The sequence below is a fragment of the Sphingobium sp. FW306-1B-F04DB genome, assembly GCF_058781925.1.
In genome coordinates, this window is record NZ_JBYSXE010000036.1 from 1 (window position 1) to 40,897 (window position 40,897).

Here is a 40,897-nt window from a genome sequence, read left to right on the forward strand (position 1 = left end):
AAGTCGTCCGATGACCTCGCAGACAACCGTTGGCCAACGGGAAAAAGGAAGCCTGATGCTCAAATCAATTAGACAACAGTCCGGACACGACGACATTGCGGTCGTTCGCATTCGCCGCTTTAGTGACACAATGGGAACTAAACATCTTTGCTACGCAACAGCGATGGCTGCTGCCGTCACGGGGTGTTCTAGCACCTACTACATAAAGGCGACAGTCATCGACGGTACGGTTGCCTTTGTCGCTGACACTGACCTTTTCGGCAATCCGGACTGCGTTGGGAGCATCACGGTTGAAGCTGAAAACGGTCCTCCAGCGGTACCGACTATAGGAGACGATGTGGGCGCTGTGCGCCGGGGGACCTATTGGGAGGAAACGTTTGCCTCGCCATCGTGTGAAAACCCTTTTCCGGTCCAATACGGTGCAAAGCTTATAGGGCCGCCGTTCGTTTACTCGGACGGTCGAACGAAGTCAGTGAAAGCCAAACCCCTTGCCAGAGGGGTGACCTATACCGTCTCCACGTGAAGTAGTGGGTCGGCATACGGAGGGGGCAAGTTTCGCCTAACTATGGATGGGAAAGTCATAAACCTCCCTCGATGAACATCCGAGCCAAAATCGCAACGGCAGCTAACCACGACTTTCCAGTCGTTGAATGGGGAGACGACACCTCCCGAAACCGAACGCAGGTTCGGCTGGGGATTTTTGACCACGGGGCCTGGTCTGCACGCGTCAGCGCGCCGCGAGTTCGGTCCTTTCCTTCGCCTTGGTAGCCTCGTCATATTTCAGCCAGGCGAGCGTGATCGACATGCGGCGGTTGCGCGGGTCGTAGATGTCCGCGGGGACGAAGGGCTCGCGGTCGGCGACGCCCTCGATCCGCGCGAAGCGATCGAGCGGCACGCCCGCATCGCCCAGCGTCTGCCGCGTCGACTCGGCGCGCGAGCTCGACAGCAGCCAGTTGTTATCGGTGCGGCCCGACGCATAGGGCAGCGCGTCGGTGTGCCCGCGCACGATCACGTCATTGGGCACGCCCTCGATCACCGTCGCGACCTCGGCGATCAGCTTGCGCGCATCGGGCAGCAACGTCGCGGTGCCCAGCGAGAACATCGCGAAATCGGCCTCGTCGACGAGATCGATGCGCAGCCCCTCGCGCGTCTCCGTGAAGCGGACATTCTTCTGGAGCTTCGCAAGCCGGCGATCGCGCTTCATCCGGTCGATCAGCGCCTGGCGCAGCATCATGAAGCGCTTGCGATCGCGCATCTTCTGCTCGCCCGCGCCTTCCTTGTCGCCGCCCGTCGCATCCTTGGGGATGGTCAGACTCTTCGAGCCGGTCTGCGCGGCCTTGTGAGGATAATTGTCCTTGGCCACGATCGAGTCGCCGCCGAACGGGCCGTTTGAGCCCGCGCTTTTCTGGCGCATCTCGACCAGCGTCGGCGTGAAATAGTCGGCGATGCCGCGGCGCTGCTTCTCCGAGGTGGCGCCGAGGATCCACAGCAGCAGGAAGAACGCCATCATCGCGGTCACGAAATCGGCATAGGCGACCTTCCACGCGCCGCCATGATGGCCGCCGTGCAATTCCTCGACGATCTTCTTGACGATGATCGGCCGCGGTTCGGGTTCGTTCTTGCCGCGCTTCTTAGCTTGAGCAGCAGCCATGGCTCAGCGACCCCGCATGCCGTCGAACACATCGGCGAAGGCCGGCTGGTTCGAATGGCTGATCCCCGAGCGCGCGGCCTCGATCACCAGCGGGATCGGATGGCCGTGGAGCGAGGCGATGATCATCTGCTTGACCACGTCGTAGATCGCGGCGTCGGCCTCGATCACCTGGCGCGCGCGGTTGGCGAAGGGATTGACCATTCCGTAAGCGAGCAGCACGCCGAGGAAGGTGCCGACGAGCGCCGAGCCGATCATCGCGCCGAGCACCGCCGGCGGTTTGTCGATTGATCCCATCGTCTTCACCACGCCGAGCACCGCTGCGACGATGCCGAGCGCGGGCAGGGCGTCGCCCAGCGTCTGGAGCTGATCGGCGGGGCGGATCGCGTCGTGGTGGTGCGTCTTGATGCTGTTGTCCATCACCTCCTCGACCGCATGCGGGTCGAGCGTGCCTGAAGAGACGACGACGAGGCGCAGCGTGTCGGTGATGAGGTGGACCAAAGTCTGGTCCTTCATCAGCTTGGGATATTGCGTGAAGATCGTCGAGGCCTGCGGCTCCTCGATATGCGGCTCGAGCGCGACTGGGCCTTCCTGGCGCAGCAGCTTCATGAGCGTCGAGATCAGCAGGATGACGTCGAGGAAATCCTGCTTTTTGTATTTCGGCCCCTTGAAGATCTTGGTGAAGCCGCCCGCGAGTTGCTTCAGCTCCTTGCCCGAATTGCCGATGATAAGCGCGCCTGCCGCAGCCCCGCCGATGATCAGCATTTCGTGGGGCAGTGCGTGCATCACCGCACCAAGGTCGCCGCCCGTCAGCATGAAGCCGCCGAACACCATCACCAGAAGCACGACCAGGCCGATCGCAGGAAACATGGGCAACCCCCGAAAACAAGCAGAACACGGTTTCGGAAGCTGGCCTTCGCCGGGACGCGCCTCCTGTAACCGTTAACGGTCGGGGCGCCGGAGATTTAAGGGTTAACGAACGTCAACCGAGCAGATCGAACAGCGTCTGGCGGTTCACGCGGACGAACGCCGCCTGCGCCGCCTCGAGCGTCAGCTGCTGCGCATTCATGCGCGCCACGACCGCCGGGATGTCGGTCGCCTCGATCTGGTTGCGCTCGTCGTTGAGCGCCAGCTTCGAATTGGCGAGCCGCTCGCGCGCCGAATCGATCAGCGTCATGCGCGACCCTTGTTCGCTGCGCGCATCGATGACGCGGTCAGTTGCGCCCTGCAGCTGCGTCAGCGCGGTCGCGGTCGCCGCGTCGCGCGCGGCGTCGTTGGCGATCCCGAGCGCGGCCGCCGCGCCATCGATGATCGTCGCAAGATCGGTCGCCCCACTGCCGAATACGCGGTCGAGCTGGAGCGTCGCGCTCAGCGCGAACCCGTTAGCCACGGGCACCGCGAGCGGCGTGGTCGTGGGGAAGACAGGCTGGCCGCGCGGATCGGTCAGTGCCATCTGCGCGCGGATATCGGCGGCAAGGCCCTGCAGCTCGATCGCATAGGCTTGGCGATCCTGCGCGTTGACCGTGCCCGTACGCGCGAGCGTCATCAGTGCGACTGCGCGCGTCGCTGCGGTGACGACGCTGCCGAGTGCGCCGTCGGCGCGTGCGGCGAGCGCTGTCGCCGCGTCGGCATTGGCCGCCCAGACCGCCTCGTTGGACTGCGAGCGCTGGATCTGCCCGACACGCGCATAACCCGCGGGATCGTCCGAGGGCGCAAGGATGCGCTTCTGTCCCGAAATCTCGACCTGCGAGCGCGCGATCGCCTCGGCGAGCCGAGTCTGGCGGGCGATTTCTGCGCTGATCCGATTGCGGCCGCCGATGATCATGTTCGTATTCCCTGTCAGAAGATCGCGAGGATGGACTGGAGTGTTTCGCGCGCGACCTGGATGATCCGCGCCGAGGCATCATAGGCCTGCTGGTAGCGCAGCAGTTCCGCGGCTTCGCGATCGAGGTCGACCCCCGAAACCTCCTCGCGTGCCGCAAAGGCATTGTCGCGTCGCGTGCTGAGTGCGGCATCCTGCGTTTTCGCCGAGGCGAGGTTCTGCGCGAGGATGTTGATCATGTTCGACATCCGCGCCTCGGGCCCGCTGTCGCCGCGCTGCGCCTGGAGCGCGAGCAGGTTGCCGTTCTCGGTCCCGCCGCCCGCTGCGGCAATGCCATCGGGGTCGGTCATCACGACCTGCAGCGTCGCGGCAGTGGTGCCCGAAAGCATCGCCGCACCGGGATTGCCTGCCTTGTCGGTGCCCGCCGCCGACCATGCGTTGAGTTGCGCCGCGAAGTCGGCCGCGATTGCGTCGAGCTCCTGCCGTCGGCCAGCGACGCTGTTGGACGCATCGATCAGCCCCGCCATCGAGCCCGCCATTACGGGGAGCGGGTCGGTGCTGCCCTCGGCGGTGACCATCAGCGAAAGCCGCCCATCGGCCGCGACCTGGAGCATGACGATCCCGGCGTCCGGACCCGCGACCAGATTGGGGCTGGTGGTGCCGCGCGCGCGCACCGTCGCTTCGCCCTTGCCGCTGATCTCATAGTCGATCTGGATCTTGGTCGAGAGGCTGTCGAGCAACCGGTCGCGCTCGTCCTCGAGGCTTGCGCGGCCCCCGCCGCCCGGTGCCGATCGCGCGATCGCGACATTGACGTCGGCCAGTGCCTGCAGTTCGTTGTTGACCGCCGCGACCGTGGTCTGTGCCTCCGTCGCAATGCCTTCGGCGACGCGTGCCAGCCCCTCGGCAGTGGTGCGAAAGGCGCTGGCGGCATCCTGCAGCGCTGTCAGCATCGCGCGGCGGGGCGCGGCGCCACCGGGGTCGCCCGCGAGCGCGTCGGCGGCATTGTAGAAGGTGGTCAGCCGCTGGCCGATCCCCGCCGGCCCGTCATCGAGCGCGGTCTCGGTGACATTGAGCCAGCGCAATCTTGTCTGCGACTGCGCCGAATCCGAGTTGGTAAGCCGCGCATCGGCGGCGCGGAACGCGTCCCAGCTGCGCTCGATCGAGGTGACGCGCACCCCGCCCACGGCGAACTTGTCGTTGTAGAAGGGCTGGCCCGCGCCGAGAATACCCGTTTCGCGTAGCTTGATGTCACGACGCGAATAGCCCTCGCTCTGCGCATTGGCGACATTGTCGCCGACCGTGGTCAGTGCGTTGCGATAGACCGAGACGCCCATCGCGCCGATGCGTAGCAGATCGCTCATTTCGCGACTCCCTCATCGGTGGGCAGGTGCTTGCCGAGCTGCCCGATCAGCATTTCGGCGATGCCGAACGCGCCCTTTTCGGCCATCGAGTCGGCGAGCCGCGCGTCGGACATTTCGCGGAACTGGTTGGTTGCCTGGCTGCCGAACAGATCGTCGCCGAGGCTCGACGAGCGCATCGATCCGATCATCTGGCGTAGGAAGACGGCCTCGAAGGCCTGCGCGGCCTTCTTGAGCTCGGCGCGCTGCTGCGCGGCAGCGGTCGGGCCCGCGCCCGTCGAGGCGATCGGCGTCGTCACAGGATCACCAGCTCCGCCTTCATCGCGCCCGCCTGCTTCAGCGCCTCGAGGATCGCGACGAGATCGGCGGGTGAGGCGCCGATCGCGTTGACGGTCTTGACGATGTCCGCCAGCGAGGCGGTCTCGCCGACCTGGAACATCGGGCGCGTCTCTTCCTCGACGGTGATGTCGCTCGAGGGTTCGAGCGCGGTCTGGCCGCGCGAGAAGGGCGCGGGCTGGACGATCGTCGGATTCTCGTCGACGCGGACGGTGAGCTTGCCGTGGCTGACCGCGGCGGGGCGGATCCGCACCGCGCCGTTGATGACGACGGTGCCCGTGCGCGCATTGACGATCACGCGCGCGGGCGCCTGCGCCGGATCGACATCGAGATTCTCGACCTGGCTCATCAGCATGGTGCGCACCTCGACGCCAACCGGCGCGTCGATCGCGATCGAGACCGCGTCGACCGCGCGCGCGCGGCCATTGCCGAGGCTGGCGTTGATCGCCGCGGCGACGCGCAGCGCGGTGGTCACATCCGCCTCGGCAAGGTTGAAGGTGAGGTGGGGCGTTGTTCCGAAGCCCGTATCGACCGCCTGCTCGATCGTCGCGCCCGAGGGGATACGACCCGCCGAGGGCACATTGACCGAGAGCTTGGAGCCGTCCTGCGCGTTCACGCCGAGCCCGCCGACCGCAAGGCTGCCCTGCGCCATCGCGTAGATCTGGCCGTCGGCGCCGCGCAGCGGGGTCATCAGCAGCGTGCCGCCGCGCAGCGACTTGGCCTTGCCCAGCGCGGAGACGGTGACGTCCAGGCGCTGGCCGGGCTTGCCCATCGCGGGCAGCTCGGCGGTGATCATCACGGCGGCGCTGTTCTTGAGCTGCGGGTTGACGCCCGGGGGCAGCGTCAGGCCGAAGCGCGAAGTCACGCCCTTCATGCCCTGCGTTGCATATTCGAGGCTGTCATCGCCCGTGCCGGCAAGCCCGACGACGATGCCATAGCCGATGATCTGGTTGGCGCGCAGGCCCTGGAACTGGCCGAGATCCTTGACGCGCTCGGCCTGTGCGGGCGTCGCGGCAAGGCCGAGAAGGAGGGCGATAAGGGTGAAGAGGCGCTTCATGACGGTCCCCATGCTCAGAACGGGCTCAGCATGGAGAAGAAGCGCTGCAGCCAGCCCTGCTGGCTGGCGCGGGCGACTTCCCCCTTGCCGGTATAGTTGATGCGGGCGTCGGCGACCCGCGTCGAAAGCACGCGATTGTCGGCGCTGATGTCCGTCGGACGGACCAGCCCCGAAAACTGCACGAACTCATCGCCCCGGTTCAGCCGCACAAGCTTTTCCCCGCGCACCAGCATGGTTCCGTTGGGATAGACCGCCGCGACCGTGACGCTGATCTCACCCGAGAGCGCGTTCGACTGGGTGGCCTGCCCCTTACCATTGAACGACGAGTTGCCGCCCATATTAACGTCGGAGGGCGAAAAAAATGACAGCGGCCCCGTTGTCGGCGGGGTCAGGCCGATATCGCCCGCGCGGTCGGCGGACTGCGTTGCGCTCTTGGTCGCGAGTGTCCGCTCGACCAGCGCGATGGTCAGTACATCGCCCACCATCGCCGCACGCGTGCCGCTGGTGAGCGGCGCATAGCCCTGCGAGGCCTGGAAGATCGAGCCGTTGGCGACGGGGGCGGCGGGAAGGTCCGCAGCGTAGCTCGGCGCGTATTCGGACGGCCGGTTTTTCTTCGCGATGGCGGGCGAAGCCGCGAACACGGCTGCGAGCGCGATCGCCGCGGCGAGCCTAGAGGGTCTGGTTGGCATTGCGCAGCATCTCGTCGGTGGCCGAGATCATCTTGGAGTTGATCTCATAGGCGCGTTGCGTCTCGATCATGTCGACCAGTTCCTCGACGATGTTGACGTTGGAGCCTTCGAGCGAACCCTGGCGCAGCGTGCCGCGGCCATCGAGGCCCGGCTGGCCGACCTGCGGCGCACCCGAAGCCTGCGTCTCGATCAGCAGGTTGTTGCCGATCGATTGCAGCCCCGCCGGATTGACGAAGCGCGCGGTCTCGATGCGGCCGAGCTCGGTCGACTCGGTTTCGCCCGCGACCTTGACCGAGACCGTGCCGTCCTGGCCGATCGTCACCGATTCCGCGCCCTCGGGCACCTGGATCTGCGGGATCAGCGGCATGCCGTCGGCGGTCACGATCTGGCCCTCGGGCGAGAGGCTGAAATCGCCCGCGCGGCTATAGCCCGTGCGACCGTCGGGCAGCTGGATCTGGAAATAGCCGCCGCCCTCGATCGCGAGATCGTAGCTGTTGCCCGTGGTCTGGAGCGTGCCCGCGGTATCGATCCGCGTCGTGCCGGTCATCTGCACGCCGGTGCCCATCGACAGCCCCGTCGCATAGCGATTGTCGCCCGACGACGGCGCGCCCGGCGCGGTCATGATCTGATAGGCCAGCGTCTCGAAGCTGGCGCGGTCGCGCTTGAACCCCGTGGTGTTCACGTTGGCGAGGTTGTTGGCGATCACGCGCATCCGGTTGTTCTGCGCGTCGAGCCCGGTGCGGGCGACATGGAGAGCGGCGTTGGACATGGCTTTCAGGTCTCCGTCGAAATCAGGATGGCAGGCGCATCAGGTCGGCCGAGGCCGTGTCGAGATCGCGCGCGGTGGTGAGCAGCTTCATCTGCGTTTCCCAGGCGCGGCTTGCCTCGATCATCTCGATCAGCGCCTGGCTCGAATTGACGTTGGATGCCTCGAGGCTGCCCGTGATGACACGCGCCTCGGGGTCTTCGGGCAGCGTGCCGCCGCCGCGGACGCGGAACAGGCCGTCCAGGCCCTTGGCGACCTCCGATCCCGTGGGTGAGGCGATCTTGAGGCGATCGGCCCGCTGGGGCTGTGTGGGGTCACCGCCAGCGGGCACGATCCAGATGGTCCCGTCCTTGTCGATGCGGACATCGTCGGCGGCCGGGAGCGTGACGGGGCCGCCTTCGCCGAGCACGGGAAGCCCGTCGCCCGTCGTCAGCAGTCCCGAATCGGTCAGTTGCAGGTCGCCGCGGCGCGTATAGGCTTCCTCGCCATTCTTCGCCTGGACCCCGAGCAGCGCGTCGCCCTCGAGCGCGATGTCGAGCGCGCGGCCGGTTTCGGAGATCACGCCCGCGCTCATATCGGCCGCGACGACTTCCTCGGAGGCCGCGACTCGCGCGTCCAGGCCCGGACCGTCGACCCAGAGCGGACGCGCATTCGCCAGCTCCTTGCGAAAGCCCGTGGTGTTGGCGTTCGCAAGGTTGTTGGCGGTCGTCGCCTGGCGCGCCATCGCGCCGCGCATCGCGGTCAGCGAAGTGTAGATCAGACGGTCCATGCTCTAGCCTCAGGTCCGGATGTTGACGATGGCCTGCGTCATCGTATTGGCCGTCTCGATCGCCTTCGCGTTCGCCTGGAAGTTGCGCTGCGCCGCGATCAGCTGGACGAGCTCTTCGGTGATATCGACATTGGCCTGCTCGAGCGCGCCCGACTGGACCACGCCGAAGCCGTCCTTGCCCGCCTCGCCGATCTGCGCATCGCCCGACTTGCCGGTGATCCCCCAGCTCGCATCGCCGAACTGGCGCAGGCCCGCGGGATTGGCGAAGCTTGCCATCACGACCTTGCCCAGCGGAATGGTGTCGCCGTTGGAGTAGGTGGCGGTGACGAGGCCGTCGGTTCCCACCGAGACATTGTCGAGCTTGCCCGCCGCGACGCCGTTCTGGTCGAAGGCGGTGGGCACGAACGGCCCGCCCGCCTGCCTCGTGGCGGTGCCGAAGTCGACGGTGAAGTTGAGCGGCTGCGCGGCGCCGGAGGGCTGCGCGCTCGCGAAGGTGGTCGGGCCCGCGGGCGCGGTCAGCGTCCCCGCGGCGTCGAACGTCAGCTGCAGCGGCACCGCGGGGCTCGGCTGCGCCGGGTCGGACGACACTTCCTGGTTGCCGACGAACAGATGCGCTTCCCACGTGCTGTCGGTCACCGCGCCGCCGGGCGCACCCGTGCGGACATAATAGACCGTCGCGGCCAGCGCGTTGCCCGCGGCGTCATAGACGGTCGCGGCGGTCGAATAATTGTAGCTGTTGGGATCGGTGCGATCGAACGCATAGGGGTTCGCCGCACTATACACCGGACGGCTGGCCGGCAGGTCCGCGTTCTGCGGCAACGTGACCGTGACGTCGATGGCGCTCGTCGCGATCGACGCACCCGAAGACTGCGGGATCTGGAGATTGCGCGTCGCCGAGATGCCCGTCGCGGTAACGTTGCCCTCGTCATCGACGGGCAGGACCTGCAGATACGCACCGCGCGAGTCACGGACATAGCGCTCGGGATCGACGCCGAAGGCGCCGTTGCGCGTGAAGCTCATCCGGCCGCCGGTCAGCTCGCCGCGCGTCATGAAGAAGCCCTCACCGCTGATCGCGATGTCGAGCGCGCGTTCCGAGGACTGGAAGCCGCCCTGGCCGAATTGCTGCGTGATGCTTTTCAGCCGCGTGCCCTGGCCCGCGACATTGCCCGACGACATCGGCGATGCCGACATCAGGTCGCCGAATTCGGTGCGGCTCTTCTTGAAGCCGACGGTCCCGACATTGGCGATGTTGTTGGAGACGACCGCGAGTTCGGTCTGCGCGCCCTTGAGGCCGGAAAGCGAGGTGTAGAAGGACATGGCGTGTGTTCCTTTGCTGGAATTGGGTCAGCCGAGACGGACGGCGTCGTCGGGCGAAAGAAGGCCGAGCGGGGTGACTAGGCGCGTCGAGGCGCCGCCCGCGGGGGACTGGACCCCGGTAATCTGCGTCCAGGTGCCGATCGCGGCGTCGATCTCGCCCTTGGCGCCGGTGGCGTTGACCACGACGCGCAAGGGGCCGGCAACCGCCTTGCCATCGGCATCCTTGCCGTCCCACGCGAACGAGGCGTTGCCCGCCTTCTGATTCTCGAAGGTCGCGTTGTGGACGACCTGGCCATTGGCATCGACCAGGCTGACGATCATGCCGCGCGCGTCCTCGGGCAGCGCGACTTCGCCGCGATAGCTGCCGTCGGAAAGCGGCGTTGCCTGGTCGGTCTCGACCAGCGCGGACTTGCCGATCCAGCTCGCCGCACTCCCCAGCCGCTGCGCCTGAAGGTCCGACGCCATCGCGGCGAGGCTCTTGTTCATCTCGGCGATGCCAGCGACGCTAGAGAACTGCGCCATCTGCGCGACCATCTGCGTGTTGTCGACGGGATTGAAGGGATCCTGCGTCTTGAGCTGCGTCGTCATCAGCTTCAGGAACGCGGTCTGATCGAGCGTGCTGTTATGCTTGGCGCCCGGAGGCTGCTGAAGATCGAGCCCGGCGGTGTTGCTGGTGTTGACTGTCGTCATTTGCCCATCCTGATCGTGTCGAGCGTGAGGGTCTTGGCGGTCTGGAGGACCTGGACCACATTTTGGTACTGGCGCGCGGTCTCGATCATCTCGACGAGCTCTGCAGCGCTGTCGACGCCCGCGTCCCAGACGTCGCCATTCGCATCGGCGAGCGGATGATCGGGCGCGTGGCGCTTGGTCGGCTCGACCGAGGAGGTCACGACCTGCCTGACGCGCACCGTTGCGGCGTCGCCATCACGCACCGTCTCGAAGACGGGCTTCAACGACCGGAACGCGGTTTCCTTGCTGCCCGAGACCGAACCCGCATTGGCGAGGTTGGAGGCGGTGGTGTTGAGGCGCACCATCTGCGCGGCCATGGCACGGCCGGCGATGTCATAGACCGAGAGCGGACCCGCCATCGCTTATTCTCCCTTGATCGCCTGCATCAGCGTCCCGATGCGGCCTTCGAGGAAGGAGAGCGTGGTGCGGTAGCGCACCGCATTCTCGGCGAACATCGTCTGCTCGGTGCCGAGCTCGACCGTGTTGCCGTCCATCGAACCTTCCATCGGAATGCGGTATCCCATCGCGTCGTCGGCGGCGGCCTCGACCGCCATGCCGTCCTGCGCCTTCTGCAACGCCTGGGTGAAATCGATGTCGCGCGCCTTGTAGTTGGGCGTCGCGGCGTTCGCGATATTGGACGCGAGCAGGGTGAGGCGCTGGCTGCGCAGCCGAAGCGCGTCGCCATGCACACCGAAAATGTCCTGTCCCATCGTCATTTGCGGCCCCCCCGCTTAAGTCGCTGCCCGGCCTGCCGTTATGAGTGGCAGGACAAGCCGCGCTCCACGGGAGCAAGCGCCGTGCCAATAATGGTAAATGCGCGCATTTCCGGGGCGTCGAACCGGGCGGCAAGATGCTGTCGGCAGGAAATTGCCGGGGGCGGCAAATTTTTGCCGGTCGTTGCCGGCAAGGGGTGGATATGGCGATTTTCGAAAGGCTTGCGCTCTATTTCGACCCTGTCGCCTTCGCTCTTGTTATAGGCGGCTCGCTGCTGCTCGCGGTGTTTCGCGCGCAAAAAAAAGATGTCGCGCGCGCTTTTGCGGCGCTGGGGCCGCTGCTGCGCGCCGATCCTGCCGCGGACAGTGATGCCGCGATGCGCGCGGTCCACGCGATGGAACGCATCGCGCAGATGCGCAGCATCAGCTGCGCCGATCGCGTCCAGACCGCCGAACGCTTCCTGACCGCTGCCGCGCACCGGCTTGCCGATGCCGACAGCTCCGACGAATTCACGCGCTGGGCCGAAGAGGAGCTCGAGGATCGCGAACGTCGTCATCGCGGCGCGATCGACTTCTGGAACGCGGTGGCGGACAGCGCGCCGGGCATGGGCATGGTCGGCACGATCATCGGGCTGGTCGGCATGTTCGCCGCGATGAACGACGCTGATCGCATCGGTCCCGCGATGGCGCTGGCGATGCTGACCACGCTCTATGGCATCGTACTCTCCTATCTCGTCGCGGGGCCGATCGCGCGCCGGCTCGAGCGGCTTTCGGTGCTGGAGTGCGACTGGCAGCGCCGTGCGCTCGATCATCTTGGTCATCTCGCGCGGATCGAGCTCGACGAACCGGCGAAACCGCGCGCGCCGCGCCGTGCCCGCGCCGCATGATACGCGGCTCCGACCAGACGCGCTGGCTGCTGAGCTTCGCCGACCTCGTCCTGCTGCTGCTCGCCTTTTTCGTGCTGCTCCACGCGCAGAGCATCAATCCCGACGCGGTCGTCGAAAGCATCGGCGATGCCTTCTCTGCCGAAGCGCGCCCCGCGACGATCGAGCGCCGCATCATCGCCGACGATATTTTCAGTCCTGGCGAGGCGTTGCTGCGTCCCGAGGCGCGAACCGTGTTCGAGCGCTTTGCGAGAAGCTGGGCGAAGCGGCGTGGCACCCTCTCGATCACGAGCATCGGCCGCGCCGGCGATTCGGCGCGCTTCGACGGCTGGGAACTCGCCGCCGCGCGCGCTGCGGCGATCGGCCGGCTGATCCGCGACGCGGGGATGGACCCGCGCGCGATCGAGATCGTGATGCCGCCGAGCCGCGGCCGCGAAGGGCAGGGCGGACAGCGGCTGGTGCTCCGCTTCACCCCGGCGCGCTGAATCTGGCGCGGTCCTTGCTTGATATGCGCCCGAAAGGGCTTTCACGATGACGACGACGGTTTTCCGACACCTGCTGCTGACCGCCGCGCTGATGGCGCCGACGGGCGTGCACGCACAGGCGTTCCAGAATATCGATGCGCTCGAAACCGCGCTCGTCGCGGCGCTCGGCGCAGGCGTGGGCGAACCCGGCGGGCCGACGGCGCCCATCGATCGTCGCCTCAAGCTCGCGCAATGCCCGCAGGCGCCCGTGTTCGACGCGCCCGTACTGGGCGCGGTTGCGGTGCGCTGCGCCTCGCTCGGCTGGCGTATCCGCGTGCCGCTGGCGCGCAGCATGACAGCGGCGGCGGTGCGCGAGGAACCCGTGATCCGCAGGGGCGACCCCGTCGAACTCGTTGCGGGCGGCCGCTTCTTCGAGGTCAGCACCCAGGCGATCGCCGAGCAGGATGGCGCGCCGGGTGCGCGAATTCGCGTGCGTTCCGATCCGAAGGCTGCACCCGTGTTCGCCGAAGTGGTGCGCGCCGGCGTCGTTCGCATAGCCGATTAAAGTAATCCCGTTAATTGCCGTTAACAGCTTCAAGAGGGCGAAAGCCCGCTGAAAAGCGAAGGATATGACGATGATCAAAGGCGTCGGGCTTGGCCCCACGAGCAGGATCGATCCGGTCCGCACCAAGGCTGCCGAACAGGGTGGTGCGACGCCTGCGGGTGTCGCCTCCAACCCGCGCGCATCCGCCGAGACCGCGTTGTCGCAGATGCTCGCCGACGGCCCGCCGGTCGACAGCGATCGCGTCGCGGAACTGCGGGCGAAGATCGAGGACGGCAGCTATGCCGTCGATCCGCGCGCCATCGCGGACAAGATGATCGCGCTCGACCTCGGTTCCAAGGGCGACGCGTGACCGTAGAGCTTGAAGAGGCGGTCGACGGTATCGAGCGGCTGATCGACGCGCTCGACGGCCGCGATGTGCAGGCGATCGAATTCGCCAACACCACGCTCACGCTCGCGATCGGCCGGCTGCGAGGGCTGGGCGGCTGGCGCGACGACCGCGACGAACTTGCGATGCTCGATCACGCGCTCGGTCTTGCCGAAGCCGCGCGTATCCGCGTCAATCTGCTCGGCGACATGGCGGAGCGCCAGCTCGAGCTGCTCCAGCAGGCGCGCGCCGAGGCGCACGATTCCGCGGTTTATGGCCGCAAGGGCCGTCGCGGCCGCGTGGGCTGATCGAAAGCTTCCGTCAGTAGCGCAAATGGCACGCTAATTGCTGGACACCCCACGTACCACGTGGAGGTGTCATGTTTCCGACAGTCGACCCAGTCGCCGCAATCATCCGGATCTTACGGAAATGAACCCGGTGAATTTCAAGATCTGGGGCGATGCGGGGCGCGGCGCGATCTTTCCGCTCGCAACGCTGCTGATCGTCGGCCTGATGGTCGTGCCGATCCCGGCGGTCGTCCTCGACATCGGCTTCATCACCAATATCGTGATCTCGCTCGCGGTGCTGATGGTGGCCTTGAATGCCGCCAAACCGCTCGATTTCTCGGCTTTTCCGACGGTGCTGCTGTTCGCGACGCTGCTCCGGCTCTCGCTCAACGTCGCCTCGACGCGCGTCGTTCTGGTCAGCGGACATGAAGGACCCGACGCCGCTGGCCATGTCATCGAGGCATTCGGCAATTTCCTGATCGGCGGCGACTACGCCGTCGGTATCTTCGTCTTCGCGATCCTGATGATCATCAACCTCGTCGTCATCACCAAGGGCGCGGGGCGCGTTTCCGAGGTTTCGGCGCGCTTCACGCTCGATGCGCTGCCCGGCAAGCAGATGGCGATCGACGCCGATCTCAACGCGGGCCTGCTCACCCCCGACGAAGCCAAGGCGCGCCGCCAGGAAGTTGCCACCGAGGCCGATTTCTACGGGTCGATGGACGGCGCCTCCAAGTTCGTGAAGGGCGATGCGGTCGCCGGGGTGCTGATCCTCGTCATCAACATCATTGGCGGGCTCGTGCTCGGCGTCGTCAGCCACGGCCTTTCGCTCGGCCAGGCCGCCGAAACCTATATCCTGCTAGCGATCGGCGACGCGCTGGTGGCCCAGGTGCCCGCGCTGCTGCTTTCGATCGCGGCCGCCGCGATCGTCACGCGCGTATCCTCGCCCTTCGATCTTTCGGGGCAGATTACCAGCCAGTTCGGCGATCGCCGCGCCTGGGTGCCCGTCGCAGCGATCCTCGCGCTGCTCGGCGTCGTGCCCGGCATGCCGCATTTCCTCATGCTGTCGGCCGCGGCGATCTGCGGTTTCATTGCGTGGCGTCTCAAGGGCAGGGCCGATGCCGCGGGGGATGCCGTGCAGGTCCAGGAAATGCTCGCCAATCCGCAACCCTCCGCCGCGATCGAATGGGACGAGGTCAGCGATGCCGCGCCGCTCGGGCTCGAGCTGGGCTATGGGCTGGTCAGCTTGGTCGACGAGCGCAAGGGCGCGCCGCTGATGGGGCGCATCACCGGCATCCGCCGCCAGCTTTCGCGCGAGCTTGGCTTTGTCGTGCCGCTGGTGCGCGTGCGCGACAATCTCTCGCTCGCACCCAACAGCTACCGGATCACCGTCGCCGGCGCGGTGATGGGCGAAGACGAGATCTGGCCCGAGGATCTGCTCGCGCTCGACGGGGGTGACGTCGAATTCCATATCGAAGGACGTCCGGTGAAGGATCCGACCTTCGGGCTCGACGCGCTGTGGATCGGCGCGGAGCAGCGCAACGAGGCGATCGTCGCGGGCTATACCGTCGTCGACCCCGCGACCGTGATCGCGACGCACCTCAACCAGCTCGTGCTCAACCACGCCGCCGACCTTTTCGGGCTCGACGAGGCCGAGAACCTGCTCGCGGCACTCAAGGAAAGCGCGCCCCAGCTCGTCAGCGGGCTGACCCCGCAGCCGATGTCGCTCGCGGACATCACCGCGCTGTGCCGCGCGCTGCTCGGCGAGGGCGTGTCATTGAAAGACATCCGCCGCATAGCCGAAGCCATGGTCGACGCGATGCGCGAGAATCCCGACATGGCGATGCTCGAGGAGAGTGTCCGCAGCCGGATCGGGCCGATCATCATCCAGGGCATTGTCCCGATCAAGATGCCGCTCCCCGTCATCACGCTCGATGCCGAGCTCGAAGGTCTGCTGGCGCAGGCGATACGTTCGGGGCCCAATGCCGCGCATCCCTTCGATCCGGCGCTGTCGACGCGGATCATCGAATCGGTCACGCAGGCGGCGGCGCCGCTGGTAGGTGCTGCGCGGTCCTTTGCGATCGTCACCTCGCCGCTGGCGCGGCGCGCGCTGTCGAAGCTGCTGCGCCCGCACTTGCCCGACACGCCGGTGATCTCCTTCCTCGAAATTCCCGACGGCAAGCCCGTCGAGGTCGTCGCGGTCATCGGCCGCGACGCGCGCCCCGTCGCAATCGGCGAGGCGGTCCAGTGATGCTCGGATTGCACGCGATGGAGATGATTCATGTCGTCCGCTAGTCTCGCGGTTTCTTCCCCGGTCTATGGGCGCCGGCCCGCGCAGAAGGATGCGCAGGCGCTCATTCGCACGCATATGCCGCTGGTGCGCAAGATCGCCTGGCACGTGCATGGCCGTGTCGCATCGGCGATCGATATCGAGGATCTCGCACAGATCGGCATGGTCGCGCTGGTCGAGGCGGCCAACGCCTATGAGGATCGCGGCCATGCTTTCGGCACCTATGCCTCGATGCGCATCCGTGGCGCAATGATCGACAAGCTGCGCGCCCAGGCGAACATCTGCCGTTCGGCTATGGGCCGTCGGCGCGAGCTCTCCGCCGTCCGCGCGCGGATCGAGAACCAGCTCGGCCGTCATGCCGACGAGGCTGAGATGGCTGAGGCTATGGGCCTCGACGCCGCCGCCTATCGCGCGCTGGTCGACGGTTCGGAGACGACCATCCATGAATCGCTCGACGACATCTATTCGGATCATTCGATGTGGTTCGCCGATGTCGAGGAACGCGCCGACGACGCGCTGGAGCGCGAAACGCTGCGCGATGCGATCGAGCAGGGCATCAAGGGTCTTCCCGAGCGCGAGGCGATGATCCTCCAGCTCTATTTCGTCGAGGAACTGAACCTCGAGGAGATCGCGCAGGTTCTCGGCGTCTCGGGCGCGCGCGTCTGTCAGATCAAGAAGGCCGCGCTCGACAAGCTCCGCGCGCATCTCGCCGACTGGAACTGATCCGGCCCGAAGCCGGGAGGCCAAGTGAATGGGTGCGGACCTGCTCGGTCTGGTCCCAAGTTCCCAGAGTTGCAGGCAAAGAAAAAAGGCCCGTCGATCGGCGAGGCCTTTTGCGTTGTGCCAAATAAAACCCCCGGCGCCATGTGGGGCAGGCGCCGGGGGTGGGTGCCGCGCGGAAGGGACCAATCTCCCGCGAAGCTATGTCGTTCGCGCTTAGCGCAGCAGGCTCATCACGTTCTGGCCCGACTGGTTCGCCTGGGCGAGCATCGCAGTCGCGGCCTGCGAAAGGATCTGCGACTTGGCGAGGTTCGTCGTTTCCACCGAGAAATCGGTGTCCTCGATCCGCGAACGCGAATCTTCGAGGTTGGTCGAACGGTTGGTCAGGTTGTTGACCGTCGCGTCGAGGCGGTTCTGTACCGCACCCAGCGTGGCGCGGGCCGTCGTCACCGTGTCGATCGCGGTGTCGAGCGCGGTCATCGCGGTGCCGGCATTGGCGGCCGTGGTGACGTCGAGCGCGTTGACCGCGAGCGCCGCGGCGTTGAGATCGGTCAGCGTGATCGTCAGCGTCTCGCCCGACTTGGTGCCCGTCTGGATCGCAACCGAAGCGTTGGTGCCGTCGGTCAGCGCAACGCCGTTGAAGCTCGTGCGGTTGGCGACGTCGTCGATCTGCGAAATCAGCTCGCCGAACTCGGCGTCGAGGTTGGTGCGGTCGCCGGCGCTCAGCGTGCCGTTGGCGGCCTGCACTGCGAGTTCCTTCATGCGTTGGAGCATGTTGGAAACTTCGCCCATCGCGCCTTCCGCGGTCTGCGCCAGCGAGATGCCGTCGTTCGAGTTGCGGATCGCAGCGCTCAGGCCCTTGAGCTCGGCGCCCATGCGCGAAGTGACGGCGAGGCCGGCGGCGTCGTCCTTGGCCGAATTGATGCGCTTGCCGGTCGACAGGCGCTCCATGGCCGTGCTGAGATTCTTGTCGGCGACGCGCGAGGCGTTGTGAGCACGAAGAGCTGCGCCGTTGCTGTTGATGACAGTCATTGAATTCTTCCTTTCCCGCTTCCTTAAACCCGGCGGCCAGGCGGAGAAGCGTGGCAGCCACGATCGAATTAACGGCGGGGGTCAAACCGACTTAAGCGAAGAAAATATCGTCGGCTTTCCGACGGGCCGCGTGTCGGCTTTCCGTCATACCGACTCCCGCGCATGCACGTGTTCCCTTGAAATGGGCGGCGCTTCATCTGGCATGGTTATTGCAGCGTTATGTCCAGAAGGTGGTCGGGGGACCATCGTTTAGGGGGTTTCGTTTTCATGGCCATCGCGATCAGCGAACGCGCCGCAGAAGCAAGTCCGACGCTCGCCGCCTGGATGACAGCGGCGGGGCTCCCCTGTGCCGTGGCCGCGATCAACTTCCCCGACCGCAAACAGGGGCCGCGCATCCTTCACGCCGGCGAGATCGCCAAGGCGACCGTGCAGGACGTGCTGATCGAGTTTGAGCAGGGCGAACCGCTTTTCATGCCGTCGGTCAATGGGCACCCGGCACGGCTGCGCTTCGGCTTTGCCGACATGGTCTTCGGCCATGCGCTCGCGACCGAACTCGTCCGCCCGGCACATCGGCCCGCGACCGGCGAGCCCGAATCCGCACGCTTCCTCCAGCTCGCCGAGCGCGTCGCGGGAAGCGATGCCACCGTGCTGGTTCTCGGAGAGACGGGCACGGGCAAGGAGGGGTTGTCGCGTTTCATCCATGCCAGCTCCCCGCGCGCCGATGCGCCCTTCGTCGCTGTCAACTGCGCTGCGCTCCCCGATACGATGTTGGAAGCAATGCTCTTCGGCCACCAGAAGGGCGCGTTCACGGGTGCGGCCGGGTCGAACGAGGGTCTGTTCCGCGCAGCCGATGCCGGCACGCTGCTGCTCGACGAGATCGCCGAACTGCCGCTCAACCTTCAGGCCAAACTGCTGCGTGTTCTGCAGGAGGGCGAGGTGCTGCCCGTCGGTGCGACGCAGACCGTGCCCGTCAATGTGCGCGTCATTGCCGCCGCCAACCGCGACCTCGCCAATGAGGTCGCCGAGGGGCGCTTCCGCGCCGACCTCTACTGGCGGCTTAACGTCGTGCCGATGGCATTGAAGCCGCTGCATGCCCGCCGACTCGACATCCGCGCGATCGCCGCGGCGCTGTTCGTGCGTCATGCGCCCAAGCACGCGACCTTCCCCTGGCCGACCGCGGCGGCGCTCGATCGGCTGATGGCGCATGGCTGGCCGGGCAATGTCCGCGAGCTCGAGAATGTCATCCAGCGCGCGATCCTGCTGCACGACGGCGACCGGATCGAAGCGGGGGACCTCTCGATCGAACGCTCACCCTTTGGTGTTGCCGTCCCGACGCTGGTTCCCGCCGCCGAGGCCCCGGCTCCGATTGCGGGTCAGATGGTCGACATCACCCGCAAGATCCAGCGGCGCGCGATCCGCGAGGCGCTGGACGCAACCGGCGGCCATCGCGGCCGCGCTGCCGAGCGGCTCGGCATCAGTGAACGTACCCTTCGTTACCGCCTCGCTGAAATGCGGGCGGTGGCCTGACGTGGAGACGATGGAATGACCAAGGTGGATGCAGCCAGCGTGCTCGCGATGCGAAACGCGATCATCCAGCAGAATGCCTCGCTGCAAAAGGCGGCGGGCATGGCTCAGGGCGGTGCCGCGGGTGCGGCCAAGAGCGACTTTGCGGGTGCGCTGAAAGGCGCGCTCAACGAGGTCAACGAGCTTCAGGCCAAGTCTTCTGCGGCGACCGACGCCTATGAACGCGGCGAGACCGCCGATATCGCGAGCGTGATGATCGCGCGCGAAAAGGCGTCGCTTGGCTTCAACGCCACGCTCCAGGTCCGCAACAAGCTGCTGTCCGCGTACAAGGACATCATGAGCATGCCGGTCTGACATGAGCGAGCTCGTCCCCATGACCGACGCCGGCACCGTGCCCGCCCGTTCGATCGCAGCCCCGCGCGCCGCGGGCACCAGCCCTTTTGGCCCCGTGCTCACCCGCCTGCGCGAATTCACCGCGCAGCCCGCGGTCCAGAAGGCGATGCCGGGCATCATCATCGCCGGCGTGATCGGCCTTGCCGCGCTTGCATGGATGGCAATCGCGCAGCCGCCGCAGCGCGACCTGTTCAGCGGGCTCGCCGACACCGAAAAGGCGGCGGTGGTCGAGGCGCTGAAATCCTCGGGCATCGCCTACGACATCGACAATGCTACCGGCGCGCTGACCGTGTCGGAAGGTGACTATCATCAGGCCAAGATGCTCCTCGCATCGCAGGGGCTGCCCAAGAGTGCGCCCGATGGCGATGCGATGATCTCGTCGCTGCCGATGGGCGCGAGCCGCGCGGTCGAGGATCAGCGGCTGCGCTCGGCGCGCGAGGTCGATCTGGCGCGCACGATCGAGGCGATCGACGCGGTGCAGTCGGCGCGCGTCCATCTCGCGGTCGAGCAGCCGAGCGTGTTCCTGCGCGATCGCGCCCAGCCCGCGGCATCGGTGATGCTCCAGCTCAAGCCCGGCCGCAACCTGGCTGAAGGCCAGGTCCGCGCGATCACGCATCTCGTCGGTTCGTCGGTACCCGGCCTTGCGCCCGAGGGTGTCGCGGTGATCGACCAGAATGGCCGGTTGCTTTCCAAGGCGGGCGGAGATCCCGCCTCGGAAGCCTCGGATCGCCAGATCGACATCCAGCAGCGCATCGAAGGCCGCTATGTCGAGGCGCTGACGACATTGCTGACCCCGCTGGTGGGTGCGGGCAACTTCACCACTGAAGTTCACGCCGATGTTGATTTCGCCGAAGTACAGGCAACACGCGAAAGCTTCCCCCGCGAGACCGCCGCGGTACGCGAGGAGCGCGGGAGCTGGACCAAGGAAGGGGCGCCGGACGGCGCGGGGGGCATACCCGGTGCGCTCGCCAACACCCCGCCGCCAGCATCGCAGGTGCAGGCCGCACCAGGCGGCGCGATCGCGGCCCCTGTTGCCGCGGCAGCAGCGCCCGCACCGGGCCCTGACCGCACCACCGAGAACTACAACCGTACCTTCGAGCTTGGTCGCGAGATATCTGTCACCAAGCAGCCCGTCGGAAGCGTCCGTCGCCTGTCGGTAGCGGTCGCGCTCAAGAATCCCGAGGGCGCGAAGCCGCGCTCGAAGACCGAGGTCGCGGCGATCGAGCAACTCGTGAAGGGCGCGGTTGGCTTCGATCAGGCGCGGGGCGATCAGCTCGCGATCACCGCCCGCAGCTTCGCGCCCGTCGAGGTGCTGACGACGAGCTGGTGGCAGGCCGATTGGGTTGGCACGACCGCACGCAATCTGACCGCACTGGTAGCGGTTCTGCTGCTCGTCTTCGGCTTGGGCCGCCCGATGCTCAAGCGTCGCGCCGACGCCGCTGCCGAGCACGCGAAGCGGATGGCCGAGAACAAGCACGCGATGAAGGGCGAACTTGCAAACGCACTCGCCACGCACGCCTCGGGCAATCCGGGCGCCGAAGTGACGCTCGACATGATTGAGGCGGCGCCGGGCTATGCCGCGCGCGCCGAACTGATCCGCAGCTTCGTCCGCCAGGACCCCGCGCGCGCGGCGCTCGTGGTCCGCGATCTGATCCGGTCCGACATGCCGCAATCGGAGGCGCGCAATGCTTGAGGAAACCGTGACCGAAATCGCCGAGATCCAGGGCTCGGAGGCTGCTGCGATCCTGCTGATGCTGCTCGACGAGGTCGAGGCGGCCGAGGTGCTCGGCCGGCTCGAGCCTGAAGAGGTCAAGCAGCTCGGCGGTGCGATGTTCGGTGTCGCCGATGTCACCGAAGGGCAGGTCAACGGCGTTCTCGACCAGTTCGTTCGGCGCGCGCGCGAACGCACCACCATCGGCTTCGGGGCGGACCAGCAGATCCGTTCGATGATGGAGCGCGCGCTCGGGCCCGACCGTGCTGACAAGGTGCTTGCACGGATCACGCCGCCGCAGCGCTCGGCGACGCTCGATGCGCTCAAATGGATGGACGCCTCGACGATCGCGGCGCTCGTCGAGAACGAGCATCCGCAGATCGCGGCGCTCGCGATCGCGCATCTCGATCCGGCCGTCGCCGCCGAGGTGCTGCAGCTGCTTGACGAGGAGAAGCAGGCCGACGTCGTCTATCGCGTCGCCACGCTCCGCCCCGTCACCGCCGAAGCGCTCGAGGAGCTCGAACGGATCCTGCTGCGCCAGGTGACGAGCCCGGGGCAGGGTGTCACCACGCGCCGCGGCGGCACGACCGAGGCCGCCAAGGTGCTCAACAACACCAAGTCGGGTGCGGACCAGCGCATCATCCGCACGCTCACCAAGCTCGACAAGACGCTGGCGCGCGCGATCGAGGACGAGATGTTCGTCTTCGACAACTTGATGGAGGTGGAGGAGAAGAGCCTCGGCACGCTGCTCCGCTCGGTCGAAAGCGAAACGCTGGTGCTCGCGCTCAAGGGCGCCGACGAGCGGCTGCGGGCCAAGATGCTCGGCTGCATGTCGAGCCGTGCCGCGCAGACAATCCAGGACGAGATCGCCGATCGGGGTCCGACGCGCCTTACCGAAGTGCAGGAAGCGCAGCGCGAGGTGCTGACCATTGCCCGCCGCCTTGCCGAAGCCGGTACGATCATGCTCGCCGGAAAGGGCGACGACTATGTCTGATATTCCTGCCGACCTCTGGAATGCCATCGAGCGACGCGGGACCGGGGGCTTCGCGCCCGCCGGTTTCGCGCCCGCCGTCGAGGCGCGTTTCGTGCCCTGGCACGACAAATATTCGGAGCCCGCCGCTGCTCCCGAGGAGGGCGACGGCGCCGAGGAGCCCGCGCTTGTCGATACTGTCCGGCTTCAGGCGGAAGCGTTCAGCGAGGGCTTCAACGAGGGGCGTCGAACCGTGGAGATGGAGGTCGCTGCGGAGCGGCAGGCAATTGCGCGGTTCGCGGAGACGCTCGAGCAATATCGTCCCGAACCACCGCAGATGCTTGCCGAGATGCTCGCGGAAACCGTCGACCGTCTGGTGCGCCAGATCGTCGGCGAAGTTGTGATCGACCGCGCGATGCTCGAAATGCGCGTCGATCACGTCGCGGCGATCATCGCCGATACGGCAGCGCCCGCGCGGATGCGGCTGCACCCCGACGATCTCGAACGGCTCGGCGGCGCGCGCCTCGAACTCGACATGGTCGCCGATCCGTCGCTCATCCCGGGCAGCGTGATCGTCGAGACCGCCAGTGGTTGGATCGAGGACGGTCCGGAAGTCGGCATAGAGAAGCTTCGGCTCGCGCTCGAAAGGATGAGCGTACCCCAATGACCGGAGCACTCGCCCTGCACGCCAAAAAGCTGCTCGACGGGATAGACGTCGCCTCGCTCGGTCCGCGCCGGGTTGGGCGGCTCGTCGCGTTCGACGGGCTGATGCTCGAGGCGACGGGTTTCGGCCAGCCGATCGGTTCCGCGGCGCGGATCATCGATGCCGATGGCGAGCCGGTTCGCGCGGAGGTGGTGGGCTTTCGCGGCGATCGCGCGCTGCTGATGGCGCTCGACAGCGATCGTTCGCACGTTTGCGGCGCGCGTGTAGAGCCTGATGGGCTGGGTGGATCGGCGCAGGTCGGCGAAGCGCTGCTCGGCCGTGTCGTCGATGCCTTTGGCGATCCGCTCGACGGACTTGGCCCCGTCGGCGCAACGCATCGCTGGCCGCTTGCGGGCAGGCTCGGCAATCCGCTCAACCGCGCGCGCGTCACGCAATCTTTCGACTTGGGCGTGCGCAGTATCAACGCGCTGCTGACCGCGGGCGTCGGCCAGCGCATCGCGCTGATCGCAGGCTCGGGTGTCGGCAAGTCGGTGCTGATGGGCCAGATGATCGCGGGCGCCGAAGCCGACGTGGTTGTGGTCGGGCTGGTTGGCGAGCGCAGCCGCGAGGTTACCGACTTTATCGAAACCAAGCTGTCGGGACCGATCCGCAAGAAGAGCGTTGTCGTCGCGGTTCCCGCAGACCATCCCCCGGTGCTGCGCCTGCGCGCCGCGATGCGCGCGACGGCGATCGCCGAATATTTCCGCGCGCAGGGCCTCAAGGTCCTGCTGATGATCGACAGCCTCACCCGCGTGGCGCATGCGCAGCGCGAAATCGGACTATCACTCGGCGAGCCGCCGACGATGAAGGGCTATCCCCCCTCGGCGCTCGCGCTGATCCCACGGCTCGTCGAGCGTGCGGGCGTCGACGCACGCACCGGCGGCTCGATCACCTCGGTCTATACCGTGCTCGCCGACGGCGACGATCTCGACGATCCGATCGTCGATACCGCGCGCGCGATCGTCGACGGGCACTTCGTGCTGTCGCGCTCGCTCGCTGAACAGGGTGTCTTTCCGGCGCTCGATATCGGCCGGTCGCTCAGCCGCGTGATGACCGACATCGTCACCGATGACCATCGCGCCGCTGCCGCTGCGTTTCGCCGGCTCTGGTCGGTCTATGAGGAGAACCGCGACCTTGTGCTGATGGGCGCGTACAAGGACGGCAGCGATCCAGCGATCGACGAGGCGATCATGCGCCGCGGCGAGATCCTCGGCTTCCTCAAACAGGGACAGAAGGCGCGTGTCGACTTCGCCTCCGCCGAGGTCGAACTGATCGAAAGGTTCGCGCCATGAAGCAGGTGGTCAAACGCCGCACGCGGATCGTCCGTGTCCGTCGCGCGCAGCATCTCCAGGCATCGGCGCAGGCGCAGATGGCCGAGAATCGCGTGATTACGCTGGAGAGTCAGGCGGGGCATCTGGTCCGACTGGCGAGCAGCCTCGACGCGACGCCGGGTGAGGCGACGGGCGCGACGCTCGCCAATGCGGGTGAATTGGCGCAGCGGTTGCGCGCCGCGCGCGACGGCCTGACCGACGCGATTGTGGGCGCACGGGCGACCGCGCTCGAGCGCTCGGCGCGACGGATCGAGGCGCGCATCAGGCAGGAGAGCGCCGAAAGGCTCGATCAGCGCGCGCGCGCGGCGCTCGCCGAATATCTCGAACGTAAGAGCAATGTCCCGGTGCGCCGCCGCCCGCGCATCGATGAAGGAGACGCATGATGACGGTCCTTGCCGGGCTCAACCTAGACACCGCGCTTGCGTCGCAGCCCGGAATGGCCGCGGGCATGGATGCCGGCGTAGCCGCGGGCTTTGTCGATATTCTCGCCTCGCTCGATCCGGTCAGCGTGGCAGCCCCGGCGCCCGTCGATGCGGTTGCACCGATGCTGGCCGGCACCGTATCGGTCGTGCCCACGATCGAGCCGGCGACCGACGAGCTCGCGACTGATGCCGCCGACGCCGGGAAGCCGATCGACCAGCCGATCGACACTATCGTCGTGCCACCCTTCGTGGCGCCGCCGATCGCGATCGGCGTGACCAGCGCTGCCCCGATTGTTGCGCCGCATGCAGTCGTCGCTGAGCAAAATCGTCCGGTCGCGATATCGGTAGGTGCGCCGCAGGTCTCGACGATCCCGCTCGCCACCGCGCCCGAGCTATCGATGCCCACCGAAGCCGGCGTCGCCGATATACCGGCCGGCGCCGACATTGTACCGCCGAAAGGGCAGGCGCAGCGTCCCGATCCGCTGACCGCGCTTCTCGCGCCGCTGGTCGAGGCGCGCGAAACGGTCGTGGCCCCGGCCAAGGCGGCGAGCCTCGTATCGATCGCTACGGCCATGTTGGAGGGCAGCGATCCGCGCATCGAAATGCCGGTCATTCCTGTCCAGTCCGCCCCCACGGCCGTGCCCTTGCTGTCGCCGCCGCCGCCGCTGGCGGTCGCCGATATGGCGACGGCCGTCGACACAGCGCCCGATACCGCGCGCCAGCTTGGTGAGCAGGCCGTGGCCGCACGGCTCGACATCGCCAATGAGGCGCAGATGATCGACCGGCTGGCGCGCGACATCGCGCAGCTTTCAAGCCATGAGGGGCGGCTCAGGTTCCAGCTCAATCCCGAGCATCTGGGCACGCTCCATGTCGAGGTCGAACAGCGCGCCGAGGGCGTGTCGCTGCGCTTCGGCACCGAGACCGAGGGCGCGCGTCAGGTGATCGCCGACGCCCAGCACCGGCTGGTGAGCGAGGCGCGCGCACAGGGGATGCGCATCGCCGAGACGCATGTCGATCTCGGCAGCCAGTATCAGCAGGGCAATGGCCGCGACCAGCAGGCGCGGCAGCCCATCGTCATCACGCGGGGCGATGCGCCCGAGGTCAACGTCGAGCCGAATTCCGCCCCGCGCGGTGGCGCAGACCGCTTCGCCTGAAAGGGAACAGAGTCATGAGTAATAACACCGCTGCCGCGGCGCCCGTGAAAAAGGGCGGATTGAAGAAGATGCTGTTTATTGTGCTGGGAGCGATCGTCCTCGTCGGCGGCGGCGCGGGCGGCGCGATGTACGCGATGCAGACCGGGCTGATCGGCGGCAGCAAGGCCGAGGATCCGCATGCCGACAAGCCCCAGATCGCCAAGCGCGAGGACGGCAGCCGCGAGGCGACCTATTTCGAGATCGAGAAGAACTTCACCGCCAATCTTGCCGATGCAGACGGCTTCATGCAGCTCTCGCTGGGCGTCTCGACCTATTATGACAGCCGCGTGCTCGACAATATCAAGCGCCACGAGCTGCCGATCCGCTCAGCGGTGCTGATGACGCTCGCCGACCAGTCGGTCGACGTGATCTCGACGCCCCAAGGCAAGAAACAGCTCCAGACATCGCTGAAGGACACGATCAATCGCGTGCTCCAGGAGAAAGAGGGCTTTGGCGGCGTCGACAATGTCTATTTCACGAGCTTCGTCATCCAATGAGCCGCCCCAAGAAACCCGCGGCCGGCGTCATCGACACCTCCGAAACAGGGGCACCGGAGGCTGCGATGCCCCATGCCTTTGGCACCAGCGACGATCGTTCGACTGCGTGGCTGTCCGGTCTGGAGCGCATCGGCGAGCGGCTTGCGCGTCGCATCCGCACGCTCGTCGAGCCCCTGATGCAGACGCGCATGCAGGTCACGGCGGCACAGATCGAGGTCCGCCGTTTCGAGGACTGGCAGGCGACGCTCCCCGATTTTCTCAGCCTCAGCCTCTACCGGTTTCGCCCGCTCAAGGGCACGATGCTCGTCATCCTCGAGCCCGATTTCGTCGCGTGTGCGGTCGATATCTTCTATGGCGGATCGGGCGACGTCCGCCCCGGACGCGCACGCGAGTTCACGCAGTCCGAGGAGCGGCTGATCGCACGCTTCGCCGATGGCGTGATCGAGCGGCTCGGCGAGGCATGGACCGAGGTCGCGAGCCTCGCGCCTGCGCTCGCCTCGCGCGAGACCAACATAGCCTATGCGAACGTTTTCCGCCCTGGTGAAAGTGTGGCGGTGCAGCGCCTCGTGCTGACGCCCGCGCAGGGCAAGTCCGCGACGATCAGCGTCGTCTATCCCGTCGCGGCACTTCGCATGCTCGACACCCAGCTCAGCGCGCGCGTTCATGACGATGCCGGTCCCGCCGACGAGGTATGGCGTGCGCGGATGGCGCATGCGCTCCAGCAGGTGCGGCTGCCGGTCCGGTCGGTGCTCGCGCGCCCCGAACTGACGCTGGCGCAGGTGCTCGAAATGAAGCCCGGCGACATCATCCCCGTCGTGCTTCCCCCACGCGTTCCGCTCATCGTCGCGCGCAAGCGGCTGGCGATGGGCACCATCGGCGAAAAGGACGGCCATGCCGCGCTGATGATCGACCAAATCGAGAAAGGTGCATTTGAATGAGCGACATGACCGAAGCGCCCGCACAGGGCGAAACCGAGATCGGCCCGACGAGCGCCAATTTCCGCCTGCTGGCCGACGTGCCGCTGCGGCTTTCAGTCGAGGTGGGCAGCACCTCGCTGCCGCTCGCCGAGCTGCTCGAGCTTGCCGAAGGCAGTGTCGTCGAACTCAATCGACAGTCGAACGAGCTGCTCGACATCATGGTCAACGGCACGCTGATCGCGAAGGGCGAGGTGGTACAGGTCAATGGCCGGTTCGGAATCCGCGTAGTCGATGTCGTCGCGCGCGATGCGCGCATGGCGGGGATCGAGCGCCGCACATGATGACCGCCTATATCCTGCGCCTGCTGATCCTGCTCCCGCTCGTCGCGGGGCTCGCCTTTGGCGCGCTCTGGCTGTGGCGCCGCGTCGGGCCGGACATGGCGATCGGCAAGCGCGAGAAGCTGGTGAAGCTGGTCGACGTATTGCCGATGGGCGCCACCGGCCGGCTCGCTGTGGTCGAGTTCGCCGACCGGCACCTGCTCGTCTCGGTAGCGCGTGGGCGGATCGAACTGCTCGCCGACAGCAAGGCGCCGGAGGCGAAGGATGCGTAAACGCGTTGTCGCCGCGGCATTCGTGCTCGGCGCCGGATTGCTGGTCGCAGCACCCGCCTTCGCACAGCCGGGTGCGCTCGACCGCGCGGTGAACACGATTGCGGGCGACGGACGTCCGCTGTCGCTGTCACTCCAGATCCTTGTCCTGATGAGCCTGCTGACGGTGCTGCCGTCGCTGATCCTCATGATGACGAGCTTCACGCGCATCATCATCGTGCTCTCGATCCTGCGACAGGCGCTCGGGCTGCAGCAGACCCCGCCCAATCAGGTGCTCGTGGGTCTGGCGCTGTTCCTCTCGATCTTCGTGATGCGTCCCGCGATCGACCAGATCAACGCGACTGCCTACGCCCCCTATGGCGACGGCCAGATCAGTATCGAGGAGGCGGTGAAACGTTCGGGCACGGTGCTCCACGGCTTCATGATCAAACAGACGCGCGAGACCGACCTCAAACTCTTCGCCGATCTGGCGGAGGCACCAAAATTCGCCACGCCTGCCGATGTGCCCTTTTCTATCCTGCTCCCTGCCTTCGTGACGAGCGAACTCAAGACCGCGTTCCAGATCGGCTTCCTGATCTTCCTGCCATTCCTGATCATCGATCTTGTCGTCGCAAGCACGCTGATGGCGCTGGGCATGATGATGCTGTCGCCGACGATCATCTCGATGCCGTTCAAGTTGCTGCTGTTCGTCCTCGTCGACGGCTGGGCGCTGACGATGGGATCGCTCGCCGCATCGTTCGCGGGGGGATAGCGTGGCCGGAAACTACATCTGTCCCTCCATTGTCATTGCCGCGAAAGCGGGAATCCAGGAACACGGAATTGTCCGGAAAGGACTGCGCTCATGGATTCCCGCTTTCGCGGGAATGACACCTGGTGTGGGCCTAGAAAGCTTCGCCGATGGCAGACGCTGATTATTTCATCGGTGTCGCGCAGCAGGCGCTGTGGATTCTCGCGCTCGCCAGCGCGCCGATCCTGATTCCCGCGCTTGCCGCGGGCCTGATCCTTGGCATGATCCAGGCCGCGACATCGATCAACGAGGCGACGTTGAGCTTCGTCCCCAAGCTGATCATCGTCGCGATCGCGCTCGCGATCTTCGGCGGCTCGATCCTGCTGTTGCTCGCCGATTTCACGCGCGAGATCTTCGCGCGCATCCCGGATCTGGTCCGCTGATGCCCGAGGGGTTTGCAGGGCTCGAGGCGCAGCTCTGGGTCTGGCTGGTCGCGATGATCCGCCCCGGTGCCGCATTCGTCGTCGCCCCCGTCTTCGGCGCGCCCTATGTGCCGTTGCAGTTGCGCATGGTGGTTTCGCTCGCGCTCGGCATGGCCGCGCTCCAGGCCAATCCAGTTGTGTTGCCCGAAGGCGGGCTGGTCACGATCGCGGGGTTCATGCTGGTGCTCGGCGAAGTGCTTGCGGGGCTCGCGATCGGCTTTGCGGTGCAGATCGGCTTTGCCGCGGCGATGCTCGCGGGCGAGACCGTCGGCAACGTGATGGGTTTTGGCTTCGCGGGGATGGTCGACCCTGCGAGTGGCCAGTCCTCGCCCGCGATCGGCCAGTTCCTGTCGCTGCTCACCACCTTTCTGTTCCTTGCGATCGGCGGGCATCTGATGCTCGCAACGATCATCGTCGAAAGCTATCGCGCGCTGCCGCCGGGCGACGCCTTCATGTCGGCCGACAGCATCAACGGGCTCGTGCTGTTCGGGGGCGAGCTGTTCGCGGCCGGCCTGGCTATCGCGCTGCCCGTCGGCTTCGCGCTGGTCATCGTCCAGCTCGTCATGGCGATGCTCGCGCGTTCGGCGCCTTCGCTCAACCTGTTCGCGGTCGGCCTGCCCGCGACACTGCTCGCCGGCCTCGTCCTGATGGCGATGGCGCTGCCCGTGATGGGAGAGGCGATTACCCTGTCGCTGCAGAACGGGCTTGCCATGGCACGGCAGCTGGCGGGACGGTAAGGCATGGCCGACACGCCCGACAACGACCAGAAGACAGAGGCGCCGACCGACAAGCGGCGGCGCGATGCGATGGAGAAGGGCGACGTCCTTCAGTCGCGCGAACTGGGCACCGCGCTCGTCATCTGGGCGGGCGTGGCGTGGCTGGTGCTGGCAGGGCCCTGGATCATGGAGGCGCTGGGCGAGATGCTGGCGGCGTCGCTGCGCTTCGACAATGGCGATGTCCGCAACTTCGATCCGTGGGCGCGCTTCGTCGACCTGATCGCGATCATCCTGCTGCCCCTGGGCGCGCTGATGGGGATCGCCTTCCTTGCGACTATCGTAGCGCCCGCCTTGCTCGGATCGCTCGGCTTTCGCGCGAGCGCCTTCGGGTTCAAGGGCGAGAAGCTCAACCCGATCAGCGGGATCAAGCGCATCTTCGGGCTCAACGGACTGATCGAGCTGGTCAAGTCGCTCGCCAAGGTGGTCCTGCTCGGCTGGGCAGGCTGGTGGCTGATCAGCAGCTATGCCAGCCAGATGATGGCACTGGGCAGCCAGGACATCCGCGCTGCGATCGGCGATCTGGGCGGCACCTTCGTCATCGCGGTGGTCGTCATGGCGGGCATGCTCGGGCTGATCGCGCTGGTCGACGTGCCCGCACAGTTCTTTCAGCGGATGCAGCGGCTGCGCATGACCAAGCAGGAAATCAAGGACGAGCACAAGCAAACCGAAGGTTCGCCCGAACTGAAGGCCGCGATCCGGCGCAAGCAGCACGAGGTGCTGCGCGGATCGGCGCGCACCGCGGTCGCCGAATCGACCGTCGTGTTGACCAACCCCACGCATTTCGCGGTCGCGCTGCGCTACCGCCCCGGATATGACTCGGCCCCGGTTGTCGTCGCGCGCGGACGTGGCGCCACCGCGGCCGCAATCCGCGAACTGGCCGCCGAGAGCAAGATTCCCGTGCTGTCCTACCCGCAGCTGACGCGCGCCATCTATTATACGGTTCAGACCGGACATGCCGTCCGCGAGGATCTGTACATTGCGGTGGCGACCGTCCTGGCCTTTGTCTTCAACCTCGACGCTGCAATGGCGCAGGGTATCGCGCAGCCAGATGTCGAGGTCCCTGAAAACGCACGTTTCGACGAGGACGGACGAATCCAGCCTTAAGGTCGCGCACGTCGCGCCGTTTCTCCAGTCCGGACAAGAACCGGTTCGGAGTGGCTATGGCTGAGCGATCACGTTCCGCGCGACTGAGTGAGATCTGCGCGCCGTGGCTCGTCCCCGGGCTTGCGCTTTCGGCGGCCAGCGCGGTGCCGCTCTCGACCCCCGCGGCAAGCGTCGGCGAGGGGCGTGCGCGCAGCAATGCCAAGGTCAGCGCCGAAATACGCGAAGCCGCGCGGATCAATGTGCCGGGGCCGGGCGACGGGCGCGCCGGAGGGCAGCGCGACATGCCTGCGGCCGTGCAGCGTCCCTGCCGACCGGGGGACGCGCGCGAAGGCGCCATCTGCACGCTGCACGTCATCGATCTGCCGTGACTTAAGGCGGGGCTGGCGGTGCCGTTATTCCTGATGAGCAACAGGATAGCGCCATGGTCACCTCAATCACTTCAAGCATGGGTCTCGGCGCGGGTTTCGATACCGCGCAGCTGATCGAGGATCTTGCGGCCGCGCAGCGCGGCCCCAAGGAAGCGCAGATCAAGGCGCGCGAGGCCGCCAATGCTGCGCAGATTTCGACGATCGGCAGCCTGGCGGGCGCGATCGACAGCTTTGCGACCTCGCTCAAGACGCTGATCGGCGGCGGGTCGCTCTACACCCAGCCCACGACGTCGGACGCGAGCATCGTCGGCGTCACCGCCAAGGCGGGCTATTCGCTCGGCAGCCTCTCGGCACAGATCGAGGTCGTCCAGATCGCGACCGCACAGTCGCTCGCCTCGGCCCATATCGCCGATCCGGCGGCGGCAATCGGGCAGGGCAAGCTGACGCTGACCACGGGCAAGGGCAGCTTCGAGGTCACGATCGGCGCGGCCAATGACAGCCTCAACGGTCTCGCTGCCGCGATCAACGACGCCACGGCCGGCGTCACGGCTTCGGTGGTGAAGGACAGCCTCGGTTCGCGCCTCGTGATCCGCGGGGGCAATGGAGCCGTCAACGCCTTCACGCTGGTGCCCCAGGCGGGTGCCGATCCCGCGCTTGCAGCCTATCGCTGGGATGGCAATGCCGGCGGCATGACGCGCGCGCAACAGGCGCGCGACGCGATCGTGAAGCTCGACGGCGTCGAGATCCGCCGCGACACCAACACCTTCTCGGACGTGCTCGAGGGTGTGAAGATCGACCTCAAGAAGACCGCACCCGGTCAGGTCGTGACGATCGGCGCGCAGCGTCCGACCGAGAATCTGCGTCAGGCGGTGCTCGATTTCGCGGCCGCCTATAACGAGCTGGAGACGATGCTCGACGATGCTTCGGCCGGCGGGCTCGAGGGCGCGACGGCGGGACCGCTGCGCGGCAGCGCGGCGGTGCGCGACATGCGTGCGCAGCTTGCCGCGCTGACGTCGATGGAGCTGCGTGACGGCGAGGGCCCCGTACGACTGACCGAACTGGGCGTCAGCACGCAGCGCGACGGGTCGCTGATGGTCAATACCGCAAAGCTCGACGCCGTTCTCTCCGCCAGCCCGGACGCCGTGGAGGCGATGTTCAATCCTCCGCTCGGCAGCACTAACAAGGGGCTGGGCGGTGCGATGCAGGAGGTGCGCGACACGCTGCGCAAATCGAGCTCAGGCCTCGCCACCGCCGAAGTGCGGCTGAAGGAAGAGGCCGGCCGCATTGCCGATGATCGGGAGAAGATGGAAGCGCGCGCCGACGCGTATCGCGCACGGCTGGTGAGCACCTTCACCGCGATGGATACGCGCGTGGCCGCATACAAGGCGACGCAATCCTATCTCGACCAGCAGATCAAGATGTGGACGCGCAGCAACGACTGACCGTCTTAGACCTTGATCGTTTCAGGCTGAAACAGCCTGAAACGTGAATCAAGGTCTCAACAGTTTGAATAGAGCCTGATTCACGCTTTCGGTGGAAGCGCACAGCGCTTCCACCTCAACCGATCAGGCTCTCGGACCAGATAAAGAAGGAAGCGGATGATGTTTCGTGCGGCGGCCAGACCCGTGGGTGCTTCAGCGCAATATGGGCAGATCGATCTCGATGCGCGCATCGCCAGTGCCTCGCCGCACGGGCTGGTGTCGATCCTGTTCGAAGAACTGCTGCGCGCCATGGTCACGATGCGCAAGAGCGTGCATCCGCATCGTCGCTCGGAGGCGCTTTCGCGTGCGCTCTCGATCCTTCAGTCGCTCAACGACTCGCTCAATTTCGACGGGGGCGGACAGATCGCGGCAAGCCTGTCGGCCATCTACGGCGAGGCACGCCGATTGCTGCTCAAGGCCATGCGCGATCAGGATTTCGGGGCCGTGGCCGATGCCGAGGCGATGATCTCCGAAATCGCGCAATCCTGGTCCGCGATCGGCGAAGGCGCCGCGGTCAGCTCGTGACGCGGCTGACGCCGTATTTCTGCATCTTTTCGATCAACGTGGTGCGCTGAAGCGACAGCAACCGCGCCGCGTCGGCAACCACACCGCGCGAGGCCTGGAGCGCCTCGACGATGTGGCGATATTCGAACTCGGCGACGAGCGACTTGAGGTCGATCGGCTGGCCGGGGACGATCGCGGCGGCCGTAAAGGGCAGTTCGCCCTGCGGGGGCGCGGCGGCCTCTGCGATGTCGGTTGGCCTGGTCTTGTCGCGCTCGGGCGTACGGCGGCGCGGCTGGCCGCGGGTGAGCAGCATGTCGACTTCCTCGCCCGAAAGCTCCTTGCCGGGGAAGACGATCGACGCGCGCTCGACGAAGTTCCTGAGCTCGCGGACATTGCCGGGCCAGCGATAGGCCTGGAGCCGCATCATCGCGTCGTGTGACAGGCTCAGCGGCCGGCGCCGCTCGGTCGACAGTGCGATGAAATGCGCTATCAGCGGCGCGATGTCCTCGGGGCGTTCATTGAGTGCGGGCAGGTGGATCGGGAAGACAGCGAGCCGGTAGAACAGGTCTTCGCGAAAACTGCCATTGTCGATCGCGGCTTCGATGTTGCGGTGCGTTGCCGAGATGATCCGCGTGTCGATCGGAATGGGGGTACGGCCACCGATGCGCGTGATCGCGCGCTCCTCGATGACGCGGAGCAGCTTGACCTGCATGTTCGCGGGCATGTCACCGATCTCGTCGAGGAAGAGCGAGCCGCCATTGGCGTCCTCGAAACGGCCGCGCATCTGCGAGACCGCGCCGGTGAAGGAGCCGCGTTCATGGCCGAACAGCTCGGATTCGAGCAACTCGCTCGGGATCGCGCCGCAATTGACCGCGACGAGATCGCCCGCGGTGCGGCGGCTCTCGAGATGAATGGCGCGCGCGACCATTTCCTTGCCGCTGCCCGAGGGCCCGGTGATGAGCACCGACGCGCTGGTCGGAGCAACCTGTCGAACGAGTTCGCGGATCGAGCAGATGGCGGCGCTGGCGCCGACCAGAAGTGTCTCGACCGAACCGACCGCGCCCGGACGCGGCTGCCACGCGACCGTCACCGGAAACCGCTGTCAAAATGGACGAAAAATGATGGTCTTTGTACGGACAACATACGCATTGTGCCCACGCCCCCCAAGCGTTCACGCTATCGATAACCGCTGGAGACAAAGCGCGAAATTCCAATCGCTGCCGTTTTGACAGATTTATCGATTCATTTCGCGGGTGTTTCGTTAACCGCTTGTGCGCATCGCGCCGTGAATTACGTCCGCGGGGCAGGGCAATTGGTTAACGACACTGCGGCGGGTCACAGAAATCGGCGCCGATCTGAGAATGACCGCACTCTCACGCGCGTCGCGCTGACATCGCGGGATCGCGCTCAGATGCTTTCCCAATGTCCCAGAAGCGCCGAAAGCGTGCGATGCCCTTCGGGTGTGACCGCCAATATCGTGCGCCTGGCATCGACCGCGTCGCGCGTCCGAACGGCAAAGCCGTCGCGGACCAGAACCGCGATCCAGCGCAGCGCGGTCGAGGTCGGGGTGTGCGACGCGATGCACGCGTCGTTGACATAGACGGTGCGCCCTTCGGCTTCGGCGACGTAGAGATCGAGCAGGATGTTGAGCGCGGGCTCGTCGAAATAGCTCGCCGGAAGATATTTCCGCTGGATCTCGCGCATCCTGATCGCCGCCTTGGCGACGCGCAGCAGCTGCGCAGCGTCGGGCTCGGCATTGCTGTCGTCATTGTCGGGAAGCATGTCGGGCTGGGTGCCTGCCTCGAGCCGCCGCAGGATCGTCAGCATTTCGTCCAAAGTCGATTCGAGCGGCAGAGCCGAACGCGAGTCCTTGAATTGCACCACAATTTTTCCAGTCTTGCGAACGAACCCGGGTGAGCAATATCGCCGCGCGCGACGGTTTCAAACCCCGAAACACTCCACTGCGATAAATTGACCCTCCCCGTGTGGCCGGGTTCGGGGCTGTCGGACATCACGGCGCGTCGCCTTGCCAAAAAAAGGCCCGGCTCGAGAGCCGGGCCAGTGAGGACCCCGGCTTGTGACCGGCGTCCTTCGGGTCGCGACTTCGATATGCAGCATCATGACGTCAGTTTTGGTGATCTCGATCACATTCCCGAAAAAAATCAGCCTCGGGATGTTCAGAACCACGCGCGCACGCCCAGAACCAGGCTGGTCGCCTCCACGTCCTCGCCCGCCACGCGCGCGAAGTCTGCCGTATCGCCGATGCCGCGTTCCCATAGCACGCCGATATAGGGTGCGAATTCACGCGCGATCTCGTAGCGCAGCCGCAGCCCCAGCTCGATCGTGCTGAGCCCTGAACCAATCCCGTTCTCGGGTACGTCCTGCGCCGCGAAATCGAGTTCGGCGCTGGGCTGCAGGATCAGCCGCTGGGTCAAGCGCTGGTCGTAGGAGCCTTCGAACCGTGCGAGTACATCGCCTTTGTCCGACGAACAGCGCACCCTCGACCTCGAACCAATAGGGCGCGAGCCCCTCGAAGCCGATCGTCGCATAGGTCCGCGAGGGATTGGGCTCAATATCGTGGCGCAGGCCCGCTTGCAGGTTGAAATAGGGACCGATCGCGCGGCTGTAGAGCGCCTGGACCTCGGCCTGCTCGGCGGTTTCGCCGGATGCGCCTTCGCCCTCAGACTTCACGACGAGCCGGTTGATGTCGCCGCCGATCCACGCCTCGGCATCCCAGTGGAAACCGTCCTTGCCGTCCTTGAGCCGATATTCGGCCCGGTCGATCATGAGTTGGGAAAGGGTCCCGCCGCCATGTTCGCGGCGCAACTGGTCGCGCGCGGTGGACATCGCTGACTCGCCCCAGACGCGGTCGGCGAAATTCGCCACGGGCGCGGCAGGTGCCGGCGCGTCGCCCGGTGGCAGCGCGGTGCCGCCGTCGCCGTGGCCGGGCATCTGCTGCGCCGGCGTTTCGGTGGCGGGCATGGCGTGCCCGGCATGGGGATCGGGGGGTGGCGCTTCCTTTGGTGGGGGTTCGGGCGTGCAATGCCCCATCGCGGCGTGTTCCGGGGTGCAGCCCGACTGCGCCGCGGCGGGGGTGGAGACGGCGAACAATACGCTGCCCGTCACCAGGAGAAGCGTCGACTTCATCCGCCCTCTCCGCTGCGCGGGCGGACGGTGACGACCTGCATCATGCCCGCATGCATGTGATAGAGCATGTGGCAGTGGAACGCCCAGTCGCCCTCGGCATCGGTGGTGACGTCGAAGGTGACCTTGCCGCCGGGCTGGACCTGCACCGTGTGCTTGCGCGGCGCATATTCGCCATGCCCTGTCACCAGTTCGAAGAAATGGCCGTGCAGGTGGATGGGGTGCCCCATCATCGTGTCGTTGACGAGCGTCACGCGTACCCGCTCGTCCTTGACGAAGGGGATCGGATCCTTGACCTCGCTCAGCTTCTCGCCGTCGAACGCCCACATATAGCGCTCCATATTGCCGGTGAGGTGGATCTCGATCGCGCGCTCGGGGGCGCGGATATCGGGGTTGCGGTCGACCGCAACCAGATCGCGATAGACGAGCACCCTGTGCCCGACATCCTCGAGCCCCTGTCCGGGTTCGCCCGTGCGGTCGACGGGCATCGGCGAGATCGACTGGACCGTGGGCGTGTCCTTGACCGTCGGGGCAAGCGACATGTCACGCATCGAATGCTTCATCGCACCCGATGCCTGATCCATGTCTCCGTGGGTGGCGTTGCCGGCGGCGGGCGTGCAATGCCCCATGGCGGCGTGTTCGGGTGCGCAGTCGGGCGAGCCGCCGCTCGCGCCATGATCCATGCCGCCCATGCCCATGTCCTTCATCGACGCGAGCGGACGCGCCCTCAGTGGCGGCACCTCTGCCACCATGCCCGCGCGCGGTGCCAGTGTCGCGCGCGCCATGCCCGATCGGTCGACCGCCTCGCCGACCAGCGTATAGGCGCGGTCGTCGCGCGGCTCGACGATCACGTCATAGGTCTCCGCGATCGCGATCTTGAACTCGTCGACGCTGACCGGGCGGACATTGAGGCCGTCGGCCTGGACAATGGTGAGCCTGAGCCCGGGAATGCGGACGTTGAACGTCGTCATCGCCGACGCGTTGACGAAGCACAGCCGGACGCGCTCGCCCGGCGTGAACAGCGCGGTCCAGTTGTCGCGCGGGCCATGGCCGTTGACGAGATAGGTGTAGGCCGCACCGGTGACATCGCTGATATCGGTCGGGTCCATCCGCATCGCGCCCCATGTCATGCGTTCGGCGAGCGGCTGGTCCTTGCCCGCGAACAGACCGGCAAGCGTCTGTTTCCGCTGGTTGAAATAGCCGCCCTGCATCTTGAGCTTGCGGAAGATCGCGTGCGGATGGAGCTGGCTGTGATCCGACAGCACGATCACGTGCTCGCGATCGGACTCGATCGGGTCGGGGCCTGCGGGGTCAATGATGATGGGGCCGTAATGCCCGATCTGCTCCTGAAGCCCCGAATGGCTGTGATACCAATAGGTCCCCGCCTGGACGATCGGAAACTCGTAAGTGAAGGTCGAGCGGGACTTGATGCCGGGGAAGCTCACGCCGGGCACGCCGTCCATGTGGAAGGGGACGAGCAGGCCGTGCCAGTGGATCGAACTGTCCTCGTCGAGATCGTTGGTCACCGACAGCCGTACCGCGGTGCCCTGTTTGAGCCGGATCAGCGGCGCGGGGACGGTGCCGTTGATGCCGATCGCATGGCTCCGCCGCCCGTCGACGGTCATCATCTGGTGCGCGATCCGGAGCGCAATATCGGTGCCCGAAAGCACCGGAAGCGGCTTTGCGATGCCCGGCGAAACGGGCTGCGCCCAGGCAGGGAACCAGGTCGAAAAGGCAGCCGTTCCGCCGGCCAGCGCCGCACCGCGTAGCAGCGTGCGACGGTCAAGATGTGAATGCGTCATTCTGCGTGCGCGCGTCCCGAACTCTGAACAACAGGCCGCGATGTGCGCGGCGCCGGCAGTCGCTTAGCAATTCGTCGGGGGCAATGCACGCTCTGCAAGGCTGGTGCACAGGGGGCGGGATGCATTTTTGTGATATTTCAGCGCCTCGACCACTTGCCGAGGAAGTGGTGACCCCTACGGGAATCGAACCCGTGTTTCAGCCGTGAAAGGGCCGCGTCCTAACCGCTAGACGAAGGGGCCTGAGCCTGAGGCGGCGCCAATACGGGGTTGGGGCGGGGCGGTCAAGGCTTGGCGGCGTCTTTTTTCAATCGGCCCACGCGGCGTCGTCGATGTGGAGTTCGGCGGCGGGGCGGCTGCCCCAGTCGTCGATCCTCGCGCGGCCCGCGATCCACAGACGGCGGTCGCGCGGCGCGCCGAGCAGCGCCTGGCCGAGCGGGGTGTCGGCGGCGCGGAAGGCCACCGCCTTGATGCTGCGCCCGTCGTCGCCCGCGACGATCGTGCGGACATGCCCCGAACCGACGATGTCGGCCTTGACGATGCGCACCGGCCCCGCGGCGACGCGCGGCGCGGGCCAGCCCATGCCATAGGGGCCGCCCGCTTCGAGCGCCTCGACCAGCATCGGCGTCACGCCGCCTGGCGCGAGGACCGCGTCGAGCAGCAGCGCACGTTCGCCCTGCGCGCGCGCGACGTCGGCGGCAAGGCGTGCGTCGAGGAATTCGGCGAGCGCGTCGATCCGGTCGGCCGCGACGGTGAGGCCTGCCGCCATCGCATGGCCCCCACCCGCGACGAGCAACCCGCTGTCCTTCGCCGCGAGTACCGCGCTGCCGAGATCGACCCCCGCTATCGAGCGGCCCGAGCCCTTGCCAACGCCTTCCTCGTCGACCGCGATGACGATCGCGGGGCGGCCCAGCTTTTCCTTCAGCCGGCCAGCGACGATCCCGATCACGCCAGGGTGCCAGCCCTGGCCCGAGACGAGCGCGACCGCGCGATTGCCCTGGCCGATCGCGATCTGCTCGGCCGCCTCCTGCACCGCGGCCTCGATCGCGCGGCGCTCCTCGTTCAACCGGTCGAGTTCGGTGGCGATCTCCTGCGCCTCATGGGGATCCTCGGTGGTGAGCAGCCGCACGCCGAGATCGGACTTGCCCACGCGCCCGCCCGCATTGATCCGCGGCCCTAGCGCGAAGCCGAGATCGGTTGCGGTGGGCGCACGGGTGAGCCGCGACGCGGCGATCAGCGCATTGAGCCCGATATTGCGCCGCTGCGCCATCACCTTGAGCCCCTGCGCGACAAAGGCGCGGTTTAGTCCCCTGAGTGCGGCGACATCGGCGACGGTGCCGAGCGCGACGATATCGAGCAGGTCGAGCAGGCGCGGCTCGGGGCGGTTCGCGAAATAGCCTTGCAGACGCAGCTGGCGGACGAGCGCGGCACCGAGCAGGAAGGCGACGCCGACCGCGGCGAGGTGGCCGTGCGCGGCGCCCTCATCCTCGTCGAGCCGGTTGGGATTGACCAGCGCGTGCGCGACGGGAAGCGCGCTCGCGCATTTGTGGTGATCGACGACGATCACGTCGACCCCCGCCGCCTTGGCCATGTCGAGCGCCTCGAAGGCCTGCGCCCCGCAATCGACGGTGACGATCAGCGTCGAGCCCGCTTCGGCGAGCCGCACCAGCGCCTCGCCCGAAGGGCCGTAGCCTTCCATAAGCCGGTCTGGGATATAGGGCCGGGCATCAAGGCCGAGATCGCGCAGCAGCCGGATCAGCAGCGCCGCCGAGGTCGCGCCGTCGACGTCGTAATCGCCGAAGATCGTCACGGTCTCGTGCGCGATGACGGCGGCGGCGAGGCGCGCCGCGGCCTTGTCCATGTCGCGGAAGATCGAGGGGTCGGGCATGAAGGCGCGGATGCTGGGAACCCGGTGCGCCTCCAGCTCCTCACGCGGACAGCCGCGGGTCAGCAACAGCTGGGTGACGAGATCGTCGGGCTGGAAACCCTCGTCGCGCGTGTCGGTGTGCATGCCGCGCCAACGCCAGGGCTGGCCGAGGATCGAATGGGTGATGTTGAGGACGGGGACGGTGGACATGGCTGGACTAGACTTCACCGAACTTCACGAACTTCTCGCATATGACCATGTTTTCACCCCGCCAGCCCGACCGGCCCGAAGCCGCCCGCGGCGATCATGGCAGAAGCAGCGCGTGTAGGACAGGGCGAGTGCGATATATAGGGCTTCGAGGATCGGGCCAGCGATTAGGGCAGGGGGTGATGGCATGGACGAGGTCCGGCAATGGGCCGATAGCAGACGGTTCGTTTCCGGACCGCAATTGCGAATGGCGGAGGTCGGGCTTGGTGACCGTTGATCGTCTGCCTGCGACCGAGGACGTGTAAAAACGCGGATTTCGAGGTGCGACGATTGTCATACGAGGCAATCGCACTGCGGAGAGAT

General features: G+C 66.6%; 45 protein-coding genes, 1 tRNA gene and 1 pseudogene. 27 read left to right on the forward strand and 20 right to left on the reverse strand.

From position 1 onward, the window contains the following. Positions 1-523, forward strand: a 523-nt coding sequence (locus AC3WJD_RS15045) for a hypothetical protein (protein WP_492747508.1), incomplete at its 5' end; no start/stop codon positions are given. 204 nt (positions 524-727) lie between these two features. Here AC3WJD_RS15045 and AC3WJD_RS15050 read toward each other — a convergent pair. The 13 genes from AC3WJD_RS15050 to flgB all read right to left on the reverse strand — a co-directional run bounded on the left by AC3WJD_RS15050 (position 728) and on the right by flgB (position 11,207). Further along, positions 728-1,651: a flagellar motor protein MotB gene (locus tag AC3WJD_RS15050; RefSeq protein WP_492747509.1), complete on the reverse strand. Its 924-nt coding sequence runs from the start codon at positions 1,649-1,651 to the stop codon at positions 728-730. A gap of 3 nt (positions 1,652-1,654) precedes the next feature. Then, positions 1,655-2,518: a flagellar motor stator protein MotA gene (gene motA / locus AC3WJD_RS15055; protein ID WP_492747510.1), complete on the reverse strand. Its 864-nt coding sequence runs from the start codon at positions 2,516-2,518 to the stop codon at positions 1,655-1,657. A gap of 112 nt (positions 2,519-2,630) precedes the next feature. Further along, complete coding sequence (locus tag AC3WJD_RS15060) at positions 2,631-3,473, reverse strand: flagellin (protein ID WP_492747511.1); 843 nt, start codon at positions 3,471-3,473, stop codon at positions 2,631-2,633. Between the two features lie 14 nt (positions 3,474-3,487). Next, the gene (gene flgK, locus AC3WJD_RS15065; protein WP_492747512.1) at positions 3,488-4,831 is read right to left on the reverse strand and encodes a flagellar hook-associated protein FlgK; all 1,344 of its coding nucleotides are present in this window, start codon (positions 4,829-4,831) and stop codon (positions 3,488-3,490) included. Beyond that, positions 4,828-5,127 carry a rod-binding protein gene (locus AC3WJD_RS15070; RefSeq protein ID WP_492747513.1) on the reverse strand — a complete coding sequence of 100 codons (300 nt, stop codon included), beginning with the start codon at positions 5,125-5,127 and terminating at the stop codon, positions 4,828-4,830. The genes flgK and AC3WJD_RS15070 overlap by 4 nt, the downstream gene beginning before the upstream one ends. Beyond that, entirely contained in the window at positions 5,124-6,233 is a 1,110-nt protein-coding gene (locus tag AC3WJD_RS15075; RefSeq protein ID WP_492747514.1) for a flagellar basal body P-ring protein FlgI, read from the reverse strand. Before AC3WJD_RS15075 ends, AC3WJD_RS15070 begins: the two co-directional genes overlap by 4 nt. Before the next feature lie 2 nt (positions 6,234-6,235). After that, a complete protein-coding gene (locus AC3WJD_RS15080; protein WP_492747515.1) occupies positions 6,236-6,910 on the reverse strand; it encodes a flagellar basal body L-ring protein FlgH in 675 nt (224 codons plus the stop codon). Next, positions 6,891-7,679, reverse strand: coding sequence for a flagellar basal-body rod protein FlgG (gene flgG / locus AC3WJD_RS15085; RefSeq protein ID WP_492747516.1), 789 nt, complete (start codon positions 7,677-7,679; stop codon positions 6,891-6,893). Before flgG ends, AC3WJD_RS15080 begins: the two co-directional genes overlap by 20 nt. Positions 7,680-7,701: 22 nt before the next feature. Beyond that, positions 7,702-8,445, reverse strand: a complete 744-nt coding sequence (locus AC3WJD_RS15090) for a flagellar basal body rod protein FlgF (RefSeq protein ID WP_492747517.1) — start codon at positions 8,443-8,445, stop codon at positions 7,702-7,704. Positions 8,446-8,454: 9 nt separating this feature from the next. Continuing rightward, the gene (locus tag AC3WJD_RS15095; RefSeq protein WP_492747518.1) at positions 8,455-9,762 is read right to left on the reverse strand and encodes a flagellar hook protein FlgE; all 1,308 of its coding nucleotides are present in this window, start codon (positions 9,760-9,762) and stop codon (positions 8,455-8,457) included. 27 nt (positions 9,763-9,789) lie between these two features. Continuing rightward, a complete protein-coding gene (locus tag AC3WJD_RS15100; RefSeq protein WP_492747519.1) occupies positions 9,790-10,452 on the reverse strand; it encodes a flagellar hook assembly protein FlgD in 663 nt (220 codons plus the stop codon). Continuing rightward, complete coding sequence (gene flgC / locus AC3WJD_RS15105) at positions 10,449-10,850, reverse strand: flagellar basal body rod protein FlgC (protein WP_492747520.1); 402 nt, start codon at positions 10,848-10,850, stop codon at positions 10,449-10,451. The genes AC3WJD_RS15100 and flgC overlap by 4 nt, the downstream gene beginning before the upstream one ends. A gap of 3 nt (positions 10,851-10,853) precedes the next feature. After that, complete coding sequence (gene flgB, locus AC3WJD_RS15110; RefSeq protein ID WP_492747521.1) at positions 10,854-11,207, reverse strand: flagellar basal body rod protein FlgB; 354 nt, start codon at positions 11,205-11,207, stop codon at positions 10,854-10,856. 200 nt (positions 11,208-11,407) lie between these two features. Between flgB and AC3WJD_RS15115 the strand changes: the two genes are divergently transcribed. The 7 genes from AC3WJD_RS15115 (at position 11,408) to AC3WJD_RS15145 (ending at position 16,778) form a co-directional block, all read left to right on the forward strand. Beyond that, the gene (locus AC3WJD_RS15115; RefSeq protein WP_492747522.1) at positions 11,408-12,091 is read left to right on the forward strand and encodes a MotA/TolQ/ExbB proton channel family protein; all 684 of its coding nucleotides are present in this window, start codon (positions 11,408-11,410) and stop codon (positions 12,089-12,091) included. Continuing rightward, positions 12,088-12,573, forward strand: a complete 486-nt coding sequence (locus tag AC3WJD_RS15120; RefSeq protein ID WP_492747523.1) for a flagellar motor protein MotB — start codon at positions 12,088-12,090, stop codon at positions 12,571-12,573. The genes AC3WJD_RS15115 and AC3WJD_RS15120 overlap by 4 nt, the downstream gene beginning before the upstream one ends. 46 nt (positions 12,574-12,619) lie before the next feature. Further along, the gene (locus AC3WJD_RS15125; RefSeq protein WP_492747524.1) at positions 12,620-13,117 is read left to right on the forward strand and encodes a flagella basal body P-ring formation protein FlgA; all 498 of its coding nucleotides are present in this window, start codon (positions 12,620-12,622) and stop codon (positions 13,115-13,117) included. Between the two features lie 64 nt (positions 13,118-13,181). Continuing rightward, complete coding sequence (gene flgM / locus AC3WJD_RS15130) at positions 13,182-13,466, forward strand: flagellar biosynthesis anti-sigma factor FlgM (RefSeq protein WP_492747525.1); 285 nt, start codon at positions 13,182-13,184, stop codon at positions 13,464-13,466. After that, positions 13,463-13,789: a hypothetical protein gene (locus AC3WJD_RS15135; protein WP_492747526.1), complete on the forward strand. Its 327-nt coding sequence runs from the start codon at positions 13,463-13,465 to the stop codon at positions 13,787-13,789. The genes flgM and AC3WJD_RS15135 overlap by 4 nt, the downstream gene beginning before the upstream one ends. 121 nt (positions 13,790-13,910) lie before the next feature. After that, on the forward strand, positions 13,911-16,016 hold the full coding sequence (gene flhA / locus AC3WJD_RS15140; protein WP_492747527.1) for a flagellar biosynthesis protein FlhA: 2,106 nt from the start codon (positions 13,911-13,913) through the stop codon (positions 16,014-16,016). A 30-nt stretch (positions 16,017-16,046) separates the two neighbouring features. Beyond that, positions 16,047-16,778 carry a sigma-70 family RNA polymerase sigma factor gene (locus AC3WJD_RS15145; protein WP_492747528.1) on the forward strand — a complete coding sequence of 244 codons (732 nt, stop codon included), beginning with the start codon at positions 16,047-16,049 and terminating at the stop codon, positions 16,776-16,778. Positions 16,779-16,991: 213 nt separating this feature from the next. Here the strand turns inward: AC3WJD_RS15145 and AC3WJD_RS15150 are convergent, their stop codons facing one another. Further along, positions 16,992-17,807 carry a flagellin N-terminal helical domain-containing protein gene (locus tag AC3WJD_RS15150; RefSeq protein ID WP_492747529.1) on the reverse strand — a complete coding sequence of 272 codons (816 nt, stop codon included), beginning with the start codon at positions 17,805-17,807 and terminating at the stop codon, positions 16,992-16,994. A gap of 267 nt (positions 17,808-18,074) precedes the next feature. On the opposite strand from AC3WJD_RS15150, the gene AC3WJD_RS15155 reads away from it, so the two are divergent. From AC3WJD_RS15155 to fliS, 19 genes are all read left to right on the forward strand, one after another. After that, entirely contained in the window at positions 18,075-19,334 is a 1,260-nt protein-coding gene (locus AC3WJD_RS15155; RefSeq protein ID WP_492747530.1) for a sigma-54 interaction domain-containing protein, read from the forward strand. 15 nt (positions 19,335-19,349) lie between these two features. Beyond that, positions 19,350-19,685, forward strand: coding sequence for a flagellar hook-basal body complex protein FliE (gene fliE, locus AC3WJD_RS15160; protein ID WP_492747531.1), 336 nt, complete (start codon positions 19,350-19,352; stop codon positions 19,683-19,685). A gap of 1 nt (position 19,686) precedes the next feature. Continuing rightward, positions 19,687-21,417 carry a flagellar basal-body MS-ring/collar protein FliF gene (fliF, locus tag AC3WJD_RS15165; RefSeq protein WP_492747532.1) on the forward strand — a complete coding sequence of 577 codons (1,731 nt, stop codon included), beginning with the start codon at positions 19,687-19,689 and terminating at the stop codon, positions 21,415-21,417. Further along, positions 21,410-22,429, forward strand: coding sequence for a flagellar motor switch protein FliG (gene fliG / locus AC3WJD_RS15170; protein WP_492747533.1), 1,020 nt, complete (start codon positions 21,410-21,412; stop codon positions 22,427-22,429). Before fliF ends, fliG begins: the two co-directional genes overlap by 8 nt. Next, positions 22,422-23,072, forward strand: coding sequence for a FliH/SctL family protein (locus AC3WJD_RS15175; protein ID WP_492747534.1), 651 nt, complete (start codon positions 22,422-22,424; stop codon positions 23,070-23,072). Before fliG ends, AC3WJD_RS15175 begins: the two co-directional genes overlap by 8 nt. After that, positions 23,069-24,400, forward strand: a complete 1,332-nt coding sequence (locus tag AC3WJD_RS15180) for a FliI/YscN family ATPase (protein ID WP_492747535.1) — start codon at positions 23,069-23,071, stop codon at positions 24,398-24,400. The genes AC3WJD_RS15175 and AC3WJD_RS15180 overlap by 4 nt, the downstream gene beginning before the upstream one ends. Then, a complete protein-coding gene (locus AC3WJD_RS15185) occupies positions 24,397-24,822 on the forward strand; it encodes a hypothetical protein (protein ID WP_492747536.1) in 426 nt (141 codons plus the stop codon). Before AC3WJD_RS15180 ends, AC3WJD_RS15185 begins: the two co-directional genes overlap by 4 nt. Continuing rightward, complete coding sequence (locus AC3WJD_RS15190; protein WP_492747537.1) at positions 24,819-26,015, forward strand: flagellar hook-length control protein FliK; 1,197 nt, start codon at positions 24,819-24,821, stop codon at positions 26,013-26,015. Before AC3WJD_RS15185 ends, AC3WJD_RS15190 begins: the two co-directional genes overlap by 4 nt. Before the next feature lie 14 nt (positions 26,016-26,029). After that, entirely contained in the window at positions 26,030-26,551 is a 522-nt protein-coding gene (locus AC3WJD_RS15195; protein WP_492747538.1) for a flagellar basal body-associated FliL family protein, read from the forward strand. Further along, a complete protein-coding gene (locus AC3WJD_RS15200; protein WP_492747539.1) occupies positions 26,548-27,489 on the forward strand; it encodes a flagellar motor switch protein FliM in 942 nt (313 codons plus the stop codon). The genes AC3WJD_RS15195 and AC3WJD_RS15200 overlap by 4 nt, the downstream gene beginning before the upstream one ends. Beyond that, positions 27,486-27,809 carry a flagellar motor switch protein FliN gene (gene fliN, locus AC3WJD_RS15205; RefSeq protein WP_492747540.1) on the forward strand — a complete coding sequence of 108 codons (324 nt, stop codon included), beginning with the start codon at positions 27,486-27,488 and terminating at the stop codon, positions 27,807-27,809. Before AC3WJD_RS15200 ends, fliN begins: the two co-directional genes overlap by 4 nt. Continuing rightward, positions 27,806-28,078, forward strand: coding sequence for a flagellar biosynthetic protein FliO (locus tag AC3WJD_RS15210; protein ID WP_492747541.1), 273 nt, complete (start codon positions 27,806-27,808; stop codon positions 28,076-28,078). The genes fliN and AC3WJD_RS15210 overlap by 4 nt, the downstream gene beginning before the upstream one ends. Then, positions 28,071-28,826 (forward strand): flagellar type III secretion system pore protein FliP, encoded by a 756-nt coding sequence (gene fliP / locus AC3WJD_RS15215; protein WP_492747542.1) that lies wholly within the window; start codon positions 28,071-28,073, stop codon positions 28,824-28,826. The genes AC3WJD_RS15210 and fliP overlap by 8 nt, the downstream gene beginning before the upstream one ends. A gap of 146 nt (positions 28,827-28,972) precedes the next feature. Continuing rightward, the gene (gene fliQ, locus AC3WJD_RS15220; RefSeq protein ID WP_492747543.1) at positions 28,973-29,245 is read left to right on the forward strand and encodes a flagellar biosynthesis protein FliQ; all 273 of its coding nucleotides are present in this window, start codon (positions 28,973-28,975) and stop codon (positions 29,243-29,245) included. Further along, positions 29,242-30,021, forward strand: coding sequence for a flagellar biosynthetic protein FliR (gene fliR, locus AC3WJD_RS15225; RefSeq protein WP_492747552.1), 780 nt, complete (start codon positions 29,242-29,244; stop codon positions 30,019-30,021). Before fliQ ends, fliR begins: the two co-directional genes overlap by 4 nt. Before the next feature lie 3 nt (positions 30,022-30,024). After that, positions 30,025-31,164 (forward strand): EscU/YscU/HrcU family type III secretion system export apparatus switch protein, encoded by a 1,140-nt coding sequence (locus AC3WJD_RS15230; protein ID WP_492747544.1) that lies wholly within the window; start codon positions 30,025-30,027, stop codon positions 31,162-31,164. A 56-nt stretch (positions 31,165-31,220) separates the two neighbouring features. After that, on the forward strand, positions 31,221-31,532 hold the full coding sequence (locus tag AC3WJD_RS15235) for a hypothetical protein (RefSeq protein WP_492747545.1): 312 nt from the start codon (positions 31,221-31,223) through the stop codon (positions 31,530-31,532). Positions 31,533-31,585: 53 nt separating this feature from the next. Further along, positions 31,586-32,974: a flagellar filament capping protein FliD gene (gene fliD / locus AC3WJD_RS15240; RefSeq protein WP_492747546.1), complete on the forward strand. Its 1,389-nt coding sequence runs from the start codon at positions 31,586-31,588 to the stop codon at positions 32,972-32,974. 156 nt (positions 32,975-33,130) lie between these two features. Continuing rightward, entirely contained in the window at positions 33,131-33,538 is a 408-nt protein-coding gene (gene fliS, locus AC3WJD_RS15245; protein WP_492747547.1) for a flagellar export chaperone FliS, read from the forward strand. Here the strand turns inward: fliS and AC3WJD_RS15250 are convergent. The 6 genes and pseudogenes from AC3WJD_RS15250 to recJ all read right to left on the reverse strand — a co-directional run bounded on the left by AC3WJD_RS15250 (position 33,528) and on the right by recJ (position 40,537). Further along, a complete protein-coding gene (locus AC3WJD_RS15250) occupies positions 33,528-34,607 on the reverse strand; it encodes a sigma-54 interaction domain-containing protein (protein WP_492747548.1) in 1,080 nt (359 codons plus the stop codon). The genes fliS and AC3WJD_RS15250 overlap by 11 nt on opposite strands. A 317-nt stretch (positions 34,608-34,924) precedes the next feature. Beyond that, positions 34,925-35,398, reverse strand: a complete 474-nt coding sequence (locus AC3WJD_RS15255) for a hypothetical protein (protein ID WP_492747549.1) — start codon at positions 35,396-35,398, stop codon at positions 34,925-34,927. A gap of 296 nt (positions 35,399-35,694) precedes the next feature. Next, positions 35,695-36,664, reverse strand: a pseudogene (locus AC3WJD_RS15260) (copper resistance protein B). After that, positions 36,661-38,463 (reverse strand): copper resistance system multicopper oxidase, encoded by a 1,803-nt coding sequence (locus AC3WJD_RS15265; RefSeq protein ID WP_492747550.1) that lies wholly within the window; start codon positions 38,461-38,463, stop codon positions 36,661-36,663. Before AC3WJD_RS15265 ends, AC3WJD_RS15260 begins: the two are co-directional and overlap by 4 nt. Before the next feature lie 165 nt (positions 38,464-38,628). Beyond that, positions 38,629-38,703: transfer RNA gene (locus tag AC3WJD_RS15270), tRNA-Glu, on the reverse strand. 64 nt (positions 38,704-38,767) lie between these two features. Then, positions 38,768-40,537 carry a single-stranded-DNA-specific exonuclease RecJ gene (recJ, locus tag AC3WJD_RS15275; protein ID WP_492747551.1) on the reverse strand — a complete coding sequence of 590 codons (1,770 nt, stop codon included), beginning with the start codon at positions 40,535-40,537 and terminating at the stop codon, positions 38,768-38,770. Positions 40,538-40,897 lie beyond the last annotated feature (360 nt).

Bases quoted from the DNA above. Each gene is read 5' to 3' on its own strand.
- AC3WJD_RS15190 (WP_492747537.1), top strand. From the start codon at position 24,819: ATGATGACGGTCCTTGCCGGGCTCAACCTAGACACCGCGCTTGCGTCG.
- fliP (WP_492747542.1), top strand. From the start codon at position 28,071: ATGCGTAAACGCGTTGTCGCCGCGGCATTCGTGCTCGGCGCCGGATTG.
- recJ (WP_492747551.1), bottom strand. From the start codon at position 40,537: ATGTCCACCGTCCCCGTCCTCAACATCACCCATTCGATCCTCGGCCAG.
- fliG (WP_492747533.1), top strand. From the start codon at position 21,410: ATGCTTGAGGAAACCGTGACCGAAATCGCCGAGATCCAGGGCTCGGAG.
- flgB (WP_492747521.1), bottom strand. From the start codon at position 11,207: ATGACGATGGGACAGGACATTTTCGGTGTGCATGGCGACGCGCTTCGG.
- AC3WJD_RS15090 (WP_492747517.1), bottom strand. From the start codon at position 8,445: ATGGACCGTCTGATCTACACTTCGCTGACCGCGATGCGCGGCGCGATG.
- flgK (WP_492747512.1), bottom strand. From the start codon at position 4,831: ATGAGCGATCTGCTACGCATCGGCGCGATGGGCGTCTCGGTCTATCGC.
- fliD (WP_492747546.1), top strand. From the start codon at position 31,586: ATGGTCACCTCAATCACTTCAAGCATGGGTCTCGGCGCGGGTTTCGAT.
- AC3WJD_RS15235 (WP_492747545.1), top strand. From the start codon at position 31,221: ATGGCTGAGCGATCACGTTCCGCGCGACTGAGTGAGATCTGCGCGCCG.
- AC3WJD_RS15210 (WP_492747541.1), top strand. From the start codon at position 27,806: ATGATGACCGCCTATATCCTGCGCCTGCTGATCCTGCTCCCGCTCGTC.
- flgC (WP_492747520.1), bottom strand. From the start codon at position 10,850: ATGGCGGGTCCGCTCTCGGTCTATGACATCGCCGGCCGTGCCATGGCC.
- motA (WP_492747510.1), bottom strand. From the start codon at position 2,518: ATGTTTCCTGCGATCGGCCTGGTCGTGCTTCTGGTGATGGTGTTCGGC.
- fliQ (WP_492747543.1), top strand. From the start codon at position 28,973: ATGGCAGACGCTGATTATTTCATCGGTGTCGCGCAGCAGGCGCTGTGG.
- flhA (WP_492747527.1), top strand. From the start codon at position 13,911: ATGAACCCGGTGAATTTCAAGATCTGGGGCGATGCGGGGCGCGGCGCG.
- AC3WJD_RS15185 (WP_492747536.1), top strand. From the start codon at position 24,397: ATGAAGCAGGTGGTCAAACGCCGCACGCGGATCGTCCGTGTCCGTCGC.
- AC3WJD_RS15115 (WP_492747522.1), top strand. From the start codon at position 11,408: ATGGCGATTTTCGAAAGGCTTGCGCTCTATTTCGACCCTGTCGCCTTC.
- AC3WJD_RS15100 (WP_492747519.1), bottom strand. From the start codon at position 10,452: ATGACGACAGTCAACACCAGCAACACCGCCGGGCTCGATCTTCAGCAG.
- AC3WJD_RS15230 (WP_492747544.1), top strand. From the start codon at position 30,025: ATGGCCGACACGCCCGACAACGACCAGAAGACAGAGGCGCCGACCGAC.
- fliE (WP_492747531.1), top strand. From the start codon at position 19,350: ATGACCAAGGTGGATGCAGCCAGCGTGCTCGCGATGCGAAACGCGATC.
- AC3WJD_RS15200 (WP_492747539.1), top strand. From the start codon at position 26,548: ATGAGCCGCCCCAAGAAACCCGCGGCCGGCGTCATCGACACCTCCGAA.
- AC3WJD_RS15175 (WP_492747534.1), top strand. From the start codon at position 22,422: ATGTCTGATATTCCTGCCGACCTCTGGAATGCCATCGAGCGACGCGGG.
- AC3WJD_RS15095 (WP_492747518.1), bottom strand. From the start codon at position 9,762: ATGTCCTTCTACACCTCGCTTTCCGGCCTCAAGGGCGCGCAGACCGAA.
- AC3WJD_RS15265 (WP_492747550.1), bottom strand. From the start codon at position 38,463: ATGACGCATTCACATCTTGACCGTCGCACGCTGCTACGCGGTGCGGCG.
- flgG (WP_492747516.1), bottom strand. From the start codon at position 7,679: ATGTCCAACGCCGCTCTCCATGTCGCCCGCACCGGGCTCGACGCGCAG.
- AC3WJD_RS15050 (WP_492747509.1), bottom strand. From the start codon at position 1,651: ATGGCTGCTGCTCAAGCTAAGAAGCGCGGCAAGAACGAACCCGAACCG.
- AC3WJD_RS15120 (WP_492747523.1), top strand. From the start codon at position 12,088: ATGATACGCGGCTCCGACCAGACGCGCTGGCTGCTGAGCTTCGCCGAC.
- AC3WJD_RS15145 (WP_492747528.1), top strand. From the start codon at position 16,047: ATGTCGTCCGCTAGTCTCGCGGTTTCTTCCCCGGTCTATGGGCGCCGG.
- AC3WJD_RS15060 (WP_492747511.1), bottom strand. From the start codon at position 3,473: ATGATCATCGGCGGCCGCAATCGGATCAGCGCAGAAATCGCCCGCCAG.
- flgM (WP_492747525.1), top strand. From the start codon at position 13,182: ATGACGATGATCAAAGGCGTCGGGCTTGGCCCCACGAGCAGGATCGAT.
- AC3WJD_RS15150 (WP_492747529.1), bottom strand. From the start codon at position 17,807: ATGACTGTCATCAACAGCAACGGCGCAGCTCTTCGTGCTCACAACGCC.
- AC3WJD_RS15155 (WP_492747530.1), top strand. From the start codon at position 18,075: ATGGCCATCGCGATCAGCGAACGCGCCGCAGAAGCAAGTCCGACGCTC.
- fliF (WP_492747532.1), top strand. From the start codon at position 19,687: ATGAGCGAGCTCGTCCCCATGACCGACGCCGGCACCGTGCCCGCCCGT.
- AC3WJD_RS15195 (WP_492747538.1), top strand. From the start codon at position 26,030: ATGAGTAATAACACCGCTGCCGCGGCGCCCGTGAAAAAGGGCGGATTG.
- AC3WJD_RS15125 (WP_492747524.1), top strand. From the start codon at position 12,620: ATGACGACGACGGTTTTCCGACACCTGCTGCTGACCGCCGCGCTGATG.
- AC3WJD_RS15180 (WP_492747535.1), top strand. From the start codon at position 23,069: ATGACCGGAGCACTCGCCCTGCACGCCAAAAAGCTGCTCGACGGGATA.
- AC3WJD_RS15080 (WP_492747515.1), bottom strand. From the start codon at position 6,910: ATGCCAACCAGACCCTCTAGGCTCGCCGCGGCGATCGCGCTCGCAGCC.
- AC3WJD_RS15075 (WP_492747514.1), bottom strand. From the start codon at position 6,233: ATGGGGACCGTCATGAAGCGCCTCTTCACCCTTATCGCCCTCCTTCTC.
- fliS (WP_492747547.1), top strand. From the start codon at position 33,131: ATGATGTTTCGTGCGGCGGCCAGACCCGTGGGTGCTTCAGCGCAATAT.
- fliN (WP_492747540.1), top strand. From the start codon at position 27,486: ATGAGCGACATGACCGAAGCGCCCGCACAGGGCGAAACCGAGATCGGC.